This is a genomic window from Kitasatospora herbaricolor (assembly GCF_030813695.1).
In the GTDB taxonomy this organism is placed as follows: Bacteria; Actinomycetota; Actinomycetes; order Streptomycetales; family Streptomycetaceae; genus Kitasatospora; species Kitasatospora herbaricolor.
The window spans coordinates 1-57,671 of record NZ_JAUSVA010000003.1 but is presented as its reverse complement, the minus strand read 5'-3'; the positions used below and the strand labels follow the sequence as shown (position 1 = coordinate 57,671).

General features: G+C 68.8%; 33 protein-coding genes (1 of these 33 running past the window's edge). 17 read left to right on the top strand and 16 right to left on the bottom strand.

The window, feature by feature from the left end:
- Nucleotides 1-977 carry the 3' portion of an IS701 family transposase gene (locus J2S46_RS39670; RefSeq protein WP_191293775.1) on the top strand. 181 nt of this gene lie to the left of the window's left edge, so the window shows 977 of its 1,158 coding nt (coding positions 182-1,158); its start codon lies beyond the left edge, outside the window; the stop codon is at nt 975-977.
- Between the two features lie 750 nt (nt 978-1,727).
- Complete coding sequence (locus J2S46_RS39665; protein WP_307353057.1) at nt 1,728-1,874, top strand: hypothetical protein; 147 nt, start codon at nt 1,728-1,730, stop codon at nt 1,872-1,874.
- 272 nt (nt 1,875-2,146) lie between these two features.
- On the opposite strand, the gene J2S46_RS39660 is transcribed toward J2S46_RS39665, so the two are convergent.
- Complete coding sequence (locus J2S46_RS39660) at nt 2,147-3,106, bottom strand: transporter substrate-binding domain-containing protein (protein WP_191293777.1); 960 nt, start codon at nt 3,104-3,106, stop codon at nt 2,147-2,149.
- A complete protein-coding gene (locus tag J2S46_RS39655) occupies nt 3,103-4,176 on the bottom strand; it encodes a hypothetical protein (RefSeq protein ID WP_191293778.1) in 1,074 nt (357 codons plus the stop codon). Before J2S46_RS39655 ends, J2S46_RS39660 begins: the two co-directional genes overlap by 4 nt.
- A 244-nt stretch (nt 4,177-4,420) precedes the next feature.
- Between J2S46_RS39655 and J2S46_RS39650 the strand changes: the two genes are divergently transcribed.
- From J2S46_RS39650 to J2S46_RS39640, 3 genes are all read left to right on the top strand, one after another.
- Complete coding sequence (locus tag J2S46_RS39650; protein WP_191293779.1) at nt 4,421-4,888, top strand: Pycsar system effector family protein; 468 nt, start codon at nt 4,421-4,423, stop codon at nt 4,886-4,888.
- Between the two features lie 1,317 nt (nt 4,889-6,205).
- The gene (locus tag J2S46_RS39645; protein WP_191293780.1) at nt 6,206-8,347 is read left to right on the top strand and encodes a DUF8426 domain-containing protein; all 2,142 of its coding nucleotides are present in this window, start codon (nt 6,206-6,208) and stop codon (nt 8,345-8,347) included.
- Entirely contained in the window at nt 8,340-9,617 is a 1,278-nt protein-coding gene (locus tag J2S46_RS39640) for a 5-methylcytosine restriction system specificity protein McrC (RefSeq protein WP_191293781.1), read from the top strand. Before J2S46_RS39645 ends, J2S46_RS39640 begins: the two co-directional genes overlap by 8 nt.
- Nucleotides 9,618-10,048: 431 nt before the next feature.
- On the opposite strand, the gene drmC is transcribed toward J2S46_RS39640, so the two are convergent.
- From drmC to J2S46_RS39610, 6 genes are all read right to left on the bottom strand, one after another.
- On the bottom strand, nt 10,049-10,891 hold the full coding sequence (gene drmC / locus J2S46_RS39635; RefSeq protein WP_191293782.1) for a DISARM system phospholipase D-like protein DrmC: 843 nt from the start codon (nt 10,889-10,891) through the stop codon (nt 10,049-10,051).
- Nucleotides 10,888-12,762, bottom strand: coding sequence for an MrfA Zn-binding domain-containing protein (drmB, locus tag J2S46_RS39630; RefSeq protein WP_191293783.1), 1,875 nt, complete (start codon nt 12,760-12,762; stop codon nt 10,888-10,890). Before drmB ends, drmC begins: the two co-directional genes overlap by 4 nt.
- Complete coding sequence (gene drmA / locus J2S46_RS39625; RefSeq protein WP_229913288.1) at nt 12,759-16,286, bottom strand: DISARM system helicase DrmA; 3,528 nt, start codon at nt 16,284-16,286, stop codon at nt 12,759-12,761. Before drmA ends, drmB begins: the two co-directional genes overlap by 4 nt.
- A gap of 85 nt (nt 16,287-16,371) precedes the next feature.
- Complete coding sequence (locus tag J2S46_RS39620) at nt 16,372-20,436, bottom strand: DNA methyltransferase (protein ID WP_191293784.1); 4,065 nt, start codon at nt 20,434-20,436, stop codon at nt 16,372-16,374.
- Entirely contained in the window at nt 20,436-23,705 is a 3,270-nt protein-coding gene (gene drmD, locus J2S46_RS39615) for a DISARM system SNF2-like helicase DrmD (protein WP_229913289.1), read from the bottom strand. Before drmD ends, J2S46_RS39620 begins: the two co-directional genes overlap by 1 nt.
- Nucleotides 23,706-24,377: 672 nt before the next feature.
- Nucleotides 24,378-24,950 (bottom strand): Helicase associated domain protein, encoded by a 573-nt coding sequence (locus J2S46_RS39610; RefSeq protein WP_191293785.1) that lies wholly within the window; start codon nt 24,948-24,950, stop codon nt 24,378-24,380.
- Between J2S46_RS39610 and J2S46_RS39605 the strand changes: the two genes are divergently transcribed.
- Together J2S46_RS39605 and J2S46_RS39600 are read left to right on the top strand one after the other, a co-directional pair.
- Nucleotides 24,945-25,583 carry a hypothetical protein gene (locus J2S46_RS39605; protein WP_191293786.1) on the top strand — a complete coding sequence of 213 codons (639 nt, stop codon included), beginning with the start codon at nt 24,945-24,947 and terminating at the stop codon, nt 25,581-25,583. The genes J2S46_RS39610 and J2S46_RS39605 overlap by 6 nt on opposite strands.
- Before the next feature lie 828 nt (nt 25,584-26,411).
- Nucleotides 26,412-27,722 (top strand): ATP-binding protein, encoded by a 1,311-nt coding sequence (locus tag J2S46_RS39600; RefSeq protein WP_191293787.1) that lies wholly within the window; start codon nt 26,412-26,414, stop codon nt 27,720-27,722.
- A 917-nt stretch (nt 27,723-28,639) separates the two neighbouring features.
- Here J2S46_RS39600 and J2S46_RS39590 read toward each other — a convergent pair.
- Nucleotides 28,640-29,416: a TniQ family protein gene (locus J2S46_RS39590; RefSeq protein WP_229913290.1), complete on the bottom strand. Its 777-nt coding sequence runs from the start codon at nt 29,414-29,416 to the stop codon at nt 28,640-28,642.
- A 193-nt stretch (nt 29,417-29,609) separates the two neighbouring features.
- Between J2S46_RS39590 and J2S46_RS39585 the strand changes: the two genes are divergently transcribed.
- A complete protein-coding gene (locus J2S46_RS39585; protein WP_191293788.1) occupies nt 29,610-33,149 on the top strand; it encodes a DEAD/DEAH box helicase in 3,540 nt (1,179 codons plus the stop codon).
- Nucleotides 33,150-33,391: 242 nt separating this feature from the next.
- On the opposite strand, the gene J2S46_RS39580 is transcribed toward J2S46_RS39585, so the two are convergent.
- The 3 genes from J2S46_RS39580 to J2S46_RS39570 all read right to left on the bottom strand — a co-directional run bounded on the left by J2S46_RS39580 (nt 33,392) and on the right by J2S46_RS39570 (nt 34,743).
- Nucleotides 33,392-33,556, bottom strand: coding sequence for a hypothetical protein (locus J2S46_RS39580; protein ID WP_191293789.1), 165 nt, complete (start codon nt 33,554-33,556; stop codon nt 33,392-33,394).
- Nucleotides 33,557-33,642: 86 nt separating this feature from the next.
- Nucleotides 33,643-34,059 (bottom strand): hypothetical protein, encoded by a 417-nt coding sequence (locus tag J2S46_RS39575; RefSeq protein WP_229913291.1) that lies wholly within the window; start codon nt 34,057-34,059, stop codon nt 33,643-33,645.
- A 243-nt stretch (nt 34,060-34,302) separates the two neighbouring features.
- Nucleotides 34,303-34,743, bottom strand: a complete 441-nt coding sequence (locus tag J2S46_RS39570; protein ID WP_229913292.1) for a DUF6416 domain-containing protein — start codon at nt 34,741-34,743, stop codon at nt 34,303-34,305.
- A 707-nt stretch (nt 34,744-35,450) separates the two neighbouring features.
- On the opposite strand from J2S46_RS39570, the gene J2S46_RS39565 reads away from it, so the two are divergent.
- Genes J2S46_RS39565 through J2S46_RS39550 form a run of 4 tightly spaced genes read left to right on the top strand, consistent with a single transcriptional unit; the run spans nt 35,451 to nt 42,553 of the window.
- Nucleotides 35,451-36,917, top strand: coding sequence for a Wadjet anti-phage system protein JetD domain-containing protein (locus J2S46_RS39565; protein WP_191293790.1), 1,467 nt, complete (start codon nt 35,451-35,453; stop codon nt 36,915-36,917).
- Nucleotides 36,914-38,194, top strand: coding sequence for a hypothetical protein (locus tag J2S46_RS39560; protein ID WP_191293791.1), 1,281 nt, complete (start codon nt 36,914-36,916; stop codon nt 38,192-38,194). Before J2S46_RS39565 ends, J2S46_RS39560 begins: the two co-directional genes overlap by 4 nt.
- Nucleotides 38,187-39,416: a hypothetical protein gene (locus J2S46_RS39555; protein ID WP_191293792.1), complete on the top strand. Its 1,230-nt coding sequence runs from the start codon at nt 38,187-38,189 to the stop codon at nt 39,414-39,416. The genes J2S46_RS39560 and J2S46_RS39555 overlap by 8 nt, the downstream gene beginning before the upstream one ends.
- Nucleotides 39,413-42,553, top strand: a complete 3,141-nt coding sequence (locus J2S46_RS39550; RefSeq protein ID WP_191293793.1) for a hypothetical protein — start codon at nt 39,413-39,415, stop codon at nt 42,551-42,553. The genes J2S46_RS39555 and J2S46_RS39550 overlap by 4 nt, the downstream gene beginning before the upstream one ends.
- Before the next feature lie 468 nt (nt 42,554-43,021).
- On the opposite strand, the gene J2S46_RS39545 is transcribed toward J2S46_RS39550, so the two are convergent.
- Nucleotides 43,022-43,858 carry a hypothetical protein gene (locus tag J2S46_RS39545; RefSeq protein WP_191293794.1) on the bottom strand — a complete coding sequence of 279 codons (837 nt, stop codon included), beginning with the start codon at nt 43,856-43,858 and terminating at the stop codon, nt 43,022-43,024.
- Nucleotides 43,859-44,488: 630 nt separating this feature from the next.
- Here J2S46_RS39545 and tap point away from each other — a divergent pair.
- The 3 genes from tap to J2S46_RS39530 all read left to right on the top strand — a co-directional run bounded on the left by tap (nt 44,489) and on the right by J2S46_RS39530 (nt 49,187).
- Nucleotides 44,489-46,885: a telomere-associated protein Tap gene (gene tap, locus J2S46_RS39540; RefSeq protein WP_191293795.1), complete on the top strand. Its 2,397-nt coding sequence runs from the start codon at nt 44,489-44,491 to the stop codon at nt 46,883-46,885.
- Between the two features lie 4 nt (nt 46,886-46,889).
- Nucleotides 46,890-47,438, top strand: a complete 549-nt coding sequence (tpg, locus tag J2S46_RS39535; protein WP_191293796.1) for a telomere-protecting terminal protein Tpg — start codon at nt 46,890-46,892, stop codon at nt 47,436-47,438.
- A 291-nt stretch (nt 47,439-47,729) separates the two neighbouring features.
- On the top strand, nt 47,730-49,187 hold the full coding sequence (locus J2S46_RS39530) for an HNH endonuclease (protein ID WP_191293797.1): 1,458 nt from the start codon (nt 47,730-47,732) through the stop codon (nt 49,185-49,187).
- A 95-nt stretch (nt 49,188-49,282) separates the two neighbouring features.
- Here the strand turns inward: J2S46_RS39530 and J2S46_RS39525 are convergent, their stop codons facing one another.
- Genes J2S46_RS39525 through J2S46_RS39515 form a run of 3 tightly spaced genes read right to left on the bottom strand, consistent with a single transcriptional unit; the run spans nt 49,283 to nt 52,735 of the window.
- Complete coding sequence (locus tag J2S46_RS39525; protein ID WP_191293798.1) at nt 49,283-51,133, bottom strand: hypothetical protein; 1,851 nt, start codon at nt 51,131-51,133, stop codon at nt 49,283-49,285.
- Complete coding sequence (locus tag J2S46_RS39520) at nt 51,126-51,602, bottom strand: ABC-three component system middle component 2 (protein ID WP_191293799.1); 477 nt, start codon at nt 51,600-51,602, stop codon at nt 51,126-51,128. The genes J2S46_RS39525 and J2S46_RS39520 overlap by 8 nt, the downstream gene beginning before the upstream one ends.
- On the bottom strand, nt 51,599-52,735 hold the full coding sequence (locus J2S46_RS39515) for an ABC-three component system protein (protein ID WP_191293800.1): 1,137 nt from the start codon (nt 52,733-52,735) through the stop codon (nt 51,599-51,601). Before J2S46_RS39515 ends, J2S46_RS39520 begins: the two co-directional genes overlap by 4 nt.
- Before the next feature lie 785 nt (nt 52,736-53,520).
- Between J2S46_RS39515 and J2S46_RS39510 the strand changes: the two genes are divergently transcribed.
- Together J2S46_RS39510 and J2S46_RS39505 are read left to right on the top strand one after the other, a co-directional pair.
- Nucleotides 53,521-54,555, top strand: coding sequence for a hypothetical protein (locus tag J2S46_RS39510; protein WP_191293801.1), 1,035 nt, complete (start codon nt 53,521-53,523; stop codon nt 54,553-54,555).
- 222 nt (nt 54,556-54,777) lie between these two features.
- Nucleotides 54,778-57,141, top strand: a complete 2,364-nt coding sequence (locus J2S46_RS39505) for a DEAD/DEAH box helicase (RefSeq protein WP_191293802.1) — start codon at nt 54,778-54,780, stop codon at nt 57,139-57,141.
- Nucleotides 57,142-57,671 lie beyond the last annotated feature (530 nt).

Sequence of the window (57,671 nt, the reverse complement as noted above, 5' to 3'; positions counted from 1 at the left end):
GCCACGGCGGTCCGGACCGTATCCAGCGGCTGCTGAACCGGATCGACTGGGACGCGGACGGGGTGCTCGACGATGTGCGCGGGTACGTGGTCGAGCACCTGGCGGATCCGGGTGGCGTGCTGATCGTGGACGACACCGGGTTCCTGAAGAAGGGCGTGCGGTCGGCCGGCGTCCAGCGGCAGTACTCCGGCACCGCCGGCCGCACCGAGAACTGCCAGGTCGGGGTCTTCCTCGCCTACTCCGGCGAGCGGGGCCGGACCTTGATCGACCGGGCGCTGTACCTGCCGAAATCCTGGACGGACGACCGCGAGCGCTGCCGGGATGCAGGGATCGGCGACGAGGTCGAGTTCGCCACCAAGGTCCAGCTCGCGAGGGCGATGGTCCGCCGTGCGATCGACGACAGGATCCCGTTCCGTTGGGTGACGGCGGACGCGGGCTACGGCTACAGCAAGAGCTGGCGCTTCGAGCTGGAGCAGGCCGACGTCTTCCACGTGGTGGCCACGACCCGGCACGACACCGTCGTCACCTGGCAGGCCATGGACCACCGGCTCCACGACCTCATGACCGGCCTGCCGCGGCAGAAGTGGAAGCGCCGCTCCTGCGGCGACGGCGCGCACGGCCTGCGGGTCTACGACTGGGCACGCGTGGAGGTCCGGCCCTGGCACCGCCCCGACCGCAAGCACTGGGTCCTGGCCCGCCGCAGCATCACCGATCCCACAAGGATCGCCTACTACATCGCCTACGCACCCGCCGGCGCCACACTGGGCGAGCTGATCGCCGTCGCCGGCGCCCGCTGGGCGATCGAGGAATGCTTCCAGACCGCCAAGGGCCAGTGCGGCCTGGACGACTACCAGGTCCGCCGCCACCAGGGCTGGTACCGGCACATCACCCTCGCCATGGCCGCCCACGCCTACCTCACCGTCCTGCGCGCCCAGCACCTCGAAAAGGGGCACGACCTGCTCGAACGTCAGACCTGATCCCGCTGACCGTCCCCGAGATCCGCCGGCTGCTCACCCAACTGACCCGGCCTGTCCGCCGCAGCATCGACCACGTCCTGCACCGGTCCCGATGGCGCCGCCGACGCCAGCACCAGGCCCGGACCAGCCACTACAAGCGACGAGGCCACAGCCCAAGAGCTGAAGCCTCATCACGGTAAGCACCGTTGCAGTACTAGGCCGCGCACGGCCCCGCCTGCTCGCCCTGGCTCCGGTCCGCTGCGCCTGGCCGTCGTCCTGGTCACCGCGCCCGGGGTGGTGGGTGCCCGCTGCTCCTGGCCGCTGCAGACCCCTCAGGCCCGGCGCAGGGCTGCTGTCGGTCCGCGAGTGTGACTCACCGGTTTCGGTGGGTCGAATCACCAGAACTGGTGAGTCAGTGTCGTGATGCTGCGACAGACCTGGGCGACTCACCGGAATTGGTGAGTCGCCCCACGCGCCCGTCGGATCCCGGTCGGGGCTCCGGGCCGCCAGCCCGTCGCCCCTGTTCCTGGCCTGTACGGCCCCGTGCTGCCGGCTGCTTCCGGTCGGCGGCCCAGGCTGGACCGCTTCCGGCCCGCCGCCGGCCGTCTGCCCGCCGTCGTGCCCCCCGGCCGCCAGGAGCTGGCGTCCGTTCCCGGCCCTGGGCGGGTGCGGGCCGGGGCCGGGTGGCTGCCCGGTCGTTGTGCGGGTATGGATGACGACTTGTACGGTCCGTGCCGGATCGCTCCCGACTGGCATGCGCTGGAGGTGCTGGTGGCTCTGGTTCGCGCTGCGGGTGGTGAGCTGATGTTGGACGGCGGGCACATGCTCACCACCTCGACGCGGACGGTGGACGGGGCGGTCGGGGATGTCCTGTACGAGCCGCTGCCGGATGGGACGGTGCGGCTCTCGCTGGCCTGACTGGACCCGTGAGAGGGACCTCGCGGGTGCCCTGTCGCGTGCCCTGTCACTATGGGGGCGCTGTCGCGCCGGGTGACGTGCGCTGGAGGGCCGGATCGCCCGTGCCTGGCCGGTCCGCGATAGCCCCGGCCTGCCGTGGACGGTCGTACCGTTCAGCTTCGACGACGAAGCTGAAGGCTTCTGAGCCGGTCGCGGCGGGCCCGCTTACCCCCTCGGCCCGCCGCGACCTGCGGACTCACGTGATGATCACCGGGAATTTGGAAAGGCCCCGGTCAACCCTGTTTCGGGCAGTTCTTCTCCGGGATGACACGTTGAGGGTCGGGCCGGTAGTTCTGGATGAAAGTGGGATTCTTCTGGACGGCGACGGGCAGGCTGCCCCTGAAGGCGGCCTCCCAGCCGTCCAGCAGGAAATCGTGCAGCGCGGTGAACATCCTGGCGCAGTTCACCGGATCTTTCAGGCTGTCCTTGGGCAGGCCGATGCCGTACTCGGTTGGGCCGTCGAGGTTGATATCCGGACGGACTTCCAGTTTTCCGTTGCTCTGGTCCGCGTATCCGTAGAGGATCAGAGTGTCGGTGAACATCGCGTCGTAGTTCCCGTCCAGCAGCTTCTTCGCACAATCCGAATAGTCATCCTCCAGGACCACCGTTCCAACTGTCGGCTTCGCGGAAGCCGACAGACCGCCTTTCGCCGTGCAGAGCCGGGTCGATCCGTTGATGTCGGCCATGGTCTTGATCTTCGAGTCGGCGCGGACCAGAATGGCCTGGGGCGTCTCCATGTAGGGCCCGAGGAAGTCGACGAGCTTTCGACGATCATCCGTCATGGAATAGGTTGCGATGACGAATTGGACATCGAGGTTGACGAGCTTGCTGTCACGATCGCCGGACGGAACGTCGACCCGGTCGAAGCTGAAGTTCAGCTCCTTCTCCTTGCCCAGGAAATCGGCCACGGAGTTGTCGAAGCCGGCCGCCTTGTAGCCGGCGGTCTGAGTCCATCCAGGTTGATCGTTCTTCATGCCGATGTAGATGTGCACCCGCTTCGTCGAGCCGAAGAGCGGGAGGGATCCCGGAGGTCTGGACGGCTCCGGGGCGGCTTCGGAGTTGAGCACCGCGGGCGACTGGCTCGCCGCAGCGGCTCCGGTGGGGTCGGACGGACTCGGAGTGTCACCATGGCATGAAACGAGAGGCAGGACGGCCGCCAGAATCATGCAGAGGCCGATTCGGTGTCGATTCACGGATGCTCCTTCAAAAGCGAAATGGAGTCGGACATGACCGCCTCGTCGTAGCCCAGCATGAGAACGCAGTTCGAGTTCGAGTCGACCCCGGCCAGGCGGATCACCGGGTGAGCCAAATTCGTCGGCGCTCCGAGGTCGATGATCGTGGGCTGCCCCGGGACGAGGGGAACCTCCGGCGAGTTGGAGGAGCCGCCCACCATAAGCGTGGCCTGGTGAAGACAGTCGTTGACGCTACCCTGCGGATTTTCTAGGGATACGGTCAGCGCCATGTAGCGCCCCGCACGACTTGCCTCGAAAGTCGGCCGGGTGGAGTTGTCCGCGGCCGTCATCTTGACGGCAGGAGGGGTCTTCAGGCTCTCGACCTTCTGCTTCTCGGGAGTATTTGCCAGCCAGAAGGCCACGGCTCCGGCGAGGACCGCAGAGGCGAGAATTGCACCCCAGTAGACCGCTTTCTTCTTCGGATTTTTTGAGGTGCTCCACGGGATCGCTCCGGGGACATAAATCCAAGCGTTGGCGATTTCTCCGGACTTCGACTTGTAGCTGACCGCATGGAACAGGCGCCCGCTGCGGGTACTGATCTTGACGTCCTGGTACACCAGACGGCTCACAGCCACGGCAATGTTCTGGGGTGCCACGTCGAGGCTGTCCCTGAGCTGACTGCAGTCCCGCATGTCCCCGACTTGGTGCGCGTCCCCCAGCCAGCCGTTCGGCCCCACAGGGAGGACCGCGAGGTCGATCGCGATCCGTATGCTCAGCGGGTCGCCCCCCGAGAGATTATTGCGACTCTTGAGCTGCTCGCCCAGAGCGATGATGAAATCGGTAGCCAGCTTGTATCCTTCGACCTGCTGGTCGGCTATTCTCCAGGTAATGGAGTCACCCTCGGCCTGAAGGTTTCCGGCCCTCTTCTCCGCCTCGTAATCGAATTGAAGCCCGATTTGTTCGGCGGCTGATCCGATGGAGTCCCGGAGGGTTTTCTGCCACTCCTCCTGATCCGCCCCGTTCACCTTCCCCCTGTAGTTCTTGATGTCGCTCGATATGATGTAGCAGCGATTTTTATTCCGACTGTCCATGACCGTCCCGGCGTGACCGTACCGAAGGAATTCAGGTTGCCGCAGGCATGTGCCGACCCCCCGACGCTCGTGTGCGGCCCTCATCTTGCCAGGGCGACGCCGTCGGCAACAGTGATGTTGCCTTAAACCCTACTGTTACCAGTAGAGTTGGAGGAGCTGCGAGTGGGGAGGGTGTCGTATGGCGGCAAGTGCGGCCGGGGGAAGCGGGAACGGAAGCGGGCGCGGGGCCGAACTGGCGAGGATATTGCTCACCGAGACCCGTGAGGAACTGGCCAAGGCCGACCAGAAGGCGAACCTGCTGCTTGCGGCCCTGGGGGTGGCGCTCGCCGCATTGGCCGGCGCGCTGAGTTCGGGGCACTACGACCCACTCACGTCAGGATGGTGGGCTGGGCTGGCTTTCTTCTGCGCTTGTGGATGCGGGGTGGCCGCACTGGTGCTGTTTGCTAGTGCCGTGATGCCTCGGACGGGGGCCGGTGACAGCAGGAGGGCGCACTACTTCGGCGACATCGCCCTCGCCGTCCGCGCGCGGCCGCTCGACGAAGTCCGCTCAGTGGTCGAGGAGACCGATCTGGTGGAGCGGGACCTGTCCCAGTTCGCGATCCTCTCCCGCACGGTTGCGACGAAGTACCGCTACATCCGGCTCGGCATGTATCTCAGCGCGGGCTTTATGGGGTTCGTGCTGGTGAGTGCGGTCGGCACGGCCCTTCGCTGAGCTGGGGCGGCCAGCCTGCCCCGGACTCGGGAGCACCATCCGCGAAATCGTGTGGCGTTGGCCTGACGGCCCGTGAGTGGTCGGCCGACGTGACTTCCCCTCACCAGTGCTGGGTGGCGCCATTCCGACTCGGGCACGCAACCTTCCGAAACATCCCCGCCCCGCGTTCGCCCGCCCCCTGGCGGGCCGCCAGGCCCCGCCACCGGCCACTCACCGGTGCGGCCGTCAGGCCGGCACCTCCCGCCGCGGCCGCCATGCCGCCCGCGCTGGAGGACTGTGTCGGGGCGTGGGTGGTGGCTGTTGGAGGACGGGTGTCCGGTGTGAGTTACCTGTTCTGATCGGAGTCCAGTGGCGTTCTGATGACGTGGATTCCGTAGGTTTGGCTGGAATTTCTAAGCTCGCGGTGGATGGCCGCTGAGCTGCGGTGATGTGCTGATGGTGATCGTGGGTCGCGCTCACGGGTGATCTGACCTGAGGGTTCGGATATTTGAGTGGAATCACGTGGATGTTGCTGGAATGCCTGTGTGTTTCGCTGTATTTGCGCAGGTCAGTGCCTTGCTTGATGTTCGGGAGATGTGTCGTGGGGTGGTGCCGTGTTGCTGGCGGTGGGTCAGTTTCCTTTAGGGCCGGTGCCGTTTCTCGTAGATGCGTTCGGCCTTGGGGGCTGGGTTTGATAGGGGAGTAGCACGGCTGTTCCGGAGCGGGACGGGTTTCGGGGCAAGTCCGAGTGTGGTTGTGTCGGCGTCGGTGGGGGAGCGTCGGCGGTCCTGGTGGTCTGCCAGGGCGCGGGCAGCAGTTCGGTTTTCCTCATGTTGTGGGGGAGGTGTGAGGGCTATGGTGTGCCTCCATCACATCCGCGTGACGCGCTGGACGTGTGGTGGACGGCAAGAGCACCGACTGCGACGACGATGTCGCGGGCTGGAGGACGGCGTGGCCGGGATGTCTTCGGGACTGTAGTCGGATGAGCCGACGCGGTTGGATCTGCTTTCCACGGGTGAACGCGGGCCGCCTTCGGCAGGAGGGCCTGCCGGGAACTGGTAGAAGGTCCAAGCCGCTGTGGCTTCCCCCGCCCGCGCTCCATGGACTGGGCTGTACCCCGGAGTCGCTGCGCCAGTGGGTCGCGCGGTCACGCGCGGAAGCGGCCGCGTCGGGTGCTGGCGGTCAGGCCAGCTGCCGCGTCGAGGTCGGGACCGGCAGGGGCCAGGAGCTTGAAATGGCGGTAAGCCAGGTGTGCACGAGTTCCACGAGTGCTCGACGCACGGCGGATTTCGGCATGGTTTGGCCCCGCGCGAGACGGCCGTCCGGGATCATGGAGGTATGAACACAGGGGTGGGGGACAGCACGGAACTCGAGCGCAGGGCCAGGAATTTCGACCGGGAAGCGGTCCGGGAGCTACTGCCCGAGGTGCACGTGCAGCAGGAGCGGGTGCTCACCGAGTTCCCGATCGCCCAGTGGCCGGACCTACCGCTCGAGCGGTACGCCCTCGGCCCCAGCACCAGCCAGGGGTCGTTCTGCCGGCTGCTGGAGTACGGGACCGACCAGCTCGGCAGCATCCGGGGCGGCAGCGCCGCCAAGCACATCATCTACCAGCACAACACCGGTCAATGGCGCTACCCCTCGCGCCTGCGGCACCCCGACCACCATGAGGCGTGGATCGACATCCGATCGGAGTTCGCCGAGGCCCTGAGGCTGGCCGCCGCCCAGGACTACCAAGGCATCGACGAGCTGGAGACGCTGGCCTTCGGACAGGCCCTGGTCACCAAGGCGCTGTCGATCTACTTCCCGGACGACTTCCTGCCGATCTTTTCCGCCTCGCATGTACGGCACTTCGCCGCTCTGTTCGGCGCACCCGAACTCCGGAAGGCCCCCGGCATCCGGACCTGGCGGGCAAACCTCCTGCTGCACGATCTGGTCCGCCGAAACTGGGCGTTCGACGGCTGGCATCCGCACGAGGTGATGCACTTCCTCTACTCCGAGTACGACCCCCGGACCACCGACGGGGACGTGTGGAAGGTCGCCCCTGGCGACGGCGCCCGGCTCTGGGACGACTGCCGGGACAACGGCTACATCTGCGTGGGCTGGGACCAGATCGGAGACCTCGGGCAGTACAAGAGTGACCGCGAACTGAAAGACGTCCTGGACCACTACTGGCCCGCGTCACGCGGCGGGAACCTCCGACTGGCCCGGCAACTGCTCGGCTTCCGCGACCTGGAGGCGGGTGAACAGATCATCGCCAACCAAGGCAAGTCCCAGGTGCTCGCGCTCGGTACCGTCACCGGCGGCTACACCTACGACCACTCCCGCCCCGAGTTCCGCCACCTGGTGGCCGTCGACTGGGACACCTCCTACGCCCAGCGCCTTGATGGCCCCGTCCACGCCTGGCAGCAGACCTTCGCCAAGGTGCCGGACCGCCTGCTCCGCCAAATCCGCGCAGCCCGCACTCCCGCCCGTAGCCCGGCCGACACTACGTCCGCCAGCACGCCGATCACTGAGGCACCCGCTGCGGTACGCCAGATCGTCGAGGCGCTGGAACACAAGGGCCAGGTGATCCTCCAGGGCCCACCCGGCACCGGCAAGACCCGACTCGCCCTCAGTACAGCCCTGGCCCTGGCCGGACAGGCCCACCTGATCGACGCGGAACCGGCCGAACGCGCCGCCGCGATCGCCGCACTGCTGACCGTGCCCGACACAGCCAAGCCAGGCCGCCTGACCTTGGTGACTTTCCACCCCTCCTACGGCTACGAGGACTTCGTCGAAGGGTTCAAACCCGACACAGAATCCACCGGCGCCGGACTGAAGCTGAACCTCCGACAAGGGCTGTTCCGACGGGTATGCAACGCGGCCGCGGCCGCGCCCGAGGAGACCTTCCTCCTGGTCATTGACGAGATCAACCGCGGCGACCTCCCCCGCATCCTCGGCGAACTGATCACCCTGTTGGAACCCGACAAGCGGGGAATTCCCATCACCCTGCCGATCAGCGAGGAACAGCAGGCCGTCCCCAAAAACATCCGCATCATCGGCACCATGAACACCGCCGACCGCAGCACCGGCCACATCGACGCCGCAATCCGGCGCCGCTTCGCCACCATCGACGTGCCGCCCGACCTCGAAGCCGTCGACGGCGACGTCGGCGGCCTCGACCTCGCCGAGTTCCTGCAAAGCCTCAACACCCGCCTGCACCGCGTTTTCGGGCCGGACCAGGTGATCGGCCAAGCCGCTCTGCTGCGCGACGACCGCCCCCTGGCCACCCCGGAAGAACTGGCCACCGCGTTCCGCCACGACATCGTCCCGCTGGTGGACGACCACTGTCTGGGCCGCCCCGAACTACTGCAGGAGATCTTCGGCACCCTCGCCGACCCCGCCACCGGCAGGATCGCCTGGAGCAGCCCCGCCGACCTGCCCCAACTGCTGGCCACCGAGTTCACAGGCACCGACCCCGACGACGACCTCGATGACTGAACGGCGCACCGACCTGCCAGAGGTGGCGGTCGAGGAACACAGCACCACTCTGCTGCGACAAGACCAGCTCACCCACGAGGACATCCACCGACTGGAACACCTGCAAGGCAAAGGCCGACTCACCCTCCAGCGGACCCACCGAGGATGGCGACTGCACACCCACTCGGTCACCGGCGTGCTGGTCCTTGACCGCATCCGGCTCACCCTGCGGCCCAAACTCCCCATCCCCGGCGAGCAGCTCATCACCTGGCTCTGCTACGCCAACGGCGTGCCAGTACCGCACGAGCAGACACTCCGCCGCTGGCGCACCAGCAGCACTGGCTACGCCGACGTGGTGTTGCCGGCCCTCCTGGCGGAGTGCCAGACACTACTGCTCCGCGGCCTCAACCGCGGCTACCGGCCAGCCGAACGGGTCGAGCCGACCCTGCGCGGACGGCTGGACATCCACCGGCAGATCGTCCGTCGCTACGGCGCGGTCGACCGCCTGCACGTACGGACCTTCGAACGGGAACTGGTGATCTGGGAGAACCAGATCTGCGGTGCCGCTCTGGCCGCCGCCGTCCCGCTCGCCACCGGGAAGCCGGCCCTGGCCCGCGCGCTCCAGGCCGCCGCCGCGCAGTTCCCCCGGCCGCAGCTCGGCGCAACCGTGACCCGACTGCTGCGTCGGGCGCGCTACACCCGGCTGAACCGGCACTATCAGGCGGCGCACGTCTGGTCGGCGCTGGTCCTGGGCGGTGGCGGCGTGAGCGACCTGCTGGCTCACCGCGGTACCCACGCCGGGAGCGTGCTGTTGCACCTCGACCGCCTCTGGGAACTCGTCGTCCGACGGATGGCCGTCGATGCCGCCCACGCCGCGGGCGGACGCCTTGCCCGGCCCAGGGAGGGCAGCATCCGGACCCTTGGTGGACTCGGTTCCCGCGATCCGTCGTTCCGGCCCGACACCCTGCTTGCCTTCGACAGCACCCCTGCGACCCGTTTCCTCGCCATCGATGCGAAACACAAAGCCCTCCAAGCCACCAACGTCAACGCTGCCGACCGCCACCAACTCCTCACCTACATCGCCGGATACACCACCCCCGCTGCCCCGTTGGCCGCGATCATCCACCCCGCCCACAGCGGCTCGTCCCACCGCACCCTCCGCATCCAAGGCCCCCGCGGCCCCCTCGGTGTCATCGAAGTCCTCGGCCTCGACACCCGCCTCCCACCACGCCAGGCCGCCGAGCCCCTGCGCACCCTCATCACCCAGTTTGCCGCCAGCGCTGCCCCGTAGCCGCTCCGTCTCTCTGGGCTAATGGCCGAAGGACCAAATCGCGGTGCCCGGGGGAGGGGCTCGGCAGCACGGAGGTGGCAGTCCAACCGGGCGCGCACACTCTCTTCAGGGGTCATGCGCTCCTACAGGCTCCGCAAGCGGGCGTCCTTGGCCTGCGCCTCCACCGCCTCGCGGACACAGCCTCGACCACCCAGGGCATTCGGGGTTCAGACGCGGCCCGCGCCCAGGTGTCGCGTGACCAGGGCGTCCCGGGCCGTGGCCTGGAAGCCCGGTGGACACCAAACACCTGGATAGCCGATAAGCATCCCCTTCCGACGCGAGACCACAGGAATGATCGTCGAGTCGGTGCTGCTCACGGGAGGCAGCCTTCGAAAGCGGAGGGCTTTCATTGCGGCTTCGAGGCTGAGAATCGTGGAATCGTTGGCATGCCATCAGGGGACTGTCCAAGGCGCCCGGACGAGCGGACCGCCTTCTGCGCGCATCAGGGCCCCGAAGTGGTCGACGAGGCTGCCCACTGCGACCGGGTCGCGGATGACGGCACCGACCTCCAGGTTGTCGCTGTACGCGCTGTCGGTGAGGTTTGCGCTGCCGAGCAGGGCGGTGCCCCGGTCGGCAGCGATGACCTTGGCATGCATGCTGCCGCGTCGCCCGCCAAAGCCGCGCCGACCCTCGGCCGCCCACTGCCACAAGTGCACCAGAGGGTGGAAGCGCAGCTCGTGGAACGCGGTGCGCCCGTCAGTATCGCCGCGCAGGGTGCCGCCGGACAGGCGCGTGGTCTCCAGGACCAGATCCACGTTCACACCGCGGTCTGCCGCGTTCCGGATCTCAAGGACGATCTCTTGGACACCGAAAGCTGCATAACTGGTGACCAGCAGTGTGCTGGATGCCGTCCGGACGACCTCGATCGCAACAGATGCAGTGAGCCTGATCGGTATTGATCCCCCGAGGGGCCCCGAGACGGCGATGTCGACACGACGCGCCGCGAGGTCCTGTTCGTGCCGGGTAGCGGCGGCTTCGAGGGCCAGCGCTATCGCAGACCCCGGCAGCTGCGGGTCGGCTGCCATCCATGAAGACAGCAGCTGGTCGGCTCGCGGCCCGAGACCGGCCCCCGGGTGGGCGGACATGAGGCGCGTCGCGGTTCGTTCGTCAGGGGCCGTGACGGTGCGCAGGACACGGGTCCAGGCAGCAAGGTGCGTTTTCGGGAGGCTGGCGACGAGACCGGAGAGCACCTCGGGCAGAGAGGCCGCGGGCGCGCCGGCATCGCGGCTGGTCATGTCGTGAAGAACCCGCCCGGTCGGCCGCTGAAGGTCTCAACGAGCAGCTCGCGGTCCAGGAAATGGTTGCCGCGTTCGCAGGACGTCTCCGCGGCGAACAGACAGGCGTGACAGGCTGCGCCGTGCAGCCGGCCATGGGCGAGCGGGTTGTGGTCGGCACACAGCGGGTCCGAGCCGCACAGGCGTGCGGCCTCCAGCGCCTGGTCGATCAGCGAACCGAGCCGGCGCTGGCTGCCGAGCGTGACCAGCCCGCCCAGGGTGCCCTCACTGTCGGGAGCCGCCGTGTAGAGCAGAATGCCGGCCATCGGGTCGTCGCCGGAACGGGCGTAGATCCGCTCACCGATACCGGAAGCGCCGTAGCCACACTCCAGGGCGAACTCGCGGATCAGGACATGGGCAAAAGTGTGCAGCAGCACGTAGCGGATGCCCGGCCAGTCCGCACTGGTCCGACGCTGGGCACACCACTTCTGGTGCGCAGCCTTCAGGGTGCCGGCACGCCGGACGACATCGGGGTCCTGCTCCCATGCGGCGACACGCTGCTCGTTGAACCGCAGGAAGATCCCCTCACCGCGGGTCTCTGCGCACGGCACCCAGCTCGGAGCAGAACTGGACAGAGGCGCCCGGTTCTCCTCCACGACCGGCCCGCCCCTGGTCGCGGAGCCCCACTCCGGCGCGTCGAGCCGGCTGAACCCGTACAACGCAGACACCTCGCGCAACCGCTTGACCAAGCGCACCTGGTCCAGCCAGCCACGGTGCGAAGACGGCACGGGTTCGCTGCTTACACTGAAGTCCGGGTGGCTCTGCGGGGGACCGGTGAAGGCGAGCCACTCCGGCCCGGCGATGTCCAGCGCATCCTCTTCCTCGACGGCACCGGCCTGGTCCCCGTCCCGGTGCCGCACGATCGCGTCCAGGACCTCGTCCGCGCCGAACCGCTCGAGCTGAGGCCACATCACCTGGGTCGGCAGAACCAGACGCGCGCTCTCACGAGGCAACTGCGCAAGCACCTGCAGCCCACTCCAGTGCTCCGCGACCGCGCTGTCCACCGGGTTCTCCGCGTGCGGAAGTGAGAAGACCCGAAGCTGCATCGCGAACCAGCCGTTCGTGGCACCCAGCGCCATGGTCTTGGTCTGCTCGGTGCACAGCTCGAACGTCCCCAGATGCGGATGCCGGCCACGGCAGGCAGGGAGCACCATCTCACTGCGGAGCCCGATCGCCTCGGCCATCGACCGGGCCTTCACATCGTCGCAGGAACACTCGACGAAGATGTTCGCCGCCTCACCGGTGGTGCCCCGCTCGACCAGCTTCAACGTGTGGTCCGCCCCGTGCGGCGCCCCCCGGTGGACGAAGTACATCCACGGAAAGTCGTCCACATGACCGGCAGGACAGGCCGAGACGAACCTGGCCGGCACCGCGGTCGGCCGCCTGCGCCCACTGTCACGACAGCTGTGCACATAACGGGTCTGGTCCGGCGCGACACTGTTCGGCAACAGGTGGAAAAGACCGGAGTCCGCCGGCGCGAGCCGGTTGCACCGGTTGTCGGTGCAACGCAGCCAACCCGGGAACACCGCCACCGGCACACCGATCCGGGACCAGGCACCCGTGAAGTCGTTCGGATCCTCCGGCGTGTACGGCGGCATCCGCAGATTCTGCACCTGGGGGCCGAGCTTGCTGCGCACCGCCGCGAGCAGCCGCTCCTCCGGCACGATCGCCGCCTGCTCCAGCTCCCACTCATCGAGTCCGAGGACCATCACCGACAGGTTCGGCAGGTCCGCGACCGCGCCGACACCGTAGGTGTGCAGCAGCTGGCTGGGCCTCAGCTCCCCGACCCGCAGATCGCTCGCCGATCGCGATCCGTGCACCGCGCTGGTCATGAGAGGTTCCCTTCGTGTCCGCCGCCATCGGCGTCCGGGTTTGTGCGCGGGAGGTACGGATGCTGCTCGTGGTCGTCGGCGTTGCCTGGCGCGGTCTGCAGGATCAGCCGGATGCCCGGCTCCACCTCGCGCAGCGAGGTCGGACAGGTCGTGCGCTTCCACGGCCCGGAGTCCGGACTGTGGAGCAGTCCGACGATGTCGTCGGCCTTGCCCTTGGCGTCGAAGGCCAGCCGGGTCGCCGGCCGCCGCTGCTCGCGGGCCCATAGGTCGAGGATGCTGTCGAGCTCTTCCCGTACCCGGGCCGCGACGGCGCGATCGGTGGCCACCTCGCCCGCGCGGCGTTCCAGGTAGCGCACGATGTGGTCGGCCTTGCTGCTGCGGGTGTCGAAGGTCTGCGCACCGAGGTTGCCGTTGTCACCGGCCTCGAGGTTGCGCGCCAACGAGACCAGTACACCGGTCAGGCCGCGGTCTATGGCACGCTCGGCGAACGGGGTGACCGAGAGCGCTTCGACGTGCCGGTACACGGTCGCGTGGAAGTGCTCGAACGTCTCGTAGTGGGACAGGTCGCGCGGACGTGCCCAGTTGAAGACGGTGAACACCAGACCGGGGGCGGCACGCCCGACGCGGCTGGTGGCCTGGATGTACTCGGCCGTGGACTTGGGCTGGTTGGCCACCACCATGACACCGAGCCGGGAGACGTCGACCCCGACGGCGATCATGTTGGTGGCCAGGAGCACGTCGATCGGCGTCAGCTTGTTCGCCCGTGGGAAGGTGTACTCCAGCTGCTCGAGGATGTCCGGGATCTTCTCCGAGGTCAGGCGCGAAGTGAGCTCCTCCAGCCGTAGGTCGTAGCGCCGGGACAGACCGCGCTCATTGACGCGTTCGAGCCGGGTCGAGACGTCGTCCTCGACCGACAGACGCATACCGCCGAGGTCCCGCAGACTGTTGAAGTAGCCGACCAACGTCATGTACGGGTCGGTCACCGGGTTGCTCCCGTACTTCCGGTGCACGCTCTGGGCAGCGGCGAGTACCGCGACGTACACGCGGATCATCGTCGACTTGGTGCGCACCCCCTGAGCACAGATCCCGATGTATCGGCGCCCCGGATGCGAACCGGTGGGCCGCTGCCGGGCAAAGAAGCTGTCACCGATCTCCAGACCCTGCGGCGGGAAAACCTCGGTGCGCCGGTCGAACAGGGCGTGGATCTGCCGCTCCGCGCGGCGGACGGTCGCCGTCGAGGCGATCACCTTGGGCCGCGCCGACTTGCCCGGCGCGTACTCCCAGGTGGCCAACCGATCCACGGCAGCCTCGTACAGGCCGGTCAGCGAGCCGAGGGGGCCGGAGATCAGGTGCAGCTCGTCCTGCACGATCAGATCCGGCGGACGCACCGGCGGCGCCGCCGTCAGCTCAGCTTCGCGATGGCGGCCCTCCGCACGGTGACTGCTGGCCTCCCACTCCTCCTCCGCGATCTGCGCCGTGACGTACCCATGGCGGGAACACCGCCGAGACGCCCGCCCGAACAAGGCCTGGGTACGGCCGTTCCACGCCAACTGCGCGAACTTGTCGACGGTCGCGATCACCAGGCTCGGCAGCACCCGGTAGATCTCCTCGTCGACCACGACAACCGGCAGGCCCTCCCCGCCCTGCTCGGCGCCGCCGAAAGGACAGACGAACAGATCAGGGCAGCGCAGATAGGTGCGACGGACGACCTTGTCGACGTCGACGTCACGCCCCTTCTCGATCTTCGTCCCGCACCACGGACAACTGGTGAGCTGGTAGGGAGAACCGGCATTCCGGTTGGGCCGCCCGCTGGCACGCCGCACATCCCTGACCCAGTCAGCGGCCTTGTCCGTCTTGTTCGGGGAGACCTTCCCGCCGACCCACAGCCCGATCCGGAATGGCTCCGCGCCCCACCGCGCCTCGTCCGCCCGGCGCAGGACCTCGCACGCGCAGATCAACGCAGTCGCACGCTGGAACTGCTGGATCGTCAACAACCGCAGGGTGTACCTCATGAGCACCGCCACCCCGTGCAGGGCATCGAGACCGCCGAGATTCGGCCGCAGCCTGCGGATGGCCAGGGTGTACGCCGTCAGACCGAGGTACGCCTCGGTCTTGCCGCCACCGGTGGGAAACCACAGCAGGTCCGCCAACGCCTCGGCCCCCGTCGCACGCTCCGGGTGCGCCGGATCCGTCAGCGCCGGCAGGTTCAACAGCAGAAAAGCGAGCTGGAAAGGACGCCAGGACCTGTTGGCCGGCCGGTCCTCGTCGAGGAACACAGCCTCGAAATCGCGCGACGCATCACGGCGCCGCGCCGCGGCTACCCGGGTGTGGACACGCTGCAGGTGCATCGCGCTGTTCGCAAACCGGAAGGCGGCCAGAGCATCATCGTTCCCGAGCACCAGCTCGATCCCGGCCTCGATCCGCTTCGCCGCCCGCCTGGCGTCCGCCAACGCCTCGCCGGCCTGAGCCCGATACTCATCCAGGTGCTGCCCGTCCTGCCCGACCCGAGCAGCAGCCTGCTCGATCCACGCCCGATACCCGGCCACCAACGGCATCAGACCCGCACGCAGCTCCTGCCGCTCACACCCCGCCAGCACCTTCATATCGACCAACAGGTCAGCCAGCTCCGGCAGATCCGGATCGCTCTCCGCCGACGGAGCATCCGTCTGCGCAATGTCATACGTCGGCGTCGCCGTGGTCCGAACCGCGACCGCCGCCATCGGATCCGTGCCACTCGCCGTCGCATGGACACCAGTGGCATGCCCGACCGCGAACTCCGGACTGAACCGATACGCCATCGCCAGACGCCGCTGCTCCTCCCGGTCCGCAATGTCGCCACCGGACCCGGGCTGATGTCGGGGCAGGAACACCGCAGCGCCTTCCGCCCCGGCCGCAGAGAGCTCCACCTGAAAGGCCCAGTGCAGCGCAGAGTTCGAATCGGTCGCGGTCGTGTTCACCAGGAACAGCGTGACCAACCAGTCATCCCCGAAGCGCCGCACTCTTCCGCGCAGGACCATCTTCTCGTCGTTATGATCGAGGACGAGCTGCTCCACGGTGCCTTCGACCAGCTTGACCGGGACGTTGCCGGAGTGCGCCTCGCGCCGCCAGACCAGCTTCTCGACGCTCGGGTCCGTCGAATGCGCCCGGATGTAGCGTGCCCAGCGTCCGGTCACCTCCAAGCGGTCCGCGTCACCGTGCACACGTGCCGTGAACCCGATCGAGGACGGACTCAGACTCGCCACGTTCGGTGCGTCCGCGTCCGGTGCGCCCTCGTCCGTACCGGGCAGGCTGCTGTCGCCGAGCGAGGCATCCAGCTCCTCCGGCAGGATCGCGGTGCCGTTCGGCGCGAGCCGCCCAAGCACGTACCAGTCCGTCGGAGAGTCCGTGACCTCCTCCTCGTCGCCACCCACAGGCCCGAGCAGGTCCCGCACCACCAGGTCGGCCAGCTCGTCCCGAATCGCGCCAGGAGACGGGACAGCCAGGATCGAACCGTCTGGTGATGCAGCCGGCAACATGTCGCTCATACGTCACACGATAGGGGGTGCGACTGACGCCTGGGCCGAGCCTGGCCAAAGCATCAGCCGCATGCTGCTTCTGGTGACTGACGGACTACCAGAGGCCTTCCGGGGGTTCGTCCGGCGTCCTCGGAGCAGCGGTTTTTGCGGACTTGGTCGAGCTCTTCTTGCTGTGGAGGCCTCGGCGGACCTCGTCCTCGTAGACCGCGTGGTTCAGCTCGAGCAGCCGGTCGTTCATCATGATCTGGACGTCAGGATCCACCGTCCAGCGCAGGCCGTGCACAGTCTCGTGGAAGTCGTGGTTCAGCGTGAGCGGCGTCCAGCCGAACTGGGCAGCGAGGGGATGCCCAAAGTAGGACTCAGCGACAGCCTCGTCGATCTCGATGTGGATTTCGCGCAACCGCTGGATATCGGCGTCCTGGTTCGCCGGGTTGTGCACTAGGTTATAGAGGTCAGTCATGCCGAGTTGCGGCGTCCGCGTTAGCTGGACATGACGCCGGTAAGTGTTCAACTCCTCGCCAGCGGCACGGATGCGGGAGGTGAGCTCCGGCTGCGGGAACGTGTCGAAGCCGTCGGAAGGGGTGTAACGGGGGTCCGACTTCATTGTTGACCCGCCCTTGACGGTCCACCAGTTGAAATGCCAGGTGCTGGTAAGTAGTGCGAGCATGGCTGCTGTGTCAGCAGTATAGAAGACACACAAGGCATGCGAGAATACCTGGTTATTTGGCACAATAACAGGCAGGCCATACTTGCTGTGTAGGCCGATCACAAGAACGCGATTATGCTCCGCAATCGATTTGCGGAGCTCGGGGCGCGGCCTGTGGAATCTCCACCAGGCCGGTCGATCGGGCCGGCTGAACTCTTCAATTTTGGCAATCAGATCAGGAAACTTTAGGGCATCCTCAAGGTTCATTGTACCGAAGTCAATCACCCACCGAGGGGCGGAAAGATCTGCGCGATTGTTGATATCATCAGAATTGAGAAGAGGGAAAATTCTGCTCTCATTCTCCTTGTTTAGGTCGATTAGAGACTGCCTGCCGGCTGCGTCAAGGTTGAATCCGGTGCCCGTGATTTGACAGCCCACAGAGGAGGTGCCGAGGGATGAAGCCAACTTCTTTGGGTCGCCGACTACTCGAGATGGAGTAGTCAAGTTTGACGAAATCCCATGCGTGACTTTACCTTCAAGGATCGATTTCTCTGCGGAATCAATAGCTCCGACCCACAGCAACGAGACGTATACCCCCGCCTCGCCCGGCCATGCCATGGACTTGACTGCTCGACCGATCTTCCAGCCTTGCGAGAGGATTCGGTCTAGGCCCACCTCGCGGGAGTCTGTTTGTGCAATAGTATTGGTCGCGATGATGCCGGTGCGCCGATTTGGTGCAAGTTCCAAATTCCTCAACAGGAAGTATGTGCAGAGATCGGCTCGGCCGCCTGATCCATGCCCCTGGGCAATTACCTGAGTAATGTATGTCAGGGCGTCCTTCCCGATGCGTGCGCTTGTCTGAACTCCGCCAGAGAATGGCGGATTTCCCACAACTGCGTCAAAGCGGCGGTTTCCCCGAACAGGGTCAGCAACGATCTCCGGGAACTCCAATGGCCAGTGCAAGGGACGTAGGGATGAGGTTCGCGGCCCTCCACTGGGTCCGAGAAGCCAGTCGTCGACGATGGCGCGGGCATTGGTGGCTGCCTCGGTGTCGCCTAGCAGCGCTTTCTCGATTAGTTCAGCGATAAAGGCGAGACGGTCGTTGTATGCGTCGTCGGACTTGGTTGCCGCGGTGGACAGCTTGGCCGCCACCACAGCGTCCGCAGCGAGCCGCAACTGATTGGTCAACGACTCTGCCTCCGCGAGCTTGGCCGCCTTGGCCCGTGCGTCGCGGATGTCGAAAACCTCGTGTTCCTCGATGTCACGGCGCAGCTCTGCGGCCTGCGACAGCAGCGGTCCGATGACCTTGTCAATTTCGTCGGTCAGACGTAGCTTCAGCCGACCTTCGTTTGGCGCGAGGTGAAAAGTCTCGATCTGGTCCGTGGTGAGGCAGCCGATCAGTGAGTCTCCGCAGCGCAGCGCGTGGTCGACAAAGTTGAAGGGTCTGCCTTTCGCGAGGGTGACCAGCCAAAGTGAGAGCTTGGCGAGTTCGACTGCCATTTCGTCGATGTCGACACCGTAGAGGCAGCGGTCGGCAACCATGCGGCGGGCTTCAAGGAGCAGGGCGTCGTGGTCTTCGCTCTGCTCGCCGAGACGGGCCGCGACGGCCTCCGGAAGCCCGTCTCGGTCCCATGCTTCGACGACGCGCTCGGACAGGTACCGGCATGCCGAGACCAGGAACGCGCCGGAGCCCATGGCGGGATCGAGAATCTTGAGCGCCAGAAGCTCCGAGGCCGGCCTCACCTTCCACTCGGCTGGCTGGGTCCCGTGGGCAGGTCGTGGGATGCCGTCTGCGGAGCCGGGGGAGAAGCAGAGTGGGTCGAGGGTGTGGAGGACGATCTCCTCGGCCAGTATGCGTGGGGTGTAGTGCGTTCCGGTGTCGCGGCGGTCACCTACCTGGGTGACGATGACCGTTCCCTTGGGGTGGACGACCGGATCTTCGCGAAGGTCGGGTCGCAGCAGGCCGTAGAAAGGCCTGACACGGGCGGCGAGTTCGGGGTTGTTGTCGCAGGCCGCGTCGAGCTTGCCGACCGCTTCCCCATTCGGCTCGATCGCCAGCGCGGTTGTGAACTGCTTGTCCGTCAGGCCAGCGACCTTGGTCACCTCTGCCTGAAGGCGCCCGGTGGCGTGCCAGGTTTCGAGGTCGGCGAGTTTGGCGGCGATGCCGGCCTTGCCTTTGAGCCCAAGGTGCGGCGCTTCGAGACGGACAGCCGAATACTCGAGGAGGCCTTCGTAGACGTGGCCGATCTGCTCGACGTCGAGGCCCTTGTAGGAGAGGCGTTCCGTCGAGGTGACCTTGCCGGTCGACGAGATGCGCTTGAGCTTGATCAGTGCGTCGAGCATGGCGAAGACGACGCGGTCGGTGACCTTCAGCTGCTCCAGCCAGGGGAACCGTTGCGGGTCGAACAGCGACCCACCGTATGCGGGAATCCACATGTCGGGGTGGCGGGCGCCACCGTGGATGGCGCGGAAGGTGGCGAGCAGGGCGGGCCACGCGGCTTGCCAGCGGTCGGCGATGGCTTCGTCGTCCTGGTCGAGGCGCGCGTAGAGCTTGGTGACCGAGTAGGAGTCGGCATACAGCTCGTCGTCGGCGGGCAGCAGCGCTTGTTCCTCCGCGTAGAGGAGGAAGACGATGCGCATCATCACCGTCAGGGCGCCTCGGTAGACGGTTCGCGGGGCGACGTCTCCCAGCACCGTGCCGTTGGCCTCGCGGTCGAGGCGGGAGAGTTCGGCGACGAGGAGTTCCACGGCTGCCCGGACCTGCAGGCCGAGGGTCTTGGTGACGGTGGTGGTGTCGGCGGCGGTGCGGGTGAACAGCGCGGCGAGGGAGTCGGTGTTTTTGCCGTCCCGGTCCTTCGGCGCGATCGCGGCGCAGCGGGCCCCGAGCAGGGAGACGAAGGCACGCAGCAGCAGCGGCTCTTCGAACCAGGTGTCGGCGTCGAAGACAGCAACGGAGGTCGGCGTCGCAGGCCGGGCGTGGACGAGGACCCAGTGGCGGCCGTTGGTGAGCAGTGCGAGAGGGACCGCACGCTGCCGGCACGCTTCGGCGGCCTGCTCGGCCAGCGACGGCAGGCCCTTCCGGGCGCGGGTGAGGGATTCCCCCCAGGGGCGGCGGTAGATCAGGGCGCGTTCGGCCGCGCCGGGTAGCCCGCTGGTCGGGTCGGCGGGGCCCATGAGCAGCGCATCGGGAGCGGTGCCGGATGCTTCGGTCAGTTCACGCGGCAGCATTGAGCCCTGGCGCAGTGCCTGGCCCCGGTAGTCGAGCAGCTCCTCCAGGACCAGGTGCTGCCAGGTGGAGCAGAGGGTCTCCGGATCGGCTTCGAGCTCCCCCCAGGCCTGCCGGATACGGGAGCGCTGCGCCGTTTCGACGACGCCCAGGCCCTGAGGGAACGCCTCAGCGAGGATCTTTGCGCTCAGGAAGGGGCCGTCCGCGCGCAGCAGGTTGAGCCATTCGCTGTGCTGCTCGATCGGGGTCTGCGGCTTCGACTTCGGGGTACGGGTACGTGCTGCCATCAGCGGCCTGCCTGGTGTGCGGTGGGGCCTGTGATCAAGGAGGCGGGGACGAGGAAGGTGACCGCGACGGGGAAGCGGCGGGCGACCGGGTCGGCGTAGCGGTGGCGCAGGGCAGCAGCCTCGGTCTCACGCTGCGCAGGAATGGCGGCCAGACGCGCCTCTAGTTCGGCGTGATCCTTCTTGAGCTGGTCGCGTTCCGGGTCGGGAGCGAGCAGGGAGATCTGCTGCCACTGAGGGTTCGAATCCAGGGATTCCCGGATGTTGCGTTCCAGTTCGGTTAGCACCGCCTGCATCGCCTTGACGTCCTCCTCGCAGCGCTTGTCCAGCACTCTGCTCTGCTTGCGGGCGATCTTGTTGGACTCGGTCGCCAGCGCCTTGCCGAGCGGTTTCTCCAGCATCTCCCACAGGCCGACGAGCCGGTCGAGAAGCTCGGATGGTGGCGTGTCCTGCGAGGCGGTGGCGAGCCAGCGCTCCAGCACGTCGGAATCCTTCTCCACGACCAGCTTGCCGTGCTCGATCAGTCCGCCGGCCAGGGCAATCTGCTCGTGCAGGCGCACCCCGCGGTTTCCGGTGATCACGACACGGCCGTGCGCGATCACCGCCGGGCTGCGCAGCAGATCACCGGGCACGACCCGGGCGGTGACGCGGGAAAGGCGCGCACCGTGCTCGCCCTGGGACCACAGTTCGGCGCGCAGCAGGCGCAGGCACAGGTCGACCAGACGGTGGTTGAGGTGCAGCAGCACGACGTCGGTACGGCCCGCGTAGTCCTGGTCGAAGGTGACCGGGCGCTCTCTGCCGCTCACCGGGTGTCGCAGACCGTCGCTGCGGGCCTGCGCCCACCCTCCCTTCAGCTCGGGGAGCCTGAAGCAGCGCGCCGCGACCCCCTTGGGCGACGGGGTGTCGATCAGGTCCTTGTTGTGGGCCAGGCGCAGCGCGGTGCGCACCACCTGTTCGATCGTCTGCGGGTTCAGATTCAGCTCGGACCGGGTTCGGGTGAGCTGGTCCTGGGCCTGCTGCAGGTCGTGCGCCAGATTCCGCTCGATCTTCAGTACGGCCTTCCCCGCCCGGCTCTGGATCTCCCGGTCGGTGCTCTGCCAGCTGGAACGCTTGCCGAGCATCTTCTGCTCGACCTGGCTGGCGATCACCTCGCCGGCGCTGCCGAGGTCGGTACGGATTTGCTCGACCTTGCGCACCGCGACGCCGAGGAACGCCATTGCATCCTCAAGGGCGCCCTCGGTGAACCCGGTGTCCTCCTCACGCTGCCGGTCCCAGCCCTGCGGGACAAAGTGCACGATCTCGACCTTCGAGGCGGTCTGGCCGTGCCGGTCCACTCGGCCGTTGCGCTGCTCGAGGCGGTTGGGATTCCACGGGATCTCCCAGTGCAGCACCCGATGGCAGTGGTTCTGCAGGTTGATGCCCTCGCTCGCGGAGTCGGTGGCGAGCAGGATCCGGACGGGATCGACGGTCAGATCGTCCTGGAAGACGTTCTTGACGCGCTCGCGCTCGTCGAGGTCTTGGCCGCCGTAGAGCTGAGCGATGGCCTCGCTCGGGACCCCGGCCGCGATCAGCCGCTCGTACAGCCAGCGCTGCGTGTCGCGGTACTCGGTGAACACGATGACCCGCTCGCCGTCCCAGGAACCGTTCCGCTGCACGATTCCGCGCAGCCAGCCGAGGAACGCGGTGAACTTGCTGTCGGCCTTGTCCGAGTTGCTCAGGCCCCAGTCCCGCAACTCCTCCAGCAAGGCCTTCTCAGCGGGAGACAACGGCGGGGCGAGCCGGCGGACGGAGGCCAGAGCATCCCGTGCGGCCTCCTCGAACGCCGTGTCGTCCTCCGCCGTCTCCTCCACCTGCTCGATCATCCTGGCGAGGATCTTCTCCAACGCGGAATACGCGCCCTGCTCGTCATGCCGCGCCCGATCGCCCTGCCGCTCCCGAGCAAGCATCGTCTGCAAATGGGTCTCCACCGTATTGGCGAAGGCCTTCGGGCTCGACAGGAAACGGCGCTTGAGTAGCGTGGTGACGAAGTCCGCAGCCCTGCCCGGCGCCGTACCTATCAACGTCAGCTGCCCGGAGATCGCCTCTCGGCGGGACTGTGCGTACTCGTCGAGCTTCGCGTAGGCGTCACGGGTCGCGGCGTCGTAGGCAACCTCCAGCGGATGGTCGAGGTCGCGCTCCGGGAAACGAGGGCTGCCATCCCAGCTCGGCGGCAGATCCCGCTTCAACCGGCGCACCATCACCTGCGCCTTTGCCTCCTCCGACGGCTTCAGCGTACGGGCGAAGCGATGGCTGTCGAGCAGCGCCAGCAACGCAGTGAAGGACTCCAGATAGCCGTTGTGCGGGGTCGCGGACAGGAACAGACGGTGCTCGGTGTGCGGGGCCAGAGTCTTGATCGCATTCGTGCGCTGCGAGTCGACCGCATACTTCCCCGAACCCGAGGGCGCACAGGTGTGCACCTCATCCACCACGAGCAGATCAAAGGTCCGCGGGTACTGAGGGACCGGAGGCAGGATCGAGCGCAGCAACGCCATGGGACGCTCCCGCTTGAGCCAGTCGATCGAGACGATCAGCCGAGGGTAATGCGTCCACGGGTTCGCATATAGGCCACGAGAACGTCGCAGCTCCTTCAACAGCTCCGCATCCACGATCTTGAACGCCAGACCGAACTTGTCCCGCATCTCGTCACGCCACTGCAAAGTGAGCGACGCCGGGCACACGATCAGCATCGTCCGGGCCCGGTGCCGGAGCATCAGCTCCTGCATCACCAGACCGGCCTCGATGGTTTTACCCAGACCGACGTCATCCGCGATCAACAGATTCGTGCGAGGCATCTGCAGCGCCCGCACCACCGGATCCAGCTGATAATCCTCCGGCTTGACCCCGGAACGGAACGGAGCCTGCAACAACGTCTTGTCCGCCGTCGCCACCGAACCCCAACGCACCGCGTCCAGAAAGGCGTCCAGTTCCCCCGGATCATCGAACCCGGCCGCCGGAGAAGGCAGAGCATGCTGCTCACGGGCCACCGCGCCAGGCTCAAGCTCCCACAGAACCCGAAGCTCCTCATCACCCGCATCGCCATCCACAGACACCAGAGAGACCAGATGCTGCGCCTCGGCGAGCAACGGACTACCCGGCTGCTCCACAGAGATGGACGACCGTTCCACCGCAGTGGCCACCCACTGCCGGTTACGTACCGTTACCAGCTGGCCCACCGTAGGCACCGCGGTATCCCGCGTGAACACATCAGCATCCTCGAGCTCCTCAGCACCCACCCGCGTCAAACTCCATCCCCTGGATCACCAGCCACTACCCCGTAAATCCTTTCACGCCCATCGCACCGCCGACCGCCGCTTCCAGCGACAACTGGGAGCTCGATGCCATACCGAGGCCCCACCCGAGCTCTCAAAACCCACCCCGCGCACTCCCCGGCGCGTCGGCCGACCCACGCACCCCAGGAACACCACCCAACGCCCCAGTCCGGCTGGCGGGAGACCGCTGTTCGTGACCACCGCCCCCGACCTCACCCACCCCCGCTCCGAGGCCCGCCCGCCCACCAACGACGCACGCTGCACCCGGACCAACAGCGCGGCCGCCGCCGCGGCCCGCCAGCTGCGCCAATCCGGATCCCGGACGGCGGTGATTTCCGTGTGCGGCACCGGGAAAACCCTGGGCAGCCGCCTCGACTCAACCCCAAGACACGGCGTCGCCCATAGCCACCCGATATCGCTCCTGGGCTCCTACAGAGCAGGGGCCGACTGGCGCCACCAAGGCCTTCGCCACTCAACACCACCCCGTAGCGTCGGCGGCCGAGCCGGGGCACGCCCCAGCCGTTGGTACGGGGCTCGGTGCTCGGCCCGCTACTGGGCAGCGTCCCGCGGCTCGGGGAGAAGACGCCCACCGTGGCAGCCGACGCCCCGCAGTGCATCCCCCACCGCCGCCCCGCCCTACGCCCACTCCACGCCGTTCTCGGCGAGCTGCGCCAGGTGCCCCGGGCTGAGCTTCGCTCGGCGGGCCTTCTGGTTGTTCAGCCACACTCCCAGACCGACGTATACGACCTCGGTGCTCTCCTCCCCGCCGGGGCCGGCCACCACGACCTCCAACGGCTCCTTGTGCGGGCGCGGCACCCGCACGTGGCCTTCCCGTTCCAGGAACGCGGCGAGGGCGGCCAGGCCCTGCTGGAAGCGGTCGGCGCGGGACACCTTGGGCTTCGCCGCGGCTGCGGCCCTGGCGGCGACGAGCTCGGGGGCCGGTTCGAGGCCGATCGCGGCCAGGAGGTCCTGGTGGTCGGTCTCCAGGCCGGGCCCACCGGCGCGCTGCGCCTTCACCCAGCGGCCGAGCTGCTCGCCCTCAAACATGGTGTCCTCGGGCAGCTGCGCCCAGTCCACGCGGCCGTCGGCCTCCAGCCACCACATCCGGGCGGCGGCGTAGGTGCGTTGCCAGGTGATCGGCCATGTGGGGCACCAGAACGGGTCGATCTCCTCCAGCTGGCGGCGCCGCTCCGCCCTGTCCCGATGCACGACCGCTGGCTCAACCTGCCCGCCCTGACCACCTACTGCTCCGGCGACGGTGCCCAGCGCCGCTGCCGCTGCACCCCGCCGCTCGCCCACGACTGCGGCTTCCACCCGCCCCGGATGCCCCCCGCCACCGCCATCGAAGTCGCCCGCCGCCTCCACACCGCGACCGCCCACCCCCACCTCGCGGCCCAGCTCGCCACCGCGGTCTTCACCGCCGCGTCCGACGCCCAGCTCTACACCGCCCGCCCCAGCAACCTCGCCGACGGCGCGGCCACCATCGCCCTCCATGACGCGGACGGCCTGCGTTTCGGCTGCCTCACCCACCCCGTGCCGCCCTGGGCACGTCCCCTGCTCCTCGCCGCCGCCTACCAGCACGCCATCGCCGAAGCCGGCGACACCCCGCTGTTCACCACCCCTTTCACCGGCAACTCCCTGCCCCACCTGTTCGACCTCGCCGACACCTGCAAACTGCGTCCGCCCCAGCCACCCAAGCCCCGCTCCCGTTCGGGCCGCCCCGCCCCCAAACCGCAGGACCAGCGCACGATCTGGCCCTTCAGCAACGCCCACTACCGCTACCCGTGGGCCGTCACCGAGTTCATGCGGGGCTGCCCGCCCCCACCTGCCTGGCACAGATAGCCAGTCTCCGCCCGAGTGGCCCGCCGTCGGGCGCGCAGGACCGGCCGGTCGGAGCCCGGTAGGTGCGGCCCGAAGGACCTGCTGGAGGCGACCTTCCCCGCGACCCGGGCCCGCGAGCGGGAGGCCGCGACCGGTCCCAGTCGCGGTCGAGCTCGCCCCGCTGCTTCCCGACGGAGGCCTGCCGCGCGGAGCCGTCACCGGGGTCGGGGACCTGGGCCTGCTGATAGCTCGCCGCGACCGCCGCCCGGCAAGGCGTGTGGAGCGCGGTCATCCGCTGGCGGCCTCCTCCTGGACGACGCTGTCCGGACCGGCACTCTGGGCCGCGGCGGTCCGCAGGAGCTCCTCCAGCGAGAGCTTCCTCCTCCTCCGGAGCGTCGTCGGCAGAAGGCTGCGGGCGCTTGAGACGGTGTGCGTTACGCACTATCGGCAGGCTGTAGTTCGATCGGGCGCCCACACCCGCGGCCGCCCGGATGCACCCGCCGGAGGGAGTCTCGCAGTCGCGGCTGGCTGACCTCGCCGGCCCGCAGCTGCCTGAGCGGGACTGGCTCGAAGACTGTAGACAACACCGGAGGCCGTCGTCCCCTGCGCAGGGTGACGGTGTGAGTGGGTGGGGTGGTGTCAGTGGGTTGGGCGGCAGCAGCCGAGTCGAGGGTGAAGGGCCTATCGTGCTGGGTCTTTCATCGCTTGGTCCGCGGATCGTGGCTGCCATGAGGTGACCAGGTTGCTGTCATGGCCTGCGAGCTGATGCCTATCACGTGTGGTGGGTGGCTGACATGGGGTTGCTCATTCCTGTGCGGTTGGCCGTGGCGGGGGGGTGGGCTGGTGGGTATGAGCCCCGACCTCCTGTCCGCGTCGTCTGCCCCCGCCGCGGGGCCTTCTCCGTCGGCATCCTCCGCCGGCGGGCAATCGCTGGTGTCCCGTTCGGGGGAGCGCGCGCTTACTCGCCAGGTGGTGGTCAGGCGCCTACTCGCGGTCGACGAGGCCGGGCAGCTGTCGTCGGTGCATGCGCGGATCGCTGCCGAGACGGCCGGGGTGTCGGTGCGGACGGTGTGGCGTTGGCTGGCCGAGGCCCGGGAAACGGGCCGGGTGGAGACGGCTCCCCGCCGCAAGGGGTTCATGGTCTCGGACGAACTATGGGACCGGCTGTCCGAACTGGGCGGCAACGTCGCGGCTCTGCACCGGGAACTGACCGCACAGACCGCGAGCAACCCGGGACAGGAGTCCGCGGGGCTCGTGCCGTCGCTCGGGACGCTGCACCGGGTGGTCCAGCGAGAACGGCAGGCCGGCCGTGTCCTGCAGGGGGTCCGGCCCGGACGCGGCCGGGTGGATCCAGTGGTGTACGACCGGGCGCTGACCGAGCTGGCACTCCCCGGCACGGTCGATGAGGCAGGCGCAGCCCCGCGCGCCACCGCACCCCGGCGCGTGGCTGTACCCGACAGTTCCGCCGCGCCCAGCGGCACGGCCGCAGCCGTGCCGCTGGGCGCGCGGCTGTACGTCCCCGGTGCCCACGTCGTCGCGACCAGCCAGCTCGGCGAGATCACCGAGGCACTCGCGCACACGATCGCCGCGCGCCAGATCGCCTGTGTCTATGGGGACGCGGGCCAGGGCAAGACCGTCGCGGTCCACCAGGCCCTGCGCCTGCTGCCGCGCCGTGTGCCGGTCCGCCAGGCGCAGGTGGCGGTGAAACCGGCCCTGCCGCAGCTGCGTGCCGCTCTGCTGACCGCGTTCGGCCTGCCGGCGACCGCGCTGACGAACCGCACGGACGCGGCCGACCGCGCGCTCATCGACGCCTTCAAGACCCCCGGCGTGCTGCTGGTCGACGACGTTCAGCGCATCGCCGCCCCCGAACTCGACTACCTGCGCCTGCTGGCCGATGCCCCGACCACGCAGATGTCGCGTGCTGTGCGGGGCCGGCGCCGAACGCACTCTCGCCCGATCCCCGGCCTTGGCGTCGCGGGTGCTGACCTGGCAGCACGTCCCCCGTCTGGAGGCCTCCCAGGTTCCCGGCGTGCTGCGCCTGTTCCATCCGTTGTGGCATACCGCGGTCGACGCCGATCTGCTGCACGCGGACGAGACCTGCGCACGGGGGAACTTCCGGACCTGGGCGAAGATCACCTCCCACGCCTACGCCGCCCTTGACCAACACCCCGGCACCGGCGCGGACCGTGCGCTGCTGGAAAGGGCCTGCTCCCGCCTCGGCCCCAACCCCTGACCCGGCCACCCCACCACCCCACCACCCCACCACCGCGCCAGCCGCCACCGCACACGGGAAGGAACCCGGTGAACACCCCCACCACCGCCCCCGACAGCGCCTCTGCCGACGAGCCTGTGCCGTCCAGAGCCGAACCCGCCCTGGACGCGGTGTCGTTGAAGGTCCTGCGCGCTCCCGCCGTACACCGCCTGCTCGCCCTGCGCACCGAGGGCGCTCTCACCCGCGCGCACGTCCGCACCACAGCGCAGTGCCTGGCGGTCTCCGACCGCACCGTGTGGCGGTGGCTGGCCGAGGCCGCCACCGCACCCGCCGCCGCCCATGCCCCCGGGGCACGCCGTACTGACAGGTTCGAGATCACCCCGCAGATCCGGGTGCTGCTGGCCTACTGGCGGGGCAACGCCTCGGCGGTCCACCGCGAGCTGACCGCCCGCGCCCACACCGTCACCGCCCCCGACGCCACCACCTTCGCTGCGGCCCACGCAGCCGCCGCCACCCACGCAGCCGTCACCCTCGACGCCACCACTTTCGAAGGCGCCGGCGCCGACGCAGCCGCTGGCCTCCCACCGTCCTCCACGCCGCGGCCGGCCCGCACGGCGATTCCGGGCGGTGCGCCACCGCACGCGGTCCCCGTGCTGGAGCAGGTGCCGTCGCTGGCGACGTTCCTGCGCGCGGTGCGCCGCGACCTGACGGCGGGGGAACTGGCCGGGTACCGCAAGGGCCCCGAGGCGGCCCGCGCACTGGACGTGTTCGGTAAACGACCCCGCACCTGGCGCAACCACACCTGGGAGGGTGATCACGTCCAGGCCCCGCTGCGCGTACACGCCGACGGGCGACTGGTACGCCCTTACGTCAAGTTCCCTTCCAGCCGAGGCCGCTCGCTGCGGGCGAGCACCCGCGCGACCTGGACGGCTTTCGGATACGCCAGGAGCGGAGCGGCGCGCCGTTCCCCGAGCCGGTCCGCGGCCTCGGCGAACCAGCGCGGCGCCCGCCCGTGCACGGACCAAACGTGATGGTCGGTCATCATGGTGAACGCGTCCGCAGCCAGCGCCCGGCCAGCCGGACCCGTCCGCCTGCCCAGACGCGCCAGCCGGCGGTGTGCCTCGAGGATCTGCGGCCAGGGCCGCAGATCGATCCACGGCCAGGCCACGTCGCGGGAGTTGTCCGTCCACCGGGAATGCTCGCCGCAGACGTGCCAGGTGTCGGGCACCATCAGCCACGCGGGCTCGGTGACCCCGCGCCGTGCCGCGCACAGCGCGCACGCCCGCACCAGGTAGCCGTCCGTCACCGCCCAGGGCCACTTCCACACCGGGCCCGGTCCGCAACCCGCAAGCAGGTAGTCCTCGCCCAGACTCGCCAACGCCCGCTGCATCACGGGCAAGGGCCGGCCCGCCAACCGGGCCAGGCGTTCAGCTGCCGGCCGGTTGAGGTAGAGCTCGGTCAGGTGGGGCTCGACCACCCGGCTCCTGCCCTCACCGACGATCTCCAGCAGGTAGTCCACGCTCAGGCCGTTGCGCTCGGCGAGCCGGGTCACGTACGAACCGGTCGACTCGTTCGGCAGGAAGCGCACGTGCAGCGGCAACTCCCGCAGATCGGGCCAGCGCTCCCGCTCCTGCACCTTCACGTTGCTCCCTGGGCGAATGACCGGCTCGCCACGGTAACGCATTTCGGTCGTATCATCGCGAGAAGATCCGGGCGCCGTCGAGGGCCCGGCCGGCGCGATCGAGCAGGGCTCCGGACGGGTGCCCAGGCGGCAGAGGGCCGGCCCGCCCCTGGCGCCCGCACATCGCAACGGTCGTGAAGGAACCGCCTTCTCAGTGTCCAGGGAACCGCGCACACTGCGTGAGCACCAGCAGCAGGCGATCGACGCCGCGACGCGGACGCTGGAACGCCTGCCGCGGGCCACCGTGATCGCCGCCTGCGGCACCGGCAAGACCCTGATCGCGACCCGGGTCGCCGAGCACTTCGCAGGTCGGGGCAACATTCTGGTGCTCCTGCCCACCCTGGACCTGGTCGCACAGACCGTCCGCCGGTGGCGCGAGGACAGCAGCATCCGCCACATGACCGCGGTGTGCTCCATAGGCCGCACCTCCTACCCAGACATCGCCCGGCACGTCGTCTTCACCACCGCCCCCGACGTCGTTGCCGCCCGGCTCTCCTCGCACGCCGGGCCGGCCGTGGTCTTCGCCACCTACGCCTCCCTGGAGGTCCTCGAACGCGCCCACCGGCTGCACTTCCTGCCCGAGTGGGCGATCGTCGTCGCCGACGAGGCCCACCGCACCAGCGGCGACCTCGACAAGGACTGGGGAGCGGTCCACGACGACGACCGTCTGCCCGCAGCCCGGCGCCTCTACATGACCGCCACCCCGCGCCTGTGGACCGCAGGACACAGCAGCAAGCGCAAGCACAGGGCCCGCGCCGACGTCGCGTCCATGGACGACGCCACCCTCTACGGGCCCGTGGTCCACCGCCTCACCCTGGCGCAGGCCATCGACCGCAGACTGCTGGCCGACTACCGCATCGTCGTACCCGTCATCCGCGACGAAGACCTGCGCGAGGTCCTTCACACCATCGAGGCGACCCCCCAGTTCGACGGGTTGCGTCTGGCCGCGCTGCAGGTGGGCCTCCTGCAGGCCATCGCCGACTACGGGCTCCGCCGCGTGGTCACCTTCCACAGTCGCATCGTGGCCGCCCAGGGGTTCGCCGACAGCCTTCCCTCCACCGCTGCCGCCATCAGCGGCCAGAGCGCCCCGCCCCGCATCTGGTCCAGGGCCATCCACAGCAACCAGCGTCCCTGGCGCCGTGCCCGCTGCCTCCGTCAGTTCGACACCATGCCCCTGCTGGGCAGTACGGCCCGAGGGCCGCTGGACTACCAGGTCGCCGTCCTGGCCAGCGTCAAGACCCTCGGCGAGGGCGTCGACGTCCCCGACGCCGACGGCGTCCTGTTCGCCGATCCCAAGCGCAGCGCCGTCGACATCGTCCAGTCCCTCGGACGGGCCCTGCGCCAGCCCCCGGGCTCCGGCAAGATCGCCACCCTGGTCATCCCGGTCTACCTCGCCCCCGGCCAGTCAACCCAACAGGCCATGGACTCCTCCGACTTCTCCGCGCTGTGGGACGTCCTCACGGGCCTGCGAGACCACGACGACCGAGTCTTCCACCGCTTCACGGGTATCCGCCGGCGCTGTCTCCAGGACCCCGTTCTCCCCGGGCCCGAACGCGCCGGCGAGATCGCCCCGCTCCTCGACCTGCGCACCCACCACATCGAGAGCGGCGAATGGGCGGACGGCTGGAACGCAGCCGTGCGCTTCGTCGACCAGCACGACCACCTCGACGTCCCCAGCGAGTACACCGATACGGCCGGCTTCCCCCTCGGCTGCTGGATCGGCCGCCACCGGACCCACTACAAGACCGCAACGCTGCCCATCGAACGGGCCGTCGCGCTGAAAGCCCTCGGCATCTCCTGGCTGCACCCGCCGGCCAGCTTCGAGCACCACCTGGAACTGGCCGCCGCGGCAGCTTCCCGCACCGGCAGCCTCGCCTTCGACACGACGATCCCCGGCAGCGACCCCACGCTCGGTGCCTGGCTCGCGCGCACACGCAAGCGGGCGAACGCCGGTCTCCTGGAGCCCGAACGCGTCGACGCCCTGAACGCCGTCGACCCCTGGTGGAATCCCCCGTGGAGCCTGCGCTGGCAACACACCTACATCCACCTGCGCCACCGTCTGGCCACCACCGACTGGACGATCCCCTACCACCACCAAGCCGACACCGAGACGGCCTGGGGCAGTTGGCTTGACCGTCAGATCAACCGCCAGGACGACCTTCACCAAGGCCAGCGGCGTCTGCTGGACCACCTTGCCCGAACCCGTCCCGACGCCCATCCCCACACCATCCTCCTGATCCGCCCCAGCACCGCACACGCCGCGGCCTTCACCCGCGCACTGCGCGCCGCCCGCCAGTACCACCAGCGCGAGGGCCACCTGCACGTTCCGCCGGCGCACTGCGAAACCGTCGGCTCCGACCGGATCCACCTCGGACGCTGGATCCGCCTGCGCCATCGCGACGCCGCCCAACTGACCAGCCGCCAGAGCACCGCCCTGCAAGCCCTCGGCCTGAACCCGACCCCCCGCTTCCTGGAAGCCCCGACGGACCAGGCGCGCCGGCACGCGTCCCATTGCGCAGAACTGCCCGGCCACCCGTCGGCTGCGGCCCAGGCCCCACAGACATCCCGACGCCACGCCGACAAGGCACCCCTCGGCACCAGCACAAGCAACGAGACCGCTCCACCCGGTGCCGGCGCCGGCACCGCTCCCCGCAGGGGCACCGCCCGGCTATCGGACGCTGACACCACCACCGAGCAGGCCGAGCACCGGCGGACAGCCTCCGCGGAGAAGGCATGGGCCCGGATGTACGCCAAGGCCGCCGCCTTCGCGGCGGAGCACGGTCACCTCGACACCAGCGAGGGCGAACTCGCCGGCTGGCTCTCCAGACAGCGCTACCTGCGCGCCGCCGGCCGGCTCGCCACCGCCCGCCGCAGCGACCTGGACGCGCTCGGGATGATCTGGAACAAGCACGAGGACGCCTGGGAGCGCGGTTACGCCCATGCCCGCGCCTTCGCGGCCCGCACCGGCCACCTGGCGATCCCCACGCGTCAGCAGGTCGACGACTACAACCTCGGCGCGTGGGCATGCCGCCAGCGCAAGGCCGACCTGACCCCTGACCAGGAGGCAAGGCTCACCGCGCTCGACCCGCTGTGGCGCCTCGAGCCGGACTGGCAGCGCTCGTACCGCCGCCTCGTCGCCTACCTGGCAGCCGGCGGCCCCCTCACCGGCCCCGTGAACCGTACCGGGACGGCCGGCGATGAACATTTCCGCCCCGGGGCATGGCTGCGCAAGCAGACCCGACGAGCCGCAACGGACAAGCTCGATCCCCACCAGAGCGCACTCCTGGACTCCCTCGGAACCTGGCGGACCACCCCCGCACCCGGCGAACCTGGACCGCACTGTGGGGCGCCGAGCAGCTCCGCTCGCGGACACGCCCCGGCTGCGCCGCCGGCGCAGGAACTCCGGCGTCCTGGACCGCGGACGGAGCGCCAGGCCCGTCGTCCGCCGCACGGCCCGACCCCGGTTGGCCACCTCCCGGTCGAATTCCGCCGCCACATCGAAGCAGCGCGAGCCTTCCGGCACAGGGAAGGCCACCTGGACGTGCCACCCGGATTCGTCGAGCAGGGCGAGCACACCGCCGTCCGCCTCGGCACCTGGATCGCCCGCCAACGCACCAAGGTCTTCCAAGGACGACTCCCGGCACTGCTGATCGCAGAACTGGAGGCCCTGGACATGGTGTGGGTGCACAGGTAACCGCGAGGCCCGTGCGGTGGACGGTGCCGGGCCGTTCTTCCTCGGTCCTCCTGCTTCGCTTCGCTCACTCCCCGGGGCTGGTGCCCTTCCCGCACGACTCCGCGCGGCCGGGCCAGCACCTGGCGCGCCCCGCGGCGCCGGGCACCACGTGGGCATCCGCACGCTGCGCACCGTCCTTGTGCCAGGGACAGCCTGCCATTGGCTGGCGGCGTGGGATGGGTCACGGCCGCGATGGTGGGTGGTCAGCGGTGGATGCAGCGGTCGAGACCGAGCACGCTTGCCCCGAATGCGGCGAGGCCGCTCACGGCCGCCAGGCCCGCAGGCACCCCGCCCAGGAAGGACAGAGCCCCCACGGCCGTGCCGGCCAGAACGGACGACAGCAGAACCAGGGCGGTGCGCTGGCTCACCAGAGCCTCCTCGCCCGTATGTTCCTGATCGGATCCCGCCATACAGCCCCCCTCATATTTCTCACAATTTGATGCTGGCGGTAAGGTCAGCCGACGGGGCGGCGGACCGACTGCAGGAACTCGCCGGAGCCGTCGACGACGAAGAATGACCATCCGTTGCGATGGGGCGAGACCTTCGGGTTGTAGGCCCGAAGGACGGCGGTGGCCGCGCCGCTCGGACTCTTGTAGCGGCCGACGGCCGGGCCCTCGGTGATCTCCAGGGCCTGCGATGCCGGGTAGTAGAGACCAGGGATGAGGTTTCCTTCATACCGGGCATGCACCGGTACCGACTCCTGGCCCTCCTTCTTGGCCGGTGGGACGGGCGCCTGCGCCGGCAGGGGCTGCTCGAAGTGCTCCATGAGCCGCTTCACCGCCTCCCCCTCGCTCACCTTCCATGCCAGGGCCAGCAGTCGCACCCGTGCGTAGGTGGAGCCGTCCAGTTCGATGGTTGCCGATTCGCTCATGGTCACATCATTCAGCAGAATGAGTAGAAGATTCAGGATATCGAGAGGTGATGTGCGTCACGCCGGCTGGAGGCTCGGGGTGGCGCCAGGCCGACGGCCCGCCCGGTCCCTTCCGCTGGCCGGCGGGCCGAGGGGGAATCGAGACTGTGCTCGGGTCCGCCGGCCGCCGTCCGTCCCCGCGGTCGGGGGTGGATGCGCGCCGTTCGCGGTCATGGGCCTGCTCCGGCGGGGCGAGACGGCAGCTCACGGGGTCGCGGCCGCGGTGAACAGGGCTGCGGCCTCGGCTGTCATCCAGTAGTCGGCTCCTTCGCCGACCGGGGTGGGGGCGAACTCGACGGGAAGAGGCCGTCCCACCTTCCTGCAGTGGCGGCCGGGCCAGGCCAGGACCCCTGCGACACCGTACTTGCCGTTCGGCAGGTGCAACTGCTCCGCGAGCTCCTCCGCGGAGAAGCGGCGTCCGGGGGATGCGATGAGGGTCTCGAACAGGGCCTGGGCCCGGTCGCTCAGCTTCTCCCAGACCGTGCGGGCGAACTGCAGATCCTGCAGTCCGGGTGCCCACGGCGCGAGCGTCCCGGTTTCCTCGTCCGGCAGGGGCGGGGAGCCGAGCCAGCGGCCGACCATCTCGTAGAACTCCGGGACGCGGTCCTCGTCCACCAGGACGCGGACTTCGATCAGCGGGGGCATCTGGCCCTCTCATTCCGTGCAGGCTCGCGGGAGCCGACTATGCCCAACTCTAACCCATGCCTTACCCGGGTCATGATAGGTAAGGACCCATCCTTCTATGGGTCATCCCCTGTCCCTCCTATCGGATCGGGGGCCGCTGCAGCGGGGGGCGGTGCTCGCCACGTCCTGTGCGCCTTGGCGGATTCGGCCAGCTGGGCGCGGAGCCCGACCGACGATGCGAGGCCCCGGCCCGCCCCCGGAATGCCGGGCGGGCCGGGGCCTCGTCGGTAGGACTGCACGCCCGCAAGACCGGCCCGGGTGGCCGTTGCGAGGGCTCGCCGCGCCGGCCGGCACGCCCGCGGGTCATGACTTAGTGTTATTAATTGACTCCTTAGGGCGATTTTGCGTCAACGTTGCGCGTGCCGCTTGTGCAACCGACTCCTCCACGCCAGGCAGCCGGACGGCCGCAGGCGATCCTCCCGTCCCGTTCTTGCCCTGGTGCCCCCGCAGGAGTCCTCGACCCGCTCCCTGTCCGCCCTGTCCGCCCCCTGGCCTTCACCGCACCCCACGGATGGCAACTGACGGTGGCATATTGGCCACGATCCGTCAGATTGCTGTGTGAAAGGCGGATAGCCTGCGCTCTCCGCTTCTGTGCGGAGGTGCACCGAACGCCCCCAGAGGGCGCTGTGCCGGGGGCGGGGAGCCACACAAACGTGAGGGGATGACGCGTGGGGGACGAAGTACGCCCGCAGCCGGGCCTGCTGTTCGGCGAAGGGCACGGACGTGTGCCGGTCACGGTCGAAGGAGTACCCGCCGGGTTACAGGCCTTCACCGTCCCGGTGCGCCGGGAGGGGGAGTACTGGCTGCCCCGCGACAGGAAGCGCCGACTGCGCCTCACCGAGGTCGACCTGCTCCCGGCGGGCAAGCCGGCGCTCTTCGCGCCGCCCCAGGAACTCACGGACGCCGACCTGTTGTGGGTGCTGGGCGCGCAGCGCCGTGAGTGGGACTCGACCGTCAGGCGGTTCGGCTCACGGGCGCAGGAGGTGGCGCACGCCCTGGTGCGCTGCGGCGCTGTGGTGCTGCGCTGCGAAGTGGACGTCATGGTGACCCTGGGGCCCCCGGTGCGCTGGCGGCTGACCCATGCCTGGGCGGACCAGGCCGAGGAGCGGTGCGCCCAGCTGCGCGGGCCGCGCGAGCCGCGCCGGGCCCGCAGCGAGCTGCTGGAACTGATGTCCGCGGTAACCGAGCTGAAGCGTGAGCGCGAGCTGCTGGCAGCGATTGACGAGAACGCGGGCCTTGTCGTGCCGCAGGGAAGCACCGCCGGGACGGCCGCGTGGTCGGTGTACGAGGCGGCCGTCAAGGCCTCGGCCGCATGGTGGGGGCTGCGTGACCAGGGAGAGAAGGAGGTGACGCTGAAGCAGCTCGCCGCCCTCGCTCTCGGCGGCTCCAAGCGCTGGACGGGCCAGCAGCAGGTCGCGTTCGCCAACCTCGTGGGAGTGGACTTCGAGGAGGCGGTCACCGAGGAGGACACCGACCTGCGGATCAAGGGCCCGTTGTCGTGGCGCATCGGCGAGGTCGCGGTGGACGCGGCGGTGGCCCGGCCCTGGGTGGGCGTCCCCGCCCAGGGGCTGAGGATCGTCGGGGAGGCGACCTGCACCGCGCTCGGCGTGCTGGTTATCGAGAACGCCGACACCTTCGGGCAGGTGTGCCGCCGCCTGCCCGATCTCACCTCACGCTGGCTGTGCGTCTGGGGCCGGGGCTACGCCCGCGACCAGCTGGTGGCCATGCTGGCATGGCTGCAGCCCCTGCCGGTCGCCGCGTGGTGCGACCTGGACGCGGACGGCATCGCCATCGTCCACGACCTCTCCCGCCGGCTCGGCACGCCCGTGCACGCCGTCGGCATGGACGCGCAGACCTGGCGGACAGGACCCTACCGGGAGCGTCTCAAGAACCCCCGGAAGGAGAAGGCCCGCGACGCGAAGCTGGCCGCCGACCTGGCACACAAGGTCGACGGCGACCTGCGCGAGCTGGCCCTGGCGATCGCCGGGAGCGGGGAGTCCCTCGAGCAGGAGACGCTGTACACGACCGTGCTGCCACGCCTGCCGGACCTGCTCGCCCCACTGCTCAAGGAGAAGCCCGGTGCCATCCCCGGGGACGCCACAGCGGTGTGCTACGAACCGGAGCAGGAACGGTGAACAACGGCCAACTGCCCCTGGGCGGCGACGCCCAGGCTCTGCTCGCCCCGGCGCAGCGCCTGACGAACTGGCGCGCCTTCATCGCGTCACTGGCAGCCAACCGCGAAGCGGTGGTCAAGGACCCCGACCTCGTACACCTGGCCACCCACGTGGTCGAGGTGTTCGCCGAGTACGCGGCGCACAGCGGCCTCACCCGCGCCCAGCTGCGACAGCACCTCGGGCCCTCGGGCAGGGGCTGGCCGCCGGCCGTCCTCGACAGCCGCCTTTCCCTGATGATCGACATGAACTTCCTGGAGCCGTACCTGCTGAAGTCCCACCAGGACCGGTACGTGATGCGGCCCGCCGGACTGGCCGGCGCACTGGCCGCCCAACGCCTTGCCTCGCACGGAGGCGTCGACGAGCTCATCGCTCTCATGGACCGAACCCGGGAGCTGTTCAGACACGACAACCCCGACCCGGCCCTGGTGCTGCGCGAGCTGAGAACCTGCCGGCACGGCCTGGTCGTCTTCGCCCTGGACCTGCAGCGCCAGGTGGCCACAGCCACGCCCGCCGAACTCGTCATTGCCCAACGCCAGCACGACCACACCGACTTCACCCGTCAGGTGACCGGACTGAACCGCCTGGTGACCCGTGCCTTTCCCGGACACCCGGTGATGGAGGACGCGGCCACCGCCCTCATCGAGGCAGCGCAGTTCTACCGTGACCAGCAGATCGCGGCCGTCGGCAAAGTCCTCGACCAAGGCGGTGCGAGCCTGAACCTGGACGTCCTCACCGCGGCGGAGTACGCCCACCTGGCGCGGACCGCGGGCACCGAACGCCTCGGGCACTTCGGCGCGTGCCTGGTCGCGGACGCGGCCCCGCTGTGGATCGACGGCCAGGACGTGGTGGAGGCCGCGGCCGCCTGCATTCCGGCCGCCACCCCGCGAGCACGCCCCGCCCCGCCGCTGCCCACCCCCGGCGACGACAACGACCCCCTCGACGCCCTCGACGACGCCCTGGCCCATGAGGACCTGCGCCAGCGGGTCCTCATGGAAGACCTGCTCGGCGACCTGACCCACGTACAGCTGGGGGATGTCCTGGAAGCGAAAGGATGGCCGGCCGCTGCCCGGCTCCTGGCCGACCTCCTGGCCGCCGACGCAGACCCCCTCGCCCCCTACCAGGTGGACATCGCGGTACCAGTACGCGTCGACGCCGGCGCCAAGGTCACCTACCTCCACGACGTCCAGCTGCGCCTCGGAGCGCCCCAGAGCGGCAACGAGGAGGAAGGCGATGAGTGAGCCCACGCTCCCGCCGCCCGCAGCCCTCCTGCTCGCCGCCATCCGGGCAGCAGGATCCGTGGCAGCCCCCCGCGACCGCGCACACATCCGGCAGGCCGCCGACGCCGCCGCACAGGCCGGCCGCGCCCTCCTGGAAATCCGCCCACCCGGCACGACTCTGACGACCCTGCGCCTGGGCTGGCCCGACGCCAACGCCCCGGACAGGGAACAGATGGGAGCCAAAGCCCCCACCACCTTGTCCAACGTGCCGGCCGTCGTGTGGGCACTGTGCCTCAAAGCAGCCTGGCAGGATCCCTCCCTGCCGCCCTACCCCGGGCAGCCCTTTCCCGCCCGACTGATCGAGGCGACGAGCGCAAAGCTGGGCCTGCACGCGGACGCTGTCTCCACCGCCCTCAGAACCGTGCTGCCCCAGCACGGCCTCCTCGTGACAGCCGACGCACTCCTGCACCTGGGGCCTGCGGTCGCCGCCCTGCCCGGCCCCACCATCGCCACCCTGCGACGCGGCCACCACCGCCTGCCCGACCTTGCCGCCCCGCCACAGGCACCCCCCGCCCGGAACACCGGCCCCACCACGCCGGCACACGACCTCACCCCACCCGGTGCGATGGCCGAACTCAGCAGTGACCGGCTGGTACGCGCCGTCATCACCGCACTGGAGAGCTCGCCGGGCCCGCTCACCCACCAGGACCTTCCCGCCCTGTCCGACCCCGCCATCCGTGTCCGGGCCGAGCAGACCCTCGAGGCCATGGGCAGAGTCCTGCTGCGCACCGTGCACGGAGCCTGGATCACCGGCTACCCCGATCACGTCGCCACGGCGCTGAGCGACGCCGGCATCGCGACGCTGAACCCGACCGAACGCACCGTCCTGGCGCTGGTCCTGCTCCACACCGTCGCCCTGCCACGGGCGCAGGGCCGTCACACCCATCCCTGGTGGAACAGCAGCAGCCACCCGGTCACCCTGGCCGAACTGGCCCGAAACCGGGCCCTCCCCAAGACCGCGATCAGCCAGGCCCTGCGCACGCTGCGCGCCGCCGCGATGGTGGACACCGTTGCCCGGGGCAAGTACATCCCCGGTCCCGCACTGGAGCGCCTGAGCGAGAACCGCGTGGCGACGCTCTGGGAGGACCTCATCCTCGCCGGCCGCCCCGCCGGCCATCTCGCCCGTGCCATCGCCAGGCGCCGCCAGGCCGATCAACCGACCTCACAGCAGGAGAGCGTGTGACCACCCACCCCGACCCCGACGAAGCCGCACCGGCCGGAGTGATCGGCGCGCGCCAGCTCGTGGCCGTACAGACGTTCGCCGTCGCCAGACTCACCAGCGATCCGGTGGCACTCATCCCCGGCACCTTCATCGCGGTCACCGGCCGGGGCCCCAAGGATTCCAACGAATCAGGGAAGACCAGCTTCCTGGCCGCCACAGCCCTGCTCCTCGGCGATCCCGAATGGCAGACCACCGGCAACGGCACCGCCAACACCGCGAGCCTGCTCTTCGAGCCGGTCATCGCCGGCGCCTCCACCCAACTGGTCGGCGCCGCCGAGCGCGGTTACGTGGCCGGGGTCTTCGCCGAACCCGACGGCACCCGGCCCCACACCGTCTGGCTTCAGATCAGCAACGACTCCCCTCACATCCAGGTGCGCCACCAGGCTGGAGTCCACCTCCTCACCCAAGGAACCGACAGCGAACGGCACGACGCTGCGCAGTCCTTCTACCGGCGCCTTGGCAGCGAGGCACTGGGCGCAACCGAGTTCGCCGCCCGCCTCTACGGTCGTTCGCCCAAAGTACTGGCCTACGTCGCCTCACGCGGACAGATGCGCTCGCGTCCCTCGCTGCTCAAGCTCGAAGCGGGCACCTACTCGCCCGACCGCATCGGCGACGCACTGATCACCCTGTCCGGGCGGGCCAAGGTTCTCGAACTCGACAAGAACCAGCGCAAGCTCCTGGAGGACAAGCGCACCGAGTACGCCACCGCCCTGAAACGCCACGACCGGTCCCTGGCCAAAGAGGAGGAGATCCTGCGCCAGGTCGCCGGCCGGGCTGCTCTGCGCACCAAGGTCCGTCGAGCCGAGGCGGACCACCGCGCCTCCCGCGCGCGGGCACTCCTGGACGCCACAGCCCGCGTGAAAAGCGCCAAGGCACTGCTGCCGGACGCCGAGGCGAGGCTGCACGAGAGCGAAGAGCACATCCGGCACCTGCGCGAACAGCGCGCGGCGCACAGCAACCTCAAGGAACTCGAACAAGCCCACACCAGGGCACAGACCCACAAGAACAAGCGCCGCGACGAGTGGATCAACGCCCAGCGCCAGGAGAACGACCTCGAGCGGGAGACCAAGAAAGCCGGCAGCGACCTCGACACGGCACGCGCTCTCGGCGCGGCACACGGGGGAGAACCCTCCCTCCTCCTCACCGCACGCCATGGGCATCTCACCGAGCGCAAGACCGCCGCCGAGATTGACCGGAGCATCGCCGAGCGCGATGCCAGGCGCTACACGGACCAACTCAAGCGGGCCCAGCAGGGGCACGCCGGACAGGTCGGCGAGATCCTGGCGCTGCTGCACGCGGCGGACGTCACCGCAGTGGGTCTGCACGACCAGATCGAACTGGACAGTAGTACGCGCGACACCTGGGAGGCGGCCCTGCACCCGTGGCGGGACGCCGTGTGCGTACCCCAAACCGAGCTGCCCCGCGCTCTCAAAGCCCTGGCGGAGCGCCCCGGAGCCGTCCTGGTCACCAGCCCAGCCACCTCTGCCGAAACCGACGGCCACCCCACGGGCCATCCGGCCCTCCCCCCGGGAGTGAGGTCGGCTCCCGCACCCTCCCACGGCTTCCTCGCCGCCCTCGCACGGCAGAGCTCTTGGACCGACCAGCCGCCCCACGCGCAGATGGGTGCCCTCGGCGTGCACATCGTCGGCGCCTTTCCCACGCCGATGGTCGGCCGGGATGCGCTGTGCGTCCACCTTCGCGCCCGCCGGGCCCAGGCCCTGGCCGCACAAGGGGACGCGGACGCGCTCGTACAGCGCCTGATCACGCGGATCACCCTGGTCGAAGCGGAAATCGAACGAGCCCTGGCCGCCGAGAAACTCCCCGCGCTGTACGAGCTGCACACTTCCCTGACCGGCCGACTCGCCGCCCTGCGCGACGCCTTCCCGCACTTGCATGCCCTGCTCGAACAGGCCGAAGGCGACTGGGCCGACGCGAAGGCGGCTCTGGACAACCGAAAGCAGCGCATCGAGGCCCTCAACGCGGAGATCGCCACTGCGGACAAGACCGCCAAGCAACTCCGCGGGGCCCGCGACGAACTGGCTGCAGCCAGCGACGACAGTGATCTGGAGACGGCGCGTGCCGCGTTCGGCAAAGAGGAGGACACGGCCCGGACCCTCCTCAACTGGCCCCCGCACTGGCTACCCGAACAGCACACCGTCCTGCTCAGCGAAGCACCTCAGCCGCAGGCCTCCCCGGCGCCAGAGCCGGCTGCCGAGCGCCGGGCCGCCGTCCAACTGCGCATGGAAGCAAACAGTTTGATCGACAGCTGTCTGCATCTGCTGGAACTCGAATCCCACACGGCCGGATACCCGACGACGACGCTGGCCCGGGTGGTCCAGCACGGCTTTGAAGATCCGGAGGCCCGGTCCGACGCCGCGCTGCGCGCGCTGGCGGACTGGCTCGCCGACACCGAAGCCGCAGACGCCGACGCGCAGGAGGACGTCCAGAGAGTACGCGGCACCCGTGAGTCCGAGAACGCCTTCATCGCCTCCTCCGTGGAGACACTGACGGAGGAACTTCGGCACACCCAGGACGTCATCGTCCAGCGGGTCACCGGCGCGCTCGACGGCATCGCCGCAGCCCTGGACCAGCTCAACCGCGCTGCTGGCGGATTCGGCGCTGACCTTCACTACCAGGTCGACCCCCCGTCGGACACCGACCACAGCTGGCGGTGCGCGGTGACACCTCGCTGGCGGCGCAACCCCAACGGGCCGCTGCTCTCCTACGGCACAGTCACCAACACCGCGCAGGAGAAGCTCTTCTCCATTCACCTCGTGCTCGCGGCTCTCCTGGCCGCCCCCAACGCGCCGGGACGTGTCCTGATCCTGGACGAACTCGGCGACTCCCTGGGACAGGAGCACCGTCGGGAGGTACTGGCAGCGATCACCAGGGTGGCCGACACCCACGGCATCACCGTCCTGGGAACCTGCCAGGACACGCTGATGCGGGACGTGGCACCGGTGTGCGGGCAGATTCTCTACTTCCACTACCCCTCGAAGTCGGACTACCTCAACCTGCCCACCCGCATGTTCGGCTTCGACGACCAGGCCAGGCGGGTGGGGCTCACAGCTGCCCAACTGCTGAGCCGGATCGCGTGAGGGTCTGCCGCAGTAGGCTGCCCGCTGCCGAAGAGCTGCAGGCACGTACGGAGCTGGAAGAAAGGCGGAGCGCACGCCCTGTCAGGCCCCACGGAGGTCAGGCGCAGGCGCTGGTGCTGTAGGGCATGGAGAGGCGTACCCGCCACAGGACCCGGAACCCTCGGGTCCCAGGGCCAGGGGAGGATCTCCGGCTGACTCGAGGGCCGTCCACGCCTAGGGCAAGGGCTGCGCCGGGCCGTTTCTCCTACGCTCCTCGGTTCGCCTGCTCCGCATTGCTCAACCTCCAGGCCGGCGCTGGTCCCACCTGTGCTTCCTGCGCGACTCCGTACCGGTCCGGCGCCTGGTGGGCGAGGGACGGACCATTGGCGTTCTGGGCCTCTCCGGCCGGCGTCCGCCGGCTACGTAGCGCCCTCGGACAGGTGACGACTGCTGCGCACCGGTTGTGCGTTGCCGGTGCTGCTGGTGGAGTCAGTGGGGGAAGAACAAGGGGTACAGGGCTGCGAAGACGCCCATGCCTGCTGCTACCGCGCTGCGATAGACAGCCGCCATGAGAATGACCATGGCGGCGACCGTCACGGGCAGCGGAAGGTGGAACGCCTGGCTTGCCAACGCGACTGCCCCGAGTGCGACGGCCGCCAGGGCCAGGCGGAGCGCCTCACGGGGCCGGGCGGTCGAATCGAGATCCTCGTCGTCCAGAAGTGTGCCGACCGCGCCGTCGACGTACCTACTGGTGATCTTCAGCAGGAGCCCCGCCAGCTTGCGCGCCGACGCCTTCGGATCGGAGTCCAACTGGATCTGGGTCGCCCTCAGAGCGGTTACTACCTGGGACGCGTGGGATCGAAGCCGTGAGCGGCGATGCCATGCGAACGACGGGACCGTCCCTCGAAGAGAGCGGGCGCCACGTACGGTCATCGCCGCGAAACGAAGGGAGGACGGCCCGTGAAAGTGCCTCTCGCGCAGCTTCGACGCACTGACGATCACCGCGCACTCGCTGATCAGCTCCGCCATCGTGGCCACCCGCGCGAACGTCACCGCACGCAGACCCAGCATCGAGGCGAGACCGACCGCGGTACGCCGTACGAGTAGAAAGAACGTGATGCCGAGCACCCAGTCGCGTATGAACTGCACAACCGCCGTCCGGTTCAGCGCCCCGCGCGCGGGCAGGCCCGTCAGGTCGGCCACGAGCCACCCGGGCAGGAAACGCGGACCTTCACGGACCATCAGGCCGTAGGCCCCGCGGTAGAAGAGCCAGAACTCGAACACGGCCACCGGCACCATCACCAACCACGCCAGCGGCGCGGTCATGTACCGCTTCCGCAATGCCACGTACACCGGGTTCGGCACAGGTCCGATGCCCAGAACGGCGGCATCCTCGCGGAGCCTTCGTACCGCGTCATCCGCCTTCCTCCTCTGCCGGGAAGCCAGTTGACGTCGTTGCCGGGTTAGCATGCGCCCGAGCATGTCACGGCGCTCTGACAACGAGCCCGGCCGGGCGGGGGAGAGCGGCCGGCACGGGCCTGCCACTCCTGCCGGCTGCTTCTGCCGCCTGATGACCGGGCGACCCGCGCCGGGTTGCGGCGGTGCGTCGTGTTCCTTCGGCAAGGCCCGCCTCTTCATCTCTCCGACGATTGCCTTCGTAGCGCCCTGCCGCCCGCCACCTCGTCTGAACAGGGCGGGGGAGCGCTGACCATTCGGTCAAGGCCGCGAGGCTGGCGGACAGGTCCCACCTGCCGGTCATGGCAAGCGCCGGGCGCGATCCGGGCGTTGGCCTGCGTGGCGTGGTGCGGTCGAGTGAGACCTCCGGGCTCTCCTTGGTGATCTCCTCCGTGCCGGTGAGGACCACATCGAGGGGAGGCCTGACGCCCATAGATGTGACTTTCATGGGTTACATCTGAGAGTTACTTCCATGGTAGGTTTTTGGGATGGAGGTGCTGCATGCCAGTCGACGATCTGTTCAGTGCGGTGGACGCGCTGCTCAACCGACCCAAGCCTGAGGACGACCTGCCGCCGCCCGCCGAGCGTGAACGGCTGCGCAAGCTCGCCGACTTCACCCAGGACGACGTCGCGAAAGCGCTGAAGGTGCGCCGGGAGACGCTGGTGCGCTGGGAAGCCGGAAGCACGGAACCGCGGCCGCCGAAACGCGAGGCCTACGTGCGGCTGCTCGCCGTCCTGGCACTGCGCCACGGAACCGGTGAGCAATCCGGCTGGCTCACCAGAGCGCAGACCGCCGGCCTCGCCCCGACCCGCGCAGCGGACACACCGCCCGCGGCACCCACACCCGCCACACCGGCGCCCACCGAATCCGCCCCGGTGATGCTCGACCAGACCCCAACCGGGGAACTCGTCCTCGCCGAACCCGCGCCCTGTGTACGCTGCGGCAAACCCTCCGTCTACCGCGCAGGCGGCCGGCCCATGCACGGCGGCGACTGGTGCAGTCCCCCCGCCCCGACACCCATGTCCCACGACCACGCCTCGCGGCGCCCCGATCCGGCCGCGCCCCGGCAGCCCGCTGCCGCCGCTGGCGCGACTGCGGCCGGCCGCCGGCCCGCTCCGACAGACGGGCCGCGAACACCGCCCAAGGCCGCCACCGCGGCCCGCAAGCCGGCCGGGCAGGGCCAGGCCCGCCCGCAGTGGCAGCAGCAGGCCGCCACCAGATTCCCCGCCGGGCCGCTCGCTGTCGTCGACATCGACGCGAGCGGCACTCACCTGGTCGCCCACCTCGCCGACGGCCGCCTCCTCGACGTGGAACTGCCGGCGAAGGGCAGGACCATCGCGGCACTGACACAGTGGGCACTGTCCGCAGGCCTCGGCGCCGCCCGCCTCCACCAGTACGGCCGCGACGGCGACCCGCTGATCGTCCTCACAGACGCGGCGGCCGCCGAACTCGGCCTGCCCCGCCCCGGCAAGGACCGCAACGACTTCGACCAACGCCTCGGCCGCCTGCCCGCCACCCACAAGGCCCTCAAGGCCCTTGACCGGGCCGGCTGGGAACTGACGCAACGCGGCTTCGGACCCTGGGCCCGGGTCTTCCGCCGCCCCGAGGGCGGCGGCCGCGAATGCGTCCAGTACTGCATCCCGCAATGGGGCGCCCTCACCTCAGCCGGCTGGCACGTACCGCAAGACCTCGACGCGGACGCCCTGGCCCGCCTGCTCGGCACCTACGCCACCACCGTCATCACCCCCCGCGGCTCCACCGCCGTCTCCGGCCTGGAACTGATGACCGCGCTGCGCCCGCCGACCAAGCCGGTCCGCACCTCGGAAGGCGGCTGGGTGTCCGGCCCGGTACCCGGCTCGCTCCACCACGCCCTCGACGCGGCCCCGCCGGAACTGCCGGCCGTCCACCCCCACGCCCAGGGCCGAGGCGACGGCCCGGACGAGGTGCTGATGGAGGAGGCCTGGGACTGGTGGCGCCCCCTCACCGACGAAGAAGCCACACTGCCGTACGCGGTGGGACTTGACGTCAACACCGCCTTCCTCGCCGCCGCCAACCGACTCAACCTAGGCCTGTCCGAGCCCGTTCACGAACTCAGCCCCGCCTTCGACAAGAAAACCCCCGGCTGCTGGCTCGTCGACCTGTCCGGCCTCCAACTGGACCCACGCCTGCCCAACCCCTTCACCCCCGACGGCACCCCACCCACCGGACCCGCCTGGTACGCAACCCCCACCATCGCCTACGCCACCGAACTCGGCGCCCGCATCCAGCCGCTCGAAGGCTGGCTGCGCCACGAGAGCGGCCCCTACCTGGACCCCTGGCACGACCGCCTGGCCACCGCCTACAAGAAGGCCATGGCCCGCCTCGGCGTACCCGCCGACCTCACCGACCCCCACGCCTTCCTCGAAGCGATGACCCACCTCAAGGACGGCGACCAAATCGACCTCGCCGTCCTCGCCGCCATCAAGGCCACCGCCAAGGGCGGCATCGGCAAGCTCCGCGAAAAGCCCCGAGGCGCCGATTACCGACCCGGACAGCCCTGGCCCGCGCTGGAGCGACCCACCTGGCGCCCCGACATCCGCGCCGCCGTCATCGCCACCGCCCGAGTCAACATGCACCGCAAACTCCGCAAAACCGCCGCCACAACCGGCCGCTACCCCATCGCCGTCCTCTCCGACTGCGCCGTCTACCCCGCCGACGCACCCGGCGCTCTCGACGTCGTCCCCCTCGACGCCGACGGCCGCCAGCTTTCCGGCACGCTACGCCTGGGGGTGGCACCGGGGATGGTCAAGCACGAGGGCACCCGCCCGATGGCGCAAGTGGCCCAGTACATCGCGGACGGCCTGAACCCCGCCCGCCACATCAAGCCCGGCACCGACGCCGTTGCGGAAGGGGAGTAGGCAGATGGGGGAGATCGAAGAGGGCCTGGAGCGGGCCATGCGCACCAGGCCCATCCCGCAGTCCACCGCCGCCCGGGTCCGCTTCCTGGTCAAGGTGCACAGGGGATCGACCAAGGCGGTCGCCCAAGAGCTCGGCGTCAGCCAGCGCACGGTCCAGCGGTGGCTCCAGGGCACCCGTGTCACGCCGAAGCCGCCCGCCGCCAAGGCCATCGAGGACGCGGTGAAAGCCACATGGCAGCCCAGGATCAGGAAGCGGGCCCGCCGTTCGGCCGAGACCCGCGGCTTCCAGCTGTCGGGCCGAGCACGCTTCGGCTTCGCCTCCTCCGCCGGCTCCACCGACGACCCCCGGGAGCGCACCGTCAGCCAGTGGCTGCCCGGCGACATCGCGCAGAGGCTGTTCCAGGCCCGCGACGCGGGCGCGGACGAGCGCGAGCAGGCCGGCATCATCGCGCAGGGCCTGCAGGAGACTTACTTCCAGCAGGCCGGCAACCGGGCGGCGAGCCTTCAGGTCGCCTTCGACGACATCAGCTACCTCGATTTCGGCATCGACTGACAGTCAGGATCGCTTGGGCAAGGCGGGGCTGTAGGCCCGACCGGATCGGCCGCCCGATCGGCGGCACCGCTGGTTCCGCTCCGCCCCGAGGCGATCGTGGCGAAGCCGACCCCCCTTCGCTACGCAGTCCAGTGCTCCCGCAGGGCAACGCCATCCGGCTGCAGGCCCGGCAGGTGTGACTGCCCTCCATCATCCTGGGAGACGGACAACGCCGGCCGCCGTCGCCAGCACGCAGCGGCGCAACACCAGCGGACGAGGTAGTCGACCGCGTCCGCCAGCGAGGAGTGAGAGATGATCATCAAAGGCGGAACGGTTGGTGTCGGGGGAGAGCACATGGCAGATGTGGTGATGCGCGGTCCGCTGAGGGATGTCGCACGGCGGATACAGCTGCAGGACGGTGTCCACATCGAGGACGCCTACGCGGCTGCCCTGTGCTGGTGGTCCGCCGCCGTGGCCCCCGCAGCTCACCTGCCAGGCAGGCGGCCCTGCCTGGTGTGGGGAGCGTTCCTGACCCGGGAGAACCAGCCTTCGCTGGCCTCCGCCCTGCGCGACGCTGGCCTGGAACCGCGCCGCTTCCCCTACCTCACCCTCCACACGGACATCACCACCGAAAGTAGCCTCCGAACGGCTCGCGCTGCAACCACCAGGCGCACCCTGCCCGGCACGGCGTTCTCCATGCTGCTCACCGGCAGCCCGGTCAAGCATGCTTCGCGCAGGTCCTCCGACGAGTTCCTCGCCAGCACCCTCAGGACTGCCTGGGACGGAGAGGAATACCGCCCCAACAGCGAACTGCAGCCTCTGCGTAGGCTCGGCTCCGTTGGGAACGCGCCAAGGATCGGTGTGCTGTGGGAGATGCCGGAGCGTGACTGGATTTACGATGCGCAGACCGCCCCGCCCGCAGCGGCGGTAGAGGCGGTCGAGGGACTCATCCGCATCTACCATGCTCTGTCGGCCCGCCACGTGGAGTTCACGATGACCGGTGAGGCCGTAGCGAAGTTCTGGCCCGTCCGGCTCACCGAGGACCTTTTCGACAGCCAGGGGGCTCTGCCGCAGGACCAGTTCTTCCGTCTCGACGGCCATACCCACCGCGCTGCTGCGGCTCTCGCCCTCGCCGAGGACACGAAGGTGATCACCGGGGACCATGTCGAGGCGGCCTGGTCCGTGGTGGCCCGGTCCTGCTGGGACCGGGCCCGGCTCCTGTGCCCTGGAGACCTCGACCTTGTCGGCGGCATTCTCGGTGAGACCAGCGCACAAGTCACCTCCGCGACCGGCTCTCGGCAGGTACTGCCTTCGGGGATGCTTTCCCCGCTCGGTGCTGCTGGCGGCAGTGCCCCGGCCGCCGTGCCGACCAGGGGAGTCAGGGACCGCAACGGCAAACTGAAACGAGACAGCGCGGTAGCCCAGGACGTCAAAGGCTGGTACGGCAACCAGTGCCAGATGTGCGGCAGCATTCTGAGGATCCCGGGACCACGGCAGGCGATCAGCGAAGGCGCGCACATCCGTCCACTGAGCAAGGGGGGCCACGACTACACCGGCAACGTCCTATGCCTGTGCTCGAACTGCCACACACAGTTCGACCAGGGCGGCCTCCACCTGAGCGACGACCTGTGGGTCATTGAAACGGTCACCAACACAGCCCGACGGCGCCTCGCAACCGACCCCCGGCACGACATCGCCCTGGAGCACATCCGGTGGCACCGTGCGCAGTGGCGGATTTACCTCCCGCTCACGACGACAGCAGGAGAGTAGGCCGTTCCAGCACACCGGAAGCCACCACCGACGCTCGTGCACGGTGAAGGACGGGCGACGCGAGGCCCCCTACGCCGCCCGCCTCACCTTGCCGTTCACTCGCCGGCCTCACCGTCCGCCCCGACGGGGAAGAACCCGAATCGGTGCTCGCCGACTTCCCGGCTGAACATATAGACCTTGGCCTGGTCGAGAATGTCGGCGGGCGGGTCGCCGTTCTCCACCACGACGGTTTGCCCGGCGAAAGTGTTATGCAGGTGCCGGTAGAAGTGGGAGACCACGCCTTCCCCCAGCTCGTGTCCACGCGTACCGGGTTCGCGGAACGTCACCAGAGGCGAGTCCAGGACGACAAAACCAGGATGCGGGTTCTCCTCGTGCAGGCACAGGTCCGCGAGGGCGACGGTGAACGCCGCGTGCAGGACCGCGCGCATCCCCTTGCCGTGCGAGGCCCGCGAACGCTCGCCGACCATCAGTTCCGCGTTGTACGGGTCGTAGGTGATCTGCCCATCGCGCTGAACGTTCCAGGCATCCAGGGTCCGCTGCATCACCCGCTCGAAGTTGACGACGGCACTGGAGGCGACAGTGCCGGCCGGCCTACCGCTGGGCGCGGCGCCCTCGGACACCAGAGAGGCACGCACGTCGTCAAGCTCCTGGATACGGTCATGGAGCCCGAGCTCGCGCTCCACCTTCGAGCGGGCCTCCATCAGCTCGGCGGCCCGGCTCTCCAACGGGCGCAGCTCGGAAGCCTCGATTCGTGCGATCTCCAGATCCCAGTTCCGTGCCTGCTCCGCAAAGGAATCCCGCTCCGCCAGCATCTCGCTGCGCTGCAACCGCAGGTCCTCGATGGTGTCGCCCAGGTCCGCCAGCAGACGCCGGGTCTTGGAACTCTCCGCCGTAATCGCGCTGTGCAGCGCGGTGCCCTCCAGCTCCGCATGCGCGCCCATCTGCTGATGCTCCGGCTCCGCGCCGCAGAAGACACACGTACCGCTGTGGAGGTACCCCAGAAGGTTCCCCGACTCGTTGACCATCGTCAGACGCGCCAGGTCAGATTCGTACTGACTGCTCAGCAGCCCGAACCGACCCAGCAGGTCGTCCATCTCCCCCAGCCGCTGCACGAACTGTCCCAGTGTTACCGACAGGGCCGACCGTTGGGTGGCGGCGTGCGCGTGACGGTCGGCCACCTCCCTCAACGACACGGCCTGCTCGTCCAGCGAGGTCATGATCCGCCCGAGCTGGGCTTGCAGTCCGCTGCGGTTGACCTCCGTCGTCAGCTGCCGCTGCGCCCCCAGTGCCAGCTCGTCCAACAGTGCGATCTTGCCCTTGTGAACGCGCCGCTGCCCCTTGTTCAGACCCGCCGGTGCCGACTGCTCCCCGGCCCCGGTGAGCTGCAGCTTCAGGGCCGACTTGCACGCGGTCTGTCCGCTGGCTGCGGAACTGCGCAGCACGGGGGAGACCTTGGAGACCATCCGCGTCTCGGTGACCAGGCACAGGTGCACGAGGTCGCGAAAGCTCAGCCCACGTGTGCCGCCGGTGTCGTTGGTGCTGATCACCGTGTCGTCGAGGCCCAGCTGCTCCAGCAGGTAGCGGGAGATGTTGCGTGTGGACACCATGCTGTGTCGCGCTGCCAGTTCCAGCCCTGGAGACTGGTGGACCACCTGGCGCAGGTCCTCGAAGTAGACCTTCACCCGGTTCGAGCCCGGGGGTCGCATGAGCGTGATCGCGCGGCCGTCGGGCAGCTCGAGGCCCAGCAGGATCTGGGTGTAGCCCTCGGCCTCCGGGATGAGGTCGAGGCGGGTGGCCCCCAGGACGTAGTCGATCGACTCGGCGATGAACGACTTTCCCGTGTCCGAGGCCCCGTAGATCACGGTCAGGCGAGGATCGAAGACGATCTGCGCGGTTGGTTTCCCGTAACCGGCGAATGTCAGGTGAAGCAATTTCAGACTACGCATGGTCCCCTCCAGCCAAGGGCAGTCGGTCGCGGAACTCCTGTGCCCAGCGGTTGGTGATGGCCAAGGTCGCCGATCGCGCGTCCACCTCGGGTGCCCCGTGCTCGTGGACGAGCCAACGCGCCCGAGACCGCAGGTCGCTCATGTAAGGCGCTGTCAGGATCCCCACGAACCCGGGTCCCTCCTCCGATGCGCGGTACACCAACCCGTCCGGCGTCGCCTCCACCTCGGCGAGCCCCGCCCGCAGCAACACCGCCAGCCCCTGCTCGATCAGGCTCCGGCGCATGGCCAGCTCACCCGGCCCGGCCGGCAACGACGGATGCAGACTTTCGGGCCCTCCCAGGTCGGCGCTGTGCAGCACCGCGTGGTCCATGTAGACCAGCTGCGCCAGGTCTAGAGGAGCAGGGAACGACTCGGACAACAGGACCAGTGTTCGCATGCCCACCTCGAGTGAGCTGTTCAAGGGGGTCACAGGTTCTCGTCCTTCTCGCACCAGATGAGCTTGTCGTCGTTGGCGAGTTGATGGCAGATCCCCGCGCGGTCCTGGTGTTCGATGACGTTGATCAGCAGGCCGTCCTGCCGCAACTGCAGCTGACACGCTGCGTCCGTAGCGGCGTTGAGGCGGGTGTAGCCAGTGTCGTAACGGTCCACGATCCGGTCCACGTAGCTGTGAATCTCCTGCTGTAAGTCCTCGAACACCCTGGGCGGGACGCTGTCACGGGCGAAGACCCGCAACTGCTCGGCGCAGTAGAACGCCACCCGCTGGTTGCGCAGGTCCTTGCCTGCCCTCTTGTGGGCGTACGCCGCGGGGGCGTTCGGCGCGCACCCCCACTCCTGCTCGTAGACCTCCAGCAACTGCTCGATGTACCGCGTCTCCCTATGGGAGTGCTCCACGGGAGCCGTCTTCTCGGGGGACGGTCGGGTCAGGGAGGAGCGGCCGAAGCGGGAGGCGTGATACACGGTGCTGGCGTGCTGGGCGAAGATCTCTGCCAGCATCGGTGCCTCGAACATCGAGAATTTCACCGACTGGGCGAGCTTCAGGGCAGCTGTCAGGGTCTGCGGATCGTACTCCGCGCCCAGCCTCGAGCCGGGCTTGTTGAGCGCGGCGAGGAATTCCTGCTTCAGCCGTTCCGGCTTAGCCAGAAGGGTGCGAAAGGTCGCGCCGATGTTGGGCGCGACGAACACGTACCGCTCCGGCAGCGTCTTGAAGCTCCCCTCCGCCACAGCCACCAGGATCTTCAGCATTTCGGGGTACGCCTTGGCGACCCCAAGCGGTTCTGTGTAGCGCTTGGACTGGAAGCAGTGCCATCGTCCGTCTGTTTTGTCCGGGCTCAGGAACGCTACGATGTCCGCGCCGCGGTCGTTGGGCCCGCCCAGCCGCATCACCCCGCCGACGTACTCCCGCTCGGCTTTCAGGCTGAGTACCCACTCCAAGGTGAATTCCTCCCACTGGTCACCCGAGTACAGCGACATCCGCTGGACGGGTGTGATGTCCAAAGACGCCCCCATCATGTGGGGTGCCTCTGTCACCGACGCCTGAGAGGGCAGCGGGATCTCGCTGAACAGTGGCTCGGCGTGGTAGCTCAGGCGCTGCGGCGTGCTCATCAAGCCCCTGGAAGTGTGGTGACCAAGTGAAGGAGTGACAAGCTTATCCATCGCATACAAGCCATGTGCCTGGTATCCCGTCTTCGACGGATCCGGTTGACGATCGTGCCGAGACCACGCCCCCGTAGATCGGCCTGCAGGCAGTTCTACCGGGGCCGTCCGGGCCGAACAGAGCCGGTCACAGTGTTGCTGGCCTCAGCCGAAGGCACTGTGAGGCTCGGCAGGGGTGGTGGCTATTCGTCCTGCTGCTGCAGCCGGCGGGCGAACGCGTGTCCTGTTTGGGCAAAGGTGTCCAGGAGGGCCAGGTGGTGGGGTTGAGGAGGGGGCGCAGGTCCTCGAGCCATTCGGGCATGAGGAAGCCCGGCGAGACCGGCATGTCCCCGAGTGGGGCGGTGAGTTCTCGTACCCAGCGCAGGCCGGGGTCAAGCTGGAAGCTGACGGGTTGTGACTTCAGGAGGCCCACGAGGGCGTCCACGCAGCGCTGCGCGCCGCAGGCCTCCGGGATCCAGGCCTCGACGTGCTCGTGCAGGAGATACGCGGGGAGCCAGTTCGCGCGGGCCCGCTGGAGGACAGCGTCCAGGGACCCGTCGGAACCGTGGGGGCTGGGTTCGGGCAGGAGTTCGCGCAGCAGGTCCTGCCGGCTTTCGCGTGCCTGGTGGCTGGCCTGGTCCGTGGCAGGGGGAGGGTCAATGCAGCCTGAACACTCCGAATCCCAGCCACCCCATCCGCCTGCGAAGCAATCGAACGTCATTTCACCTGTCACACGCAGGTGATGCAGTTCAGCCATGACATACCTGACAATCACGGTCACCACATGGCTTCTGTGGGTCCTGCTCACCCTGACGTTCGTCGCCGCCATGTGGATCCGCGCGATCCGGCGCCCCGGCCGATGGATCCAGCGCATCCGCCCGACGCACACCCGACACCTGGTCAGCGCACACCGCATCCGCTCCACGCTGCGCCTTCACGGCGTACCACTCGACCACCTGCCCACCTGCGATGCGATGGCCAGACGGTCCACCACCTTCGGCAGCCAGACTCTCGGCGTTCTCCTGACCTGGATCGTGCCGTTTCTGCTGATCCTCGCTGCACTTGCGACCAGCCCACCCCCTGCGTTCAACGGCTGGGTCATCGCCGTCGTCTACGCGATGCTCACTGTCACCACGGTGCTGGCCGTCGCCGACGCCCGGGCTGCCGCACGGGGCAGCATCTTCGCCGCGACCACACGAGCAGCCATGGACGTGGTCGAACTCCTCGGCGCCGGCGAAGAAGCCGCCCGCCGAGCCCAGTACCACCAGAGCCTCACCCAGGCCCTGTCCACACCGATCAACAGCCTGTGCCAGGCCGCCCTGACACAAGCCGCAGTCCTGTCAGCCCGCACCGACCCGCACACCCGGGCCAAAATCCTCTCCAACGCCCAGCACCTGGTGACCAACCTCAAGGGCGAGCGCTCAAGGCTCCTGCAGCAACCGCACAACAGCAAAGCCCGCATCGCACAACTCTGCGCAGCCGTCCTCACTCAGGCCACCCTGCCCCACGAGAGCGAACTGTGCCCGGCACTCGTCGTCGACCCCGCCGTCCTCGCCACCGAACTCGACTGGCGCCCAGCCCGCTCCCCACGCCGCCACATCGCCCTGACCATCACCGTTCAAACCACCATGATCGCCACCCTTATCGGCACCGTCATCGTGCTGACGCAACTCCAAGTGCCAGAAGCAGTGGTCCTACTCATCTTCGCACTCCTCGCGACACTCTTCGCCCGGATCCTGCACGCTCTGAAACTGCCCGCCACGGACTGGCTGCGCATCTCCCGCCGCTGACCAACCACCGCAAAGGGGGCTACCACCCCGCCCCGCACCCTGGTACGACCAGCGGCGTCGACTACAGCCACCTCCACGACGCACCACTCGATTCACGAAGAACCCCCGATCTGGCAAACCGCAGCCACAGACCCGCACCGCCCCGCCCTTGACAGCCCCCCTCGATAGGGTTGCCACCACCCAACGGCACCCCCAGCCACACCCAACCACCTGACGGAACCCATGACCCAACCCGCTACACCCACAACGCCCCGCCACCGGCTCCAGCCCCGCCCCCATCAGGAACAAGCCATCACCGCCGGCACCCGCGAACTCCGCCACAAAGGCAGCCGCGCCCTGATCACCTCAGCCTGCGGAACAGGCAAGACCCTCACAGCCATCCGCATCACCGACAACCTCCATGCCCGCCTGGTCCTCACCATCTTCCCCACCCTCGACCTCCTCGCCCAGACAGCACTCGCCTGGCGCGCCGACGGCCGCCGCGAACCCATGGCTGCGTTCTCCTCCATGGACGCAGATGCCCACGACGGGCTGCGCACCGCACGCGTGACCGGCACCGGAGACGTCCTCACCCTCGCCCAAATGATCAACGAATCGGACCAGCTGACCGTCTTCACCACGTACGCCTCGCTGAACAAGATCGAAGAAGCCCAACTCAAAAGCAACGGACGCCCATTCGACCTGGCAATCATGGACGAGGCCCACCGGGTATCCGGCCTGGCCGACAAAGCCTGGGCCATCATCCACGACGCCCAGCGCATCCGCGCCGACCGCCGCCTCTACCTCACCGCCACCCCACGCACCTGGCACAGCCCCGACATCCAAGCCCCCGAAGCCCCCCGCCGCCCCCGCACCACCGCACCCGCCCGACCCGCAGCCGCACAGTCGATGACCGACACAGCCGTCTTCGGCCGCCGCGTCCACGACTACGACCTCCCCACCGCCATCGCCGACGGCATCCTCGCCGACTACCGCGTCCTCATCCCCACCATCACCGACGACCAACTACGCACCCACCTCAACCACCCCACCGCACACCCGGACGCCCGCCGCACCACCGCTCTGCACCTTGCCGTCGCCAAGGCAATCACCGAACACCAACTCACCCACGTTCTGGTCTACTTCAACGAAGTTGATGCGGCCAACCGATTCGCCAAGGAGTTCCCCCACACCCTGCGCCGGCTCCCGCCCCAGCACAGGCCCCCCACCATCCCCCACGTCGCCTCCATCCACGGAGAACACACCGCCGAGCAGCGAAGCGACATCCTCGCCGCCTTCAGGCAGGCACCCTATGCAGTCCTCACCAACGCCAAACTCCTCGCCGAGGGCATCGACATCCGTCGCATCGACGCCGTGGTCTTCGCAGACGCCACCCACAGCGTGGTGCGCTGCGTCCAGGCGCTCGGCCGCGCCCTGCGCAAGCCGGCCGACAGCGACAAGGTCTCCAGCCTCGTCATCCCCGCGTACATCCGCCCCGGTGCAGACCCAAGCGACCTCCTGGGCACCGCCTACGAGTCCGTGTGGGCCATCGCCTCCGCCCTGCGCAGCCACGACCACCGCATCACCGACCGGCTACCCAACCGCGCACACCGGCTCCCCAAAGAGACCAGCACCCTCATCAGCACCCACTGGCTCTTCGACTTCAACACCGACCCGGAAGCCATCGCCCGCGCGATGGACATGGTGGCCTTCGACCCCCGCGGCCCCCAGAGCAGGGCACGCCGCCAAGGCCTCGCAGCCCTGCACGCCTTCCACACCAAGCACGGCCACCTCGCCGTACCAGGCGAATACGTCGACCCGCACGGCTTCGCCACCGGCGCCTTCGTCCAAGGACAACGCGACGCCCGGCACGCCGGCGAACTCGACGACAACCCCCAGTGGATCGCAGAACTCGACGCCCTCGGCATGATCTGGAACACCCACGACGCCGCCTGGCAGACCAACATCACCACCATCCGCTTCTACCTCGCCGACCACGGCCACCTCGCCATCCCCTCCCGCGAGCCCGCCGGCGCCTTCCTGACCGAGCAGCGCTCCCTCGCAGCCCGCGGACAACTCAGCGAACAACGCCGCACCGAACTCGACGCCCTCGACCCTCAATGGCAACTTCCTCACGGACCAGACTGGACCCGCAAGTACGGCGCACTACGCACCTACCTACGCGCCGGCCACGACCCGAAAGACATCCAAGCGGACACCGTCATCGGCACCGTGAAAGCTGGCTCCTGGCTGCGCCGCCAGCACCTCAACTGGCACACCCTCACCAGCGGGCAGCAAGAACTCCTCACCAACCTAGGCCTCAACCCCCAGCTCTCCACCGCACTCCCGACCAAGCACACACGCCGAACCTTCACCCAGACACTCGACCTCCTGCTCCTGTTCATCCGTCAGGAAGGCCGCTTCCCAGGTGCACGAGAATGGATCATGATCGACAGCGAACGCGTCATGCTGGGCCCATGGTTCGCAAAGACCCGCACCAAGCAGCGGAACGGCGAAATCAACCAAGCCAGCGCCCACCTGATCCAGCACCACCTAGGACCAAACTGGCACACCGACACCACTCCACAGATGCCAGAGGAGGAGTAGCAAACCCCCCGGAATCACCAGAGTTCTTCCAAAGGAAGCACCTCACATGCTCCGCCGACAGACCCCCGGCCGCAGGCAGCTGATCTTTGAGATCAACCCACCTCAACAGAAAGGCGAGCGAGCTGACAGAGCGAAGCGAATCAGCTCGAACGCCTGACTATCAATCAAACCTTAGACGTTGACGTAGCGAAGCGGAGACAACGGCTTCCACAATCCAACCCAGTGAGGCGCAACGCGCCGAACCTTCGCGCCTAAGCCGGCGCGAAGCGCCGGCCTGCCCCGCGAAGCGGGGCACGGTCTAGAGGGCGAAGCCCTCTAGTACCCGCTCCGCGGGACTCTTCACGAGAATGTGTAACTCTCTCTATTCCTCCTTCTTCCGTTGTTTGATGTTGCGAGAAGAGATACACATCTCGTGAGAGTCCCCGCGGAAGCGGGTACTAGAGGCTTCGCCCTCTAGAAAAGACCGTGCCCCGCGAAGCGGGGCACCGGTCCTAGAGGGCGAAGCCCTCTAGTTACCCGCCTCCGCGGGT

Excerpts from the sequence above, each read along its gene's own strand:
- J2S46_RS39505 (WP_191293802.1), top strand. The coding sequence starts at position 54,778 with ATGACCCAACCCGCTACACCCACAACGCCCCGCCACCGGCTCCAGCCC.
- J2S46_RS39530 (WP_191293797.1), top strand. The coding sequence starts at position 47,730 with ATGATCATCAAAGGCGGAACGGTTGGTGTCGGGGGAGAGCACATGGCA.
- J2S46_RS39640 (WP_191293781.1), top strand. The coding sequence starts at position 8,340 with ATGACTGAACGGCGCACCGACCTGCCAGAGGTGGCGGTCGAGGAACAC.
- J2S46_RS39570 (WP_229913292.1), bottom strand. The coding sequence starts at position 34,743 with ATGCCCCCGCTGATCGAAGTCCGCGTCCTGGTGGACGAGGACCGCGTC.
- drmC (WP_191293782.1), bottom strand. The coding sequence starts at position 10,891 with ATGACCAGCCGCGATGCCGGCGCGCCCGCGGCCTCTCTGCCCGAGGTG.
- J2S46_RS39575 (WP_229913291.1), bottom strand. The coding sequence starts at position 34,059 with ATGAGCGAATCGGCAACCATCGAACTGGACGGCTCCACCTACGCACGG.
- J2S46_RS39510 (WP_191293801.1), top strand. The coding sequence starts at position 53,521 with ATGACATACCTGACAATCACGGTCACCACATGGCTTCTGTGGGTCCTG.
- J2S46_RS39645 (WP_191293780.1), top strand. The coding sequence starts at position 6,206 with ATGAACACAGGGGTGGGGGACAGCACGGAACTCGAGCGCAGGGCCAGG.
- J2S46_RS39655 (WP_191293778.1), bottom strand. The coding sequence starts at position 4,176 with ATGGACAGTCGGAATAAAAATCGCTGCTACATCATATCGAGCGACATC.
- drmB (WP_191293783.1), bottom strand. The coding sequence starts at position 12,762 with ATGACCAGCGCGGTGCACGGATCGCGATCGGCGAGCGATCTGCGGGTC.
- J2S46_RS39515 (WP_191293800.1), bottom strand. The coding sequence starts at position 52,735 with ATGAGCACGCCGCAGCGCCTGAGCTACCACGCCGAGCCACTGTTCAGC.
- J2S46_RS39620 (WP_191293784.1), bottom strand. The coding sequence starts at position 20,436 with ATGGCAGCACGTACCCGTACCCCGAAGTCGAAGCCGCAGACCCCGATC.
- J2S46_RS39545 (WP_191293794.1), bottom strand. The coding sequence starts at position 43,858 with ATGACCGCGCCGCTGGCGTGGTTGGTGATGGTGCCGGTGGCCGTGTTC.
- J2S46_RS39600 (WP_191293787.1), top strand. The coding sequence starts at position 26,412 with ATGAGCCCCGACCTCCTGTCCGCGTCGTCTGCCCCCGCCGCGGGGCCT.
- drmA (WP_229913288.1), bottom strand. The coding sequence starts at position 16,286 with ATGAGCGACATGTTGCCGGCTGCATCACCAGACGGTTCGATCCTGGCT.
- tpg (WP_191293796.1), top strand. The coding sequence starts at position 46,890 with ATGGGGGAGATCGAAGAGGGCCTGGAGCGGGCCATGCGCACCAGGCCC.
- J2S46_RS39555 (WP_191293792.1), top strand. The coding sequence starts at position 38,187 with ATGAGTGAGCCCACGCTCCCGCCGCCCGCAGCCCTCCTGCTCGCCGCC.
- J2S46_RS39525 (WP_191293798.1), bottom strand. The coding sequence starts at position 51,133 with ATGCGTAGTCTGAAATTGCTTCACCTGACATTCGCCGGTTACGGGAAA.
- tap (WP_191293795.1), top strand. The coding sequence starts at position 44,489 with ATGCCAGTCGACGATCTGTTCAGTGCGGTGGACGCGCTGCTCAACCGA.
- J2S46_RS39605 (WP_191293786.1), top strand. The coding sequence starts at position 24,945 with ATGCACGACCGCTGGCTCAACCTGCCCGCCCTGACCACCTACTGCTCC.